Below are 56,894 nucleotides of genomic sequence, written 5' to 3'. Positions count from 1 at the left end.
CGCGCCGCCCCGGCCGTAGGGCCGGGGTGCTCGGGTGGCTGTTCGTCATCGTGCTGCTCGTCGGCATCGCCCTGCTATCGCTGCGACTGGTCACCACAGCCCCGTCGCTCGCAGGAGCGCTCAATCCCGACTCCCCCGCGCCCGGCGGCGCCAAGGCGATGGCCGAGCTGGTACGCCAGCAGGGCACCGAGATCGACGTGGTGCGCAGCCGCATGGCCGTGGCCGCCGAGCTCGAGCCGGGCAGCACGCTGGTGCTCACCGACCCCGTCGCGCTCAGCGACGACGCGGTGCTCACCCTGATCGGCGAGGCGGACCGAGTCGTGCTTCTCAGCACGAGCGCGCGGATCCTCGACCTCCTCGATCTGGGCAGGAGCGCAGGAGGGCTCGGGGCGGTCGATGCGGAGTGCGACCTGCCCGCGTTCGCCAGGACCGGCCGGATCGAGGCCGAGCGGATGTTCGAGCCAGGCGACGGCGTCGAGGGGTGCTTCCGCGACGACGCCGGTGGCGCAGCGCTGCTCATCGCCGAACGCGACGGAGCGCGGATCTCGTTCATCGAGGCATCCCGGATGCTCTCCAACCGCCATCTCGCCGAAGACGGCAATGCCGCTCTGGGACTCGCCCTGCTCGCCCAGACAGATCATGTGGTGTGGTACGCGGGCTCCTTCGAGGACGGTGACCGCGTCGCCGACGAGCCTGCGACGCTCGGCGACCTGACGCCGGGCTGGGTGACTCCCGCCATCGTCCTGCTGATCCTCGCCGGCATCGCCGCGATCTGGTGGCGCGGAGCGCGGTTCGGCCCGCTGGTGTCGGAGTCGCTGCCCGTCACCGTCCGCGCATCCGAGACCATGCACGGTCGCGCCAGACTCACGGCGAAGGCGGCGGATGCCCCGCACGCCGCAGCCGCGATCAGGGCGGGAACCCGCGCGAGGCTCGCTCAGCGCCTGGCTCTCAGCGCGCGCGCGACAGCCGTCGAGGTCGCGGATGCGGCATCCGACCGACTCGGCATCCCGCGCGGGTCCCTGCACGACCTGCTCGACGGCGCCCCGCCCGCAGACGATCGCGAGCTGGTCGATCTCGCCAGACGACTCGCCGAACTCGAGACGGCGGTCGACGCCGCCCATACCGAAAGGAACCGCCCGTGAGCGACGAGAGCACCACCCCCGCCGCGCCGCCGTCCGATGACGCGCTGCGCCAGGCGATGCACCGCGTCCGCACTGAGGTCGACAAGGCCGTGGTCGGCCAGGCCGGTACCGTGACCGGCCTGCTCGTGGCCCTGCTCGCCCGCGGCCACGTGCTGCTGGAGGGCGTGCCGGGCGTCGCGAAGACGCTCGTCGTGCGCAGCTTCGCGAGGGCCGTCGGGCTCGACACCAAGCGCGTGCAGTTCACCCCTGACCTGATGCCGGGAGACGTCACCGGATCGCTGGTGTACGACGCCCGCACCGGAGAGTTCGAGTTCCGCGCTGGGCCGGTGTTCACCAACATCCTGCTCGCCGACGAGATCAACAGGACTCCCCCCAAGACGCAGGCGGCGCTGCTCGAGGCCATGGAGGAGCGGCAGGTCTCCGCCGACGGGCTCAGCCGGCCACTGCCCGACCCGTTCCTGGTCGCCGCGACACAGAACCCCGTCGAGCACGAGGGCACGTACACCCTGCCGGAGGCGCAGCTCGACCGCTTCCTGATGAAGCTCGTCGTCGGCATGCCGGAGCGCGACGCCGAGGTCTCGGTGCTGCGGCTGCACGCGAGCGGCTTCTCGCCCCGCCTGCTCACGGGCGTCGAGGCCGCCGTGTCCGCCGATGAGATCCGAGCCGCACAGGATGCCGCGGCTCGCGTGCAGGTGACCGATGACGTGCTCGGATATGTCGTCGACCTCGCTCGCGCGACGCGCCAGTCGCCCTCGGTAGAGCTCGGCGCCAGTCCTCGCGCCTCGACCGCTCTGCTGGCCGCGTCGAAGGCCTGGGCGTGGCTGAACGCATCGAGCGCCGTCACCCCCGACCACGTGCAGACCATGCTCATGCCCGTGTGGCGCCATCGGCTGCAGCTGCGCCCGGATGCCCAGATGGAGGGCGTCTCGGCCGATGCCGTCCTGCAGTCGGTCGTGCAGCAGACTCGAGTGCCGATCTGACATGTTCGTCACTGCGCTTCTCGCCCCGCTGGTCGCGCTGGGCGTCGTGCCGACGGTGCTGCTCGGTGCCGCCGGCGCGCCGCCGTGGGCGGTCCTCGGGGCGTGGGTGCTGCTGTGCGTCGTGCTCGTGGCGGCCGACGTCCTCGCGGCACCCAGCCCGCGCTCTCTCATCGTGACCAGGTCCATCCCTGCGCGAGGCCGCCTGGGCGAGCCCGCGCAGACGAGTGTCGCCGTGCAGAACATCGGCTCGAGGACGCTGCGCGGGCAGCTGCGCGACGCCTGGCAGCCGACTGCCGGCGCTCCGCAGGAGCGAGAGCGGATCAGCATCCCTCCGGGTGAGCGTCGCCGTGTCGAGGTTCCCCTCCTCCCCCGTCGTCGCGGCGAGCTGGTCAGCGAGTTCGTCGTGGTGCGCTCACGCGGGCCGATGGGCCTCGCCGGCCGTCAGGCTCGGCACGACGTGCGCGGGACACTGCGGGTGCTGCCGGCGTTCAGTTCGCGCAAGCACCTGCCCTCACGGCTCGCGCGGCTGCGAGAGCTCGACGGGAACACCTCGATCCAGGTCCGCGGCCAGGGCACGGAGTTCGACTCGCTGCGGGAGTACGTACGCGGCGACGACATCCGCTCGATCGACTGGCGGGCGACAGCCCGGGCCGGCACGACGATGCTGCGCACCTGGCGACCAGAGCGCGATCGCCAGGTGGTCATCCTGATCGACACCGGGCGCACGGCGGCAGCGCGCGTGGGAGACAGCACCCGCCTCGACGCATCGCTCGAGGCGGCTCTGCTGCTCGCCGCCCTGGCCGCCCGCGCCGGCGATCACATCAACCTGCTCATGTACGACAGGGTCGCCAGAGCGAGGGTCACGGGCGTCGACGGCGCCGCGCTGCTGCCCGCCCTGACAGATGCGATGGCGCCCGTGCACGCGCGCCTGGTCGACACCGACTGGGCGGGCGCCTTCGCAGCCATCCGCACGCTCACCACCAGGCCCTCGCTCATCGTCGTGCTGACCGCACAGGATGCAGCCGAGACGGCTCGCGGGTTCCTCGGCGCGTTCCCGAACGCCTCCAGGGCGACGACGGTGCTGGTCGGGTCGGTGACCGATGACGCGATAGGAGCGCTCGCGCGCCGGAGAGACTCCCGCGCGGACGTCTACCTCGCCGCCGCTGCGGAGCAGACCATGGCGGATGCCCAGGTCGTCGCCGACGCGATCCGACGCGCCGGCGGCGAGGCGATCGCGTCCGACCCCGAACAGCTGCCTCCCCGGATCGCCGACCGCTACCTCGAGCTCAAGGCCGCCGGGCGCCTCTGAGGTCGACCGAGAAGGCGTCGGCCCCCGTCCTCGCGGACGGGGCCGACGCGTTCTCGGGAGGTCAGACCAGGTCGAACCGGTCGAGCTCCATGACCTTCGTCCATGCCGCGACGAAATCGGCGACGAACTTCTCACCCGCGCCGTCCGCCGCGTACACCTCGGTCACCGCGCGAAGCTCCGAGTTCGAGCCGAACACCAGATCGGCGCGCGTGCCGACCCAGCGGCGCTCGCCCGTCGCTCGCTCGGTGGCCAGGAAGGCGTGCGAACCGGGGTCGAGCGGCGTCCACTCGTAGGCCATGTCGAGCACGTTCACGAAGAAGTCGTTCGTGAGCACACCCGGCCGGTCGGTGAGGACCCCGTGCGTCGAGCCGTCCCAGTTCGCGGCCAGGGCGCGCATGCCGCCGACCAGCACCGTCATCTCGGGCGCGGTCAGGTCGAGCAGGCTCGCCTTGTCGACGAGCAGCTTCTCGGCCGGAATCTCTGCAGCCGTGGCGAGCGGGCCGACGTAGTTGCGGAAGCCGTCGGCGATCGGCTCGAGGAACGAGAACGAGTGCACGTCCGTCTTCTCCTGCGTGGCATCCGTCCGACCGGGACGGAACGGGACCACGATCTCGTGACCGGCCACCCGAGCCGCCTTCTCGACACCGGCGTTGCCTGCGAGAACGATCAGGTCGGCGAGCGAGACCCGCACACCCGACTCCTCGGACGACTCCTTGATGCCGCGCAGCACGTCGAGCACCTCAGCGGTGCGGGCGGGGTTGTTGACCTCCCAGCCGTTCTGCGGCTCCAGTGCGATGCGGGCGCCGTTCACGCCGCCGCGCTTGTCGCTGCTGCGGAAGGACGCGGCTGCCCCCCAGGCGGTCGCGACCAGCGCGGACACGCTCAGGCCCGACTCCAGGATGCGGCGCTTCAACTCGGCCGCCTGCCCGTCGGTCACCAGGTCGTGATCGACCGCGGGCACCGGATCCTGCCAGATGAGCTCCTCGGTCGGAGCGAGCTTGCCGAGGTAGCGGCTCGCGGGCCCCATGTCGCGGTGCGTGAGCTTGAACCACGCGCGGGCGTAGGCGTCGGCGAACGCCGCGGGGTCGTCGCGGAAGCGCTCGGAGATCGGCCCGTAGATCGGATCGAAGCGCAGCGACAGGTCGCTGGTGAGCATGCGCGGCTCGCGGCGCTTGGTGGCGTCGTGCGCCATCGGCACCATGTCGGCGCCTGCGCCGTGCGTCGGACGCCACTGCTTGGCGCCGGACGGGCTCTCCATGAGCTCCCACTCGTACGCGAACAGGATGTGGAAGAACTCGTTGTCCCACCGGGTCGGGTGGTAGGTCCAGGTGACCTCGAGGCCACTGGCGGTCTGGTCGTCGCCCATTCCGGTTCCGTGGGTGTTCTTCCAGCCCATGCCCATGTGCTCCATGGGCGAGTCCTCGGGCGACGGGCCGACCAGATCGACGGGGCCGGCCCCGTGCGTCTTGCCGAAGGTGTGGCCGCCTGCGATCAGCGCGACCGTCTCCTCGTCGTTCATGGCCATGCGTGCGAAGGTCTCGCGGATGTCGTGGGCCAGCTCCACCGGGTCGGGATTTCCGCCGATGCCTTCGGGGTTCACGTAGATGAGACCCATCTGCACGGCTGCGAGCGGGCTCTCCAGCTCGCGGCGCCCCTCGGCGGAGTAGCGCAGGTCGTCGGCCAGCCAGGTGGTCTCGGAGCCCCAGTAGACGTCGGCGTCAGGTTCCCAGGCATCCACTCGACCACCGGCGAAGCCGAAGGTGGTGAAGCCCATCTGCTCCATCGCGACGTTGCCGGCGAAGATCATCAGATCCGCCCATGAGATGCGGTCGCCCCACTTCTTCTTCACGCTCCAGAGGATGCGGCGCGGCTTGTCGAGACCGGCGTTGTCGGGCCAGCTGTTCAGCGGGGCGAAGCGCTGCTGGCCGGTGCTGCCGCCGCCGCGCCCGTCGGTGACACGGTACGTTCCGGCACTGTGCCACGCCATCCGGATGAAGGCGGGCCCGTAGTTCCCGAAGTCGGCCGGCCACCAGTCCTGCGAGTCGGTGAGCACCTCCTCGATGTCGCGGCGCAGCTCGTCGAGGTCGACGGTGGCGAACTTCTCGCGGTAGTCGTACTCGGGGCCGTACGGGTTCGTCGCCGGCGGGTTCTTCGCCAGCACACGCAGGTTCAGTCGGTCGGGCCACCAGTCGTGACTCGCCTTCCTGGTGCTCTTCTCGCGCGGGGACGAGTGCACCACAGGGCACTGCGCGGTGTCGGCCGGATCCTGGATCGCGTCGGTCATCGGTCTCCTTCTTCGTGGATGGTCAGTTCTTCGCGGCGCAGGCGGGGCACAGTCCCCAGTAGGTCACCTCCGCCGTGGAGACCGCGAAGCCGTGGGTGTCTGCCGGGACGAGGCACGGTGAGGGGCCGACGGCGCAGTCGACGTCCTTCACCGCACCGCAGCCGGTGCACACGAGATGGTGGTGGTTGTCGTCGACGCGCAGTTCGAAGAGCATCGGATGGCCCGCGGGCTCGATGCGGCGCACGATGCCGGCCGTCGTGAAATCGCCCAGCGCGTTGTACACGGACTGGCGGCTGGTGGATTCGAGCTGCGATCGGACGCGCTCGAACACCTCGTCGGCGCTCGCGTGAGCGTGGCCGGCGAGCGCGTCGTAGACCGCACGACGCGAATCGGTCACCCGCAGTCCGCGGGCGCGGATCGCGACCTCGGCGGGGATGAGCTGCTGTGCGGACATGTGCACCACTCTAACTTTGATTTGATCAATTCAAAAGAGACGCGGATCGGCGGTGTGTCGGAATGCAGGAGGGCCCTCGCTCCATCGAGCGAGGGCCCTCTTCATCCTGATCCGGCTCCGTCAGGCCGCGACCTTGTCGTCCGCGTTCAGCACACGGAACAGCACGGCCGCGATGGCGCCGCCGACGATCGGGGCGACGACGTAGAGCCACAGGTTGGCCCAGTCGAACTGGCCGCTGACCGACAGGCCGAGAGCGACGGCCGGGTTGAAGCCGCCGCCGGAGATGGAGCCCACGGCTGCAGCGCCGACGAAGACCACACCACCGATCGCGAGGCCGTAGAAGGAGTTGCCATCGGTGTCCTTCGAGGTCGCGACGTTGAGCACTACATAGGCGAGGATGAGCGTGAAGACGAGCTCGACGACGAAGGCCTTGCCGAGGTCGATCTCGACCGCCTTCGCTGCCGCCGGCCACACGGCGAAGCTGACCAGGGCCGCCAGCACGGCACCGACGAGCTGCGCCACGATGTACGCGATGAGGTCGACCACGGTGAGACCGCCGCGGATGAACACGGCGACCGAGACCGCGGGGTTCAGGTGGGCTCCCGAGATGTGCCCGGTGGCGTACACCAGCACGGCGAGGGCGAACCCGATGGCGAGAGGAGTGAGGACGCTGCCGCTGTTGACGGCGGCGATGATGCTCAGGACGAACAGGAAGGTGGCGAGTGCTTCCGCCACTGCCTTGCGGGCGGTGCCGTTCATGAGTGGATCCGTTCTTGTGTCAGACCGAGGAGGACGGTGCGAGAGCGCCCGTCGTCCGCACGGCACGAGCCGCGCGACCACAATCTACCGCCAGCCCGGCGCGCCGGCCGCCGTTGACGCGGCGAGCCTTCCTGCGGCGCGCATGGTTTGGAGGGATCATGAAGCGCACCGCTGTGTGATTTGGAGAGTGCGATGACTGTGACCCCGCCCCCGTCGACGCCATCGCTGAGCGCTCGGCTCACCGCTGAGGGCTTCGGCTCGTTCCTCATCGTGTTCGTCGGGGTGGGCACGGCCCTGTTCACGGTGGATCTGCTCGCGGACCCCGGCGCGGGCTCGGGCGTGTACCTGGCCGTCGCTCTCGCCTTCGGGATGGCGATGCTGGCCGCCTTCGCCTCACTCGCCCCGATCTCCGGAGGCCATTTCACCCCCGCACTGACGATCGGGGCAGCCGCAGCAGGCCGCATCCCGTGGCGCGATGCGCTGCCCTATGTGATCGCGCAGGTGGTCGGAGGCGTCATCGCCTCGACGGCGCTCATCGTCGTCGGGCTCTTCGGCCCCGATGCGTGGCTGGAGAGCGCTCAGGACGCCGGATTCGCAAGCACGGGCTGGGGCGCGCTCTCCCCCGGCGGGTTCGGGATGCCGGCGGCGATCGTCCTCGAGGTCATCCTGAGCATCCTGCTCGTGCTCGTCTTCCTCGGCGTCACTCACCCCGAACGCGGCACTGCGCAGGGCGGCGTCGCGGTCGGTCTCGCCTTCGCGGCCGTCCAGTTCGTCGCCATCCCGATCTCAGGGGGCTCGGCCAACCCGGCGCGCTCGATCGCCACTGCGATCTACGGCGGCGTCGAGCCGCTGGCTCAGCTGTGGGTCTTCCTCGTGTTCCCCGCACTGGGTGCGGCCGTCATCGGGATCGCGTACCGGGCGCTCTTCGACGGCGTCGCCGGGTCGGACGGCTCAGAGGCCCTCCCTCTCAGCCGGCGGTGAGCGTCGGCGTCCCCGCCTCGTACTCGACCAGGTCGCCGCTCTCCCCGCGCCTGGCCGCGCGGCGCCCGATGACGAGCATGTAGAAGAGGAACGCCCCGAGCGCGACGGCCCCGATCCCGATCTTCACCGGCCACGCCAGGTTCGAGCCGGTCACGAAGCCCTCCACCAGCCCCGACAGCAGCAGCACGAACACCAGCCCGATCGCGACGGTGGCGAGTGAGCGGCCTCCGGCCGCGAGCGACTCCGCCCTCGTGCGCCGCCCCGGCGCCGCCCATGCCCAGAAGACGTGCAGACCGGCCGCCGACGCGACGAAGATCGCGGTGAGCTCGAGCAGCCCATGCGGCAGGATGTGCAGCACCATCGTGTCCAGGTGACCGTATGCCGACATCACGGCGGCGGCGACGCCGAGGCCCAGTGCGTTCTGGATGAGCATCCACACCGGCCAGGCGCCGGTCACGCCGAAGAGCACGCACTGCATCGCGATCCAGGCGTTGTTGAGCCAGACCATGCCGGCGAACGAGGCCATCGGGCCGTAGTAGTCGACGAAGTCCTCCTCGGCATACTGCTTCAGCACCTCGGGCGGACCGAGCGCGGCGATCCTCGCAGGGTCGGACGCGATCCACGCCCCGCTGATCAGCACGACGAGAACGAACGCCACGGCGACGATGCCGGTCGTCCAGCGGATCCGATAGAGCGCCGCCGGCAGCTGCAAGGAGAAGAAGCGGCGCGCCTGCGCGAGCACGTTGTCGTTCGCACCGGTGAATCTGAGACGCGCGGCAGCGAGGACGGTCGACAGGTAGGCGCCCTGCGGCGAATCGCCCACCGAGGTCTTCAGCTCGGCGAGATCGGCGGATGCCGCCCGGTATCGGACGATCAGCTCGTCCACTTCGGCTCCGCTGAGCCGACGTCGGCGGCTCAGAGCGTCCAGCCGCTCCCACTCCGGGCGGCGTGCGTCGGTGAGGGCATCGGCATCCACCTGATTTACTGTACTCATGTCCGCCACGATCACCGACGAGCAGGAGATCCTGTCCGGAGAAGCCGTCGCCATCGACGTGCAGCCTGTGGGCTTCGTGCTGCGCGCCGCCGGCGCGCTGATCGACATGGCGATCGGGTTCGCGCTGTTCATCGCCGTCGTCGTGCTGCAGGTCTGGCTGATGTCCGAGGGGCTCTTGACGGAGCACACGATGCGCATCCTCACGATCTGCGCGGCCGTGCTGAGCTTCCTCGTGCTCCCGATCACCGTCGAGGTGGCGATGCGGGGCCGCAGCGTAGGAAAGCTCGCGGTCGGCGGGCGGATCGTGCGCACCGACGGCGGGGCGATCACGTTCCGGCACACGTTCATCCGCGCTCTCATCGGCGTGCTCGAGGTGTACATGACCTTCGGCGGGGCCGCGGTCATCACCGGAGCGCTCACCGCGCGCTCGCAGCGGCTCGGCGACCTGGTCGCCGGGACCTACTCGCAGCGGGTGCGCACGCCCGCGCTGCCGGCGCACCAGCCGCACCTCCCGCCGTCGCTCGCAGGGTGGGCGACGGTCGCCGATGTGGCCCGGATGCCGGATCGACTGGCGCGGCGCATCTCGCAGTTCCTCGCGAACGCGCAGCGCCTCTCGCCCGCCGCGCGCAGCAGCGTCGCCCACGAGCTGGCGGCCGAGGCACAGCCGTTCATCTCGCCGATCCCCGCGGTCTCGCCCGAGGAGCTGCTGCTCGGCGTGACCGTGCTCCGCCGCGAGCGCGAGCAGCGGGCACTGTCGATCGCCGACGACCGCGCCGAGCGACTCAGCGGACGGCGCATCCGCATCTGATCCCCTGATCGAGGTCAGAACCGGATCGCGTCGATCACCTTCACCCGCAGCGCGACCAGCGCAGGGACGAACCCTGCGAGCGCACCGACCACGACGGCGGCCAGCAGCCCTGTCAGAGCGGCGCGGATCGGGAACGGGGGCACGTCGACGAGTGCGGGGAAGATCGACTCGATGAGCAGCGGCGAGCGCAGCACAGCCACGACGACCGCGATCCCGATGACGCCGGCGACCGTGGTCGCCACCAGGCTCTCCAGCAGCACGGTGGTGAAGATCCGTCCCGCTGTGGCGCCGAACGCACGCCGCACGCCGATCTCGCGCACCCGCTGGCGCATGGCGACCAGCTGGATGTTGATCAGGCTCAGCGCGCCGAGCGCGAGGATCAGCACGGCGATGCCGCTGAGGATGAGCTCCGTCATCCGCTGGCTCTGCTGGAACCCCGTCGAAGCCGCCCAGTCCGCCCTGGTCACCGCCACCGAGTCTCCCGCAGGCATGCCCGCTCGGAGATCCGCGGCCAGGGATCGGCCGACCTCGGCGACCTCATGCTCACCGACCCAGATGTCGTAACGCAGCATGGCCTCCTGCGGGAGGCCGTCGACGCGGGAGCCGAACGAGTCGTACAGCAGGTCGATGCGCTTCTCCTCGTCCCACGGTCCCTGCCTCGGCCGCACGCCCACCACCTGGTAGGTGCCTCCCGCGGCGCCGGTGAGGGTGAGGGTCGGGTGCTGCTCCATCGGGACGCGACCGAGCACGTCCCACAGCGGCTCGGAGAGGATCACAGGCGGCGCCAGCGCCTCGACGTCGTCGAGGCGGAACTCGCGACCGGTCAGCAGCTTCTCCCGGTGGATGACGGCGTAGGCCGGATCGACGAGGCGCGCGGCGGTGTCTCGCACCCCGTCCGGCGCCTGGACGGGCAGCATCATCCCCTCGACGAGGCGCGAGACGTGGCTGAAGTCGAAGCGCTCGCTGACCCTCTCGAAGCGCTCGTGGAAGGCATCCGCGTCGACCGGTCCTGTCGCGCCGGCGGGAGCCACGACGATCGTCGCGACCCGGCCGCCGTAGCGATCGAACTCCTCGGTCTGAGCCTGCAACGCGATATCGGAGATCGCGACCACGGCGGTCAGCGCGGCGACCGAGACGGCGATGCCGATCAGGCTCAGCAGAACGCGCAGCTTGTGCACCCGGATCTCCGACCAGGCGTCCGAGAGCGCACCGACGAACGCGCTCATGCCCGCTGCTCCGCCGCGAGCGACGACGCGGAGACCGCGCCCGAGGGCACGCTCGCACTCAGTCCGGCTGCGGCGTCGTCGCCCTGCAGGGTCGAGGCGGCGAACGCGCGACGCAGGTCTGCGGGGCTGAGCACGCCGCCGTCCAGCCGGTAGTGCCTTCGAGCCCTCGCGGCGACGTGCAGGTCGTGCGTGATCGTGACGAGGGCGGCCTCGGTCTCGGTGGCCACCTCGTCCAGCAGCGCCATGACGCTCGCGCCCGTGTCGATGTCGAGCGCGCCGGTCGGCTCGTCGGCGAGGATCAGGGTGGGTCTGCGCACCAGCGCCCTCGCGATGGCCACGCGCTGCTGCTCGCCGCCGGAGAGCCGATCGGCGATCTGCTCGATCCGGTGGCCGAGTCCCACTCTCTCGAGCATCTCGCCTGCGATCCTGTGCCGGTGCCGGAACATCCGTCCCCTGGCGTGCCCGAGCGGCATCATGACGTTCTCGATCGCGGTGCGCCCCGGCAGCAGGTTGAACTGCTGGAAGACGAACCCGACGTGATCGCCGCGAAGCCGGTCGAGGCGCCCGGCGCGCATGCGGCCGACCTCCCGGCCCGCGAACGACACCGTACCCGTGGTGGGGGCGTCGAGCATCCCGAGGATGTTGAGAAGGGTCGATTTCCCCGAACCCGACCGGCCGACGATCGAGACGTGATCACCGGCCTCGACCTCGAGACTGACACCACGCAGGATCTCCAGTCTGGTGTCGTCCGGAAGCAGGACGCTGCGTGCGACGTCCTTCAGCGCGACGAGCGTCACCAGCTCGTCCCCGTCTCGCAGAACTCGCCGCCCGCACCGTCGTCGTAGCACTGCTCCTGCACGGGTACGGCGAAGCCAGGCACGAACTGACGGATCGAGTCGCCCTCCGCCAGCCCGTCGAGCACCTCCACCTGCTCGCCGTCGTTGACGCCGAGCGTCACCTTCCGCTCCTCGGGTTCTCCTCCCTCGCCGGCTTCCACCCAGACCACTCCGCTGCCCGCACCGCCCTTCACCGCTGTCACGGGGACGACGAGGGCGTCGTCGACCTTGCCCAGGGCGAGGGCGAGCGACACCGGGAGCCCGGCGAACACGGTCTGATCAGCCGGCACCGCGCAGCGCACGCTCGCGGTGCCGTCCTCTGCGATCTGCACGCGCACGCCTGTGCAGGCGAAGGGCGCGGGCCCTCCGTTGATCGTCACGGTGGCCTCTGACGGCGTGTTCACGAGGCGATAGAGCTGGGCGGGCTCCACGGTGGCGAGCACGTGATGGCGAGCCGGGGTGAGGGTGAGCACCTCACCGCCGATCGACGAGGCCTGCCCCTTCATCAGGGCGAGCTCGGAGATCTCCCCCGCCTCCGGGGCCACGATCGTGACGGTGCGCACCGGGTCGTTCTGCTTGACGGTCACCAGCAGCTGCCCCTGCTGTACGGTGTCGCCGTCCGCGACGTGCACGGCGGTCACCACTCCATCGGTCGCGCTGCGGACGGGGTACGCGTCGTCGCGCGCGATGCTCCCGTCGAGTTCGAGCTCATTGACCAGCGACCCTCGCGCGACGGCGACGACCGGCTCGGCGACGCCGGCGGAGGGTCCCGTGGGCTCGGCGCTCGCGGTGTCCGGCAGGAATGCGATCTTCATCAGCGCCAGCGCTGCCGCGCCGAGCACCAGGACGAAGAGAACGGGAACGATGACACGACGCCAGACGATCATGGCTGCCTCTCCGGGGCAGCCCCCTAGCTCCCCCTGAGGTTCAGGCTAGGCGACGATGAGCCGATCAGACATCAGGGTCGTCCCCGATTCGCTCTCGGGGTTCCACCGACCGTCAGGCGCGCATCGCCTCGTGGCGGATCACCAGCCAGCCGGCAGGGACGGAGAGTCGCTCGGCGTGGTGCGCGCACAGGTCGTGTGCGTGCGGATCGCCACCTGGCCCCAGCGGGCCGAGCGCAGCCATCTGATCGCCGTAGTCGAAGGTGAGGGTGGCGACGGCCTCGCGCGCGCAGGCGACCTTCGAGCAGAGCCTTTCATCGACTTCCAGGTGCGGGTCGAGGCGGAGTGTTTCGTCCATCGTCCCTCACCCTACGACCGGGCGGCGCGACTGCGCCGTCGCCGCGCGGCAGCGCATAGACTTTCGACATGCCCGGCCGACGCTCCGCCCCCGCCCCGCGGCGGGGTGCACGACACGGACGACACGGCCGCCTCGGTCGCAGCGAGGTCGTCCGCCCTCCCCTGCCGCCCCTCGACGGTCGTCTCGACAGGTTCGAGATCACCGTGGGCAGCGCCGTCGAGTATCTGCGCGGCACGTGGGAGGAGCTGCGCGACGTGCGCTTCGAGATCGCCGCGATGCCGGCGCACGATCGCGGCGACGGCATCCCGCTCTGGCGCGCCGACCAGACGACGCAGCGGGTGACGCTCTATCGGGTGCCGATCGAGCGCCTGCTTCCGAAGGGTCACGACGATGCGTCGCACCGCCGGATGGCGGTGGAGAGCGCGGTCTTCCACGCCGCAGCCGAGTACGTCGGTCGCGAGCCCTGGGAGCTCGGTCCGGACGGCCGCGACCACTGACCGCTCAGGGGCGCACGACGATCGGCTGCTGGGTCGCCGGAGGCGCCCACAGCGGCCATCCCGCGATGGCAGCGTCGCCCATCAGCCCGATGGCGGCATGCACGGATCCTGCGGTGGTCATCCGGTGTCCTCCCGCGCGCACGTCGACCTGCGTCGAGCCGCCTGCGGGCAGCTCGATCGTCTGAGGGTCCGCACCTTCCAGGGTGACGGTCACGGGGCGCTGCTCGGCGTTGCGCAGATGCAGAGCAGCAGGGGCACCGCTCGGCACGGTGAACGGCACGGTGCCGGTCAGCTGGGGCGCCGGGAGCATCCAGCTGAAGTCCTCCCGGCCGTCGGCTCTGGCGGTCTGCCGTGCCGCGGCCACGATCGGCGCGGTCGCGTCGATCTCGATGTCATGCGCGCCGGCCGGGATGCCGCTCAGCGAGATCTCCGCGGGGACCCCGGCTGAGAGGTCGATCGTGTACTCGTCGGCCCCGAGGTCGCCTCCACCTCCGCGCACACGCACGGTGGCCGTCGCCGCATCCGACGGTGCGAGGATGCGCACCAGGACGCCCGTCGAGTCGTCTCCTTCGGCGATCGGCTGCGACTGCACCCCGAGCAGCCGCACGCTCTCCTGTGCCCCGCCGCTTCCGTCCTGAACGTCGATGCCGACGGCGTCCAGTGTGCGCACGTGCGCGGACTGGAGCGCGGCGCGCACCGGCGCACCCGATGCGACGACCTCGACGACAGGCCGCGTCTCGGCGCCGGCGACCGATGCGAGCGACAGCGAGACCTGGGTCTTGGGGGGCACGATCCGCGTCGCCGTCGTCCGCTGCGTGCCGTAGACGTTGAGGACGACCGTGGCGGCGACGTCGGCGGGGTTGGACAGCACGAGCACGTCCGAGGAGCCGGTCGATCCGTCGCCGCCGACGATCCACGAGCGCATCGTCGCCTCGCGGCACGGAGCCGCGGCGAATCCGCTCAGGTCCTCGTCCGCCATCGTCACCGATTCGGATGCCGAGATCAGCGGGGCGCTGCGCTCGCTCACCTCGCCGATGATGCTCAGCGCCCCCTCTCCTCCGAGCACACCCGGCATCTCGAGCGGCACGCTGGTGGTCTGGTGGTCGCCTGCGTCGAGTCTCAGCAGAGGCACCGCAGCGGAGACCAGGAGGTCCGCGCGGCTGGAGTCGCGGCCGAGCGCACGGAACGACCCGTTGCACACGATGGTCGAATCCCCGGGCACAGGGGTCACGGTGGTCGAGGCGGCCGTACCGCGCACCGTCGGCCACGGCGCGGCCGCCGCTGCCGCGACGCCGAGGACGCAGGCTGTCGCGACGGCCGCGCCGGTCGCGATTCGCGCTCCTGTGGCGGCGAGATGAACGGTCCGCTGCTTCATCGGCTCTCCTCCTCGGGCTGTGCCGGCGGGCTGACGGATTGCACGGGACCGGTTGTCGCGTCGCCGTGCTCGACGCCTCTCCTGGCAGGCACGATGGGCTCGTCGGAGGAGCGCCCGACGACCCGCGAACGGGCCCTGGCCTCGCGACGGGATGCGCGGGTCGGGATCGCGAGCAGCAGAGCGGCGAGGACGACGACGATCTGAGCCAGCCCGATCAGGCGGCCCACGGTGTGCTGAGCGTCCGACGGCTCGGCGCGGGCGGCGATCGGCGCGTCGATCTGCCACAGCATCCCGTTCGGCGTCTCACCCGCCTTCACGAAGCCGGCACGCTGATCGATCGCCGTGATGGCCGCGTCGACCATGCTCCTGGCCCGGTCGCTCTGCCCCGGGGTCGAGGAGAGCAGCACGAAGCCGATGCCCCGATCGGCGAGCGCCGCGGCGGCGTCGAAGTCGCGTGCCGACAGAAGGTCGACCGCGTCGGTCGCCAGATCGTCACCCTGCATGCTCGTCGCCGTGCTGAGCAGGGTGGTCTGCGCCCCGAGGGTGGCGCTCGGACCCCATACCAGCTGCGTGCCGAGCGAGCCGTCATCGAGCGGCGTCATCACGAGAGTTCCACTGTCGATGTCATCGGCCGCGTGAGCGGCGACCAGAGCAGGAAGCGTGCTCGTCGCGCCGTTGCGGATCTGCGCCTCCCCGACGTTCACCGCGAGCAGGCCGGGCAGCGCGCATGCCAGCACCCCCGCGCCCGTGACGAGCGCCGTCACCGACCGCAGCGCGGGACGCGCGACCACCGTGTCGAGCGTGACCAGCGCGGCGCCGGAGGCCCCGAGCCAGGCGAGGCTGATGCCCGTACCGGGCCAGATCGCCACAGCCTCTCCGTCTGCGAACGACACGGCCACCCCCACCGCGAGCATCGCGGTGATCAGACCGGTCATCGTCGTGATCAGCAGCGCGAACCCCGCACGCCAGCGCGGCGAGAGCGCGGAGACGAGGGCGAGCACGGCGACGGGAGCCAGCAGCACGGCGGCCAGCGGCGCGAAGCCGCCGAGCAGCCAGTCCCAGCCGCCCTGGTCCGGAGCGGGGAACCCCTGGGCGATGGACAGCCGCCCGATGGCGTCCGCCGTCGCCTGTGCGAGCGGTTCGACAGCCCCGGGGTCCGCCAGCAGCGCCCAGGGGGAACCCCGGTGCACCTGCGCGAAGACGAGGGGCGCGAACATCGCCGCCGCCGGCACGAGCAGCCAGAAGACGCGCACCGCTCCGCGCAGGCGACCCGTGGAGAGCATCAGGATCAGCGTGAGCGCCCAGAGCGTCGCGAGGGCCGGGGCGAGAGACGGTGCGCAGGCGAGCGACGCCGCTGCGAGCAGGGAGGCCGCGCCAGCGGCTCCCCACGAGCGGTGAGCGACAGCCGCCGAGTGGAACAGCCACGGCAGCAGCAGGTGCAGCAGCACGGCCGCCGGCCGGCCCTGCACGAGTGCGGCGAGGAAGGTCGGTGCCAGCGCCCACAGCACGCCGCCGAGGATGCGCAGGCCCGCCCGCTCGGTCACACGGGTCGCCGCGAACCATCCGCCGAGCACGGCGAGCGGCAGAGCCCCCAGCCAGAGCAGGACCACGGCGAACGAGGGCGCGCCCGGCCACAGCGTGCCGAGCACCGCGAGCACCGCCGCGAACGGATCCGCCGGTCCCACGACGCCGAGACCGAGCTCCCGCATCCCCCACGCCGCGTCAGCCCAGAGATCGGCGACCTCCTGCCTCATCGGCAGCAGTTCGCCGCCTCCGATGCTCGGCCAGGCGAGCAGCGGGAAGAAGGCCGCGATGCCGACAGCGAGCGCCGCGAGCACCGCCCACGCTCCTCCGCCGCTGAAGAAGCGCAGCTCGCTCACAGCGCCGCGCTCGGTCCCGTGTCCGTCGTCGAGGCGATGACGCAGCTGCGTGCGACTGATCCGGAGTGGCGCGATGCTCGACCACGAGGCGGTGCGGAAGGAGCTGATCGCGCGCCTCGAGCGCGCGATCGCCCCTATGGAGACCATGGATGCCAGCGCCGCGCCCCATTCAGGAGCGACCGCGCCGGGCCGCTTGGCGATGAGGTGGACGATCGATCGCCAGAGGGCGAGCGGCAGCAGGGTGAGCCAGTGCAGCGGAACGACGAACGCGGGAGCGTAGGCCAGCCGCCTGTGCAGCTGGGCGCGCCGGCTCACCCACGCGCGAGCCGCATCACGTTGCGGCGCGGCCGCCACTCCATCTGGGCGCACCCCGATGCGGGCCTTCGGCACGAGGACCGCCCTGCCTCCGCCGAGGCGGGCGCGCACGCCCAGGTCGAGGCCCTCATCCGCGCCGCCGAGCCCTGTGTCGGGGCGCAGCACGACGGGTGCGGCACCGCGGATGAGCATGCCGCGCACGTCCGCGCCGAGTGCGTCCTCCACCGCGTCGTGCTGCCCCTGATCGAGCTCGTCCGCGGCGAGCTGGACGGTGCGGCCGAAGCGGCTCATGCTCACGCCCATCGAGACGATCTCGCGGTCGTCGTCGTGGCGCACCAGCTTCGGCGCGGCGAGCGCGGCGGAGGGAGATCGCTCGAGCGAGCCGGCCAGCAGCTGCAGCGCACCGGGCTCGGGGACCGAGTCCTGAGTCAGCATCCAGACCGAGCTGCCGTCCGCTATGCGGGGCTGGGCGAGTTGCACGGCCTCGGCGAACGTGGTCGTGGCCCGCGCCTCCACGATCGCCTCGACACTGCGGCCGATGCCGTCGACCGCGCGCACCTGGGCTCCGCTTCCGAGCACGACGACCGTGATGGCGTCCGGCGGGGTCGACTGCCGACTGATGGCTTCGAGAGTCCGGCCGAGCTGAGCGGCTGCGGAGTCACCGGTGCGTGCGACGACGATGGCATGTACTCGGGATGGCATGGCAGAGCCAGCCTAGACAGGCCTGCGCGGGGCGCCGGTCATCGGACTCGGCGCGCCCGCGAAGCCGTCAGCTCGCGCGACGCTTGAGCTTGCGACGCTCGCGTTCGCTCAGACCGCCCCAGATGCCGAAGCGCTCGTCGTTCGCGAGCGCGTACTCGAGGCACTCGCCCCGGACATCACAGGACGTGCAGATGCGCTTGGCGTCTCGCGTCGAGCCGCCCTTCTCGGGAAGAACGCCTCGGGATCGGTCTGCGCGCAGAGCGCGTCAGCCTGCCAGGCGAGTGCGCCGTCATCATCGGCGTCTGCTCGGCGTACACCAGGCACCCCGAGATTCACTGGATCGACGAACCAATTCTCGGGAACGTCCGACCGGTAACCCGTCATCTCGATCTCCCAACCCTGCTTGTGCCCCCGCGGGCCGTGCACCCCTAATTACACCCGTGTCATTCGCCGCGGTCAAGTCGCGGATCGTAAACCCTCAAGAGGGCGTTTAAGGTTCATTGAACGCGCTCCGGCGTGTCGCGCGTGCTCAGGCGGTCGCCCCTGGCTGAGCGATGAACACCTCGCCGCGCCCGCGAAGCACGAACTCGCTCTCGTCGGCCGTGGCGAACACCGCGGCGCCCACCGGCACCGGCAGCGCCTCGCCGTCGCGAGTGGCGACGACGACATCGCCTGAGGTGGCGAGCACCATCGCGGGGCCAGCCACCTGTGCACGGGACTCGCCGTCGACGCGCACCCTGCGCAGCGCGAAGTCGTCGACGGGCACGTCATACTCCGTCGTGTCGCCGGTGTGAGGCTGCACCGGAACCTCCGCCGGTGCGGTGTCGACGATCTGGAGCAGCTCGTCGACATCGATGTGCTTCGGGGTGAGCCCACCGCGCAGCACATTGTCGCTGGCCGCCATGATCTCGACCCCGAGGCCCGAGACGTAGGCGTGCAGCAGCCCTGCGCGCAGGAAGATCGCCTCGCCAGGGCGCAGCACGACGAAGTTCATCAGCACCGCGACGACCACCCCGGATCTCCCGGGCAGCGCTCGGCGATCGAACGCAGAGCGCGCAGCGCATCGCCGAACTCGTCGGACTCGGCCGTCGCGAGCGCCTCGATGATCTCCCCGACCTCCGTCGAGGCGTCGCCGGAGAGCACCCAGGCGATCGTCTCGCGCAGCGCCTCAGCGGGCTCGCCCCGCCCCAGCCGCTCGCGCAGGGCGCGCACGCCTGCGAGATCCGGGAGGGATGCCAGGAGCCGCTGCGTGCCGGCTACGGGGCGCAGCCCCGCGAGCGCCTCGAATCGGTCGCTGAGCGCGACGATGAGCTCTGGCTTGTGGTTCGCGTCACGGTAGTTGCGCGCCGGGTCGTCGGCATCCATCCCCGCCTCCCTGGCGAAGCCCTCTCTCGCCTGCTCCCGCGTGGGGTGCACCTGGATGGAGAGCGGCGCCCCGGCGGCCAGGAGCTTGAGCAGGTAGGGCAGCGAGCCGCCCGTCACCGCGTCCAGCGTCCCGCCCGTGCCGACGTCGGCGGGGTCGCCCGCGTGGTCGCCGAACCACACCTCCGCCTCAGGGGAGCCTGAGGGCGTGCGGCCCTCCAGCTCGGCCAGGAGCGTGGTCGATCCCCATGCGTAGTCGCGGGGCTGATTCGAGATCGCGAGAAGCATGCCTACAGCGTAGGTCGTCTCAGGTGCGTCTGCGGTCCGGCGCGATAGCCTGAACACGATGGCCGTGTACACCAAGCATCCAGTGGGCGCGCTTCCCGCTGCTCCTCCCCGGGAGACGACAGGGCACCTCATGGTGCGCGCGTACAGCGTGCTGTCGCTGTTCTGCATCTTCGGCCACACGGCGGTGTACAACCTCGTCGGCCCGATCGGCTCAGGCATCGTGATGATCGTGCTGACGGCGGGCGCGCTCGCGATCTGGATCCCCGCAGTCGTCGCCCAGCGCCCGACGCGCTTTCCATGGCGCCGTCTGCCGTGGACAGCCCTGGGGTATGCCGCGCTCGCCCTCGTCTCCACCCTGTGGTCGCGGTGGCCCGCGGCGACGCTTCTGACCTGGACGCTGCTCGCAGCCGTCACGGTGACGGCGCTGCTGGTCGCCACGATGCTCACCTGGCAGGAGATCGCCCGCGCGCTTTCGACCGTGCTGAAGCTGATCCTCGGCCTCTCGCTCGCGGTCGAGCTGTGGGTGGCCCTTCTGCTGAGGCATCCGCTGCTGCCGAACTTCGTCGACCTGCCAGAGGGGAAGATCGATCCGCACCTCTACTGGGTACGCGGCAACCTCTTCGACGAGGGCCGCATCCAGGGCGTCGTCGGCAACGCGCACACCCTCGCGATGATGTGCCTGTTCGCGCTGATCGTGTTCGGCGTGCTGTATGCGACGCAGGTGCGCCGCAAGACGATGCTGATCTTCTGGGCGGCGTTGGCTGTCGTGCTGCTCGTCAAGGCCGGGTCGGCCACGGTGTATCTGAGCGTCGCGGTCGTCGTCGCGGTGCTGGCTGCGGCGCTCATCGCCCGCGCGGTCTCCCCCGGTCGGCGCAGCGTCCTGTACCTCGCGTTCACGGTGGTCGCCGTCGGCGGTGTCGTGACAGCGGTGCTGCTGCGCGATCGGCTCCTGTCGCTGCTCGGCAAGGGGTCGGATCTCACCGGGCGCATCGAGATCTGGCAGGCCGTCTGGGAGCGGGCGATCACCCGCCCGGTCTTCGGCAACGGCTTCTCCTCCCCCTGGGTGCCATGGGACCCGGCCTTCGACGGCTGGATCATGAACCACGGGCTGAGCGTGTTCCACGCGCATGACATGTGGCTGGATGTGTTCCTGCAGCTGGGCGTCGTGGGACTCGCCCTGATGGCCATCGCCTGGCTCGCGCTCACCTGGCGGGCATGGTTCTTCGCCGTCGATCGCCCGCGGTGGGATCTCGATGCGCAGCGCCCCTACTCGCCCCTGTCGCTGCTGCCCGTGCTGCTCGCAGCCGTTCTCCTCGTAGAGGGTCTCGCCGAGTCCGCGCCCATCATGCTGTGGGGCTGGCTTCTGCTCGTCCTGCTCTCATTCAAGATGAAGGCGGTTCCCCTGATCGGCGTCGGCGTCCGCGAGCGCACGCCCGTGATATCCCACGGACCGCAGTCCCGGCAGGTGCCATGACGCCGCGGCGCTACGTCGTCTCGCTGCTCGGCTCGGCGGTGTTCGCCCGCGCCTACACGCTCACCGCCCTCACGGCCGCGTTCACCTCCTTCCTCATCGAGCGCATGATGTCGCCGGTGAGCCTGGCGACCATCATCGGCGTGCTCGCACTGCTCGGCGTCGCGGTGCTGGTCGTGCGAAGGGAGGAGCTCTCGCCGCTGCGCTTCGCCCCGACCTCCCTGATCGGCTTCCTGGCGCTCGCGCTGCTGAGCGTGCTGTGGTCGTCTGACAAGGGCGGCACCCTCTCGGGATGGATGACGCTCGTCGGCTACGCCGTCATCGCCATCACCATCGGACATGTGCGCGACACCCTGCAGACGGTGCGCGCCATCGGCGACACGCTGCGCTGGCTGCTGGCCATCTCGCTGGGGCTGGAGATCCTCTCCGGCATCCTGCTCGACACGCCGTTCACGGCCCTGGGCATCCAGGGCGCACTCGCGACAGGCGGACCGATCCAGGGCGTGTTCGGCACCCGCAACATGCTCGGGTTCATCGCCGTGGTCGCACTGATCACCTTCGTGATCGAGTGGCGCACGCAGTCGATCGGCCGCGTCGCGGGCATCCTGTCGGTCGCCCTCGGCAGCTTCCTCGCGCTCCTCTCGGCGTCGCCCACCGTCGTCGTCCTCGCCGCTGCGGTGGGAGTGGCGACGACCGCGCTGATGATCGTCCGGCATGCCCCCACCCATCGGCGCGGCGCCGTGCAGGCGGCTCTGGGCACACTGGTCGTCACGGGACTCGTGGTCGCATTCGCGTTTCGGCATCAGATCATCCGGCTCCTCGACGCAGGCTCGGACTTCTCCACGCGCGCCGACCTGTGGAACCTGATGCTCGACTTCATCGCCGAGCGCCCGATCACCGGCTACGGCTGGTTCGGCCCCTGGCCGCGCGGCGAATACCCCTTCACGTACATCAACTTCCAGCTGGCCGATCGCCATCAATCGGCGCTGAACGCGTACTTCGACACCCTCCTGCAGCTGGGCTGGGCCGGCCTCGCACTGTTCGTCGTGCTCGGCGGCGTCGCCGTCGTGCGGTCGTGGCTCGTCGCCAGCACGCGACGATCGGTCGTCTACGCCTGGACGCCGCTGGTGATCGTGACGCTCGCCGTCGAGTCGATGTTCGAGAGCTTCACCCTCACCGGCATCGGCTGGCTGCTGCTCGTGCTCTGCGCCCTTCGCGCCGGCCAGAGCCGCTCGTGGCGCGAGAGCATGGATGCCGCGCAGACCGGGGCGATCCCGACCCTGGGCCCGGAGGGACCGCGCCTCCCAGGCAGCCCCGGATCGTCACGATAGGCTTGGATGCCGTGACCACCGCGACTGAATCGTCCTCCCGCCCCGTCGTCCCGGAGGCGCGCGCATGACCGGCGCCGTGTTCGACCCGAGCACCGCGACGATCGTCGTCGTCACGTACAACCGCTCGCACCTGCTGACCGGCCTGCTCACCAGCATCCGCGCGATGGACCCGAAACCCGGTCGCGTCGTGATCATCGACAACGCCTCGTCCGACGACACCACCGCCGTGGTGGACTCGTTCCGCGACGGCATCGGAACCGAGATCGTGTACCGCCGCCTCGAGGCGAACACGGGCGGCTCCGGCGGCTTCAGCGAGGGGATGCGCACAGCGTACGAGCTCGGCTCCGAGTGGATCTGGATGATGGACGACGACGTCGAGGTGCTCCCCGACGGGCTGGCCAAGATGGGGCGGTGGTCACGCCGCTTCAAGAGCATCCAGGGGCGGCGGTACGACTACGACGGCAGCGAGTTCTACTGGCAGTACCGGATCGCGGAGCGCATGGGCATCCCGATCCCGTTCGCGCCGTCGAAGTTCGACTCGTCCGGCTTCAAGCAGATGAACAGCGGCTGCTTCGAGGGGATGTTCATCCACCGCTCGATCGTGAAGCGCATCGGCCTTCCCGACCACCGCTTCTTCATCTACTGGGACGACCAGATGTATGGCTGGCTGGCGTCGCGGCTGACCACGGCCGTCATCGTCGACGAGTTCGTGCTGCGGCGCACGCGTGAGATCAAGCAGTGGGACATGGGCATCCGCCACATGAACGCCTCGAGCAACGCGTACCGGTACTACATCATGCGCAACCGCGCGTACATCAAGCACTACTACCGCGAGCACGGCGTCTACAGCCCGGTGCTGTTCGGCCTGGGGACCACGGCGACCTTCGTCAAGGAACTGATCCGGCTCTTCTTCGTCGAGCGCACGGTGCGAGGGACCAGCAACCTGTTCCGCGGTCTGCGCGACGGCGGTCGGATCGGTCGCGACCGCACGTGGCAGCCCATGCCGGCACTGGACGCATGATGAGCGAGCAGCAGCCCGAGTACGTCTGGGCGTACCCCGAGGAGAAGCCCAAGCGCGGGCGGGTCTGGCTCATCGTCGGCCTCGCGGCCGCCGCCGTGGCGATAGCCGTCGTGGTGTTCTGGCTGTTCCTGCGTCCGGGTGCTCCGCTCGCCGACCCCGCTTCGACGCAGACCCCGACGGCCGGCGCCTCGCCCAGCGGCTCGCCGTCGGCATCCGCCGCCCCGACCGAGACGCCCGATCCGCCCGTGGCCTCGCCCGAGCCCTCGATGACTCCCATAACGACGCCGCCCGCGCCGTCGGATCCGAGTGTGGACGCGTTCCGCGGTCAGGTGGAGGGTTGGCTGGATGATGCCCTGACAGGACTCGACATCGTGTCGGAGAGCAGCGGGCAGGACGCCACGTCGGTCATCGACACGCTGAGGGCGGACGCCGGGCGGCTCGCCGAGCTGACGCCGCCCTCCTCCATCGAGTCGGATTGGCAGGATGCCCTGGGCATGTACTCCGAGCGCCTGAACGGACTGCGCTCGGCCGCGTCCAGTGGGGACGACATCTCGGTGGATGCGTCTCGGGGAGCGCTCCGATCGCTGCGAGAGATCGTCGGTCTCTGACTCGCGACGGCGGATCCGACGTGAGCCGCAGCCGGGCCCGGTGATGCACTGACCGCCCGATGACGCGCGCCGCCGAGGCGTCAGCGCGGGTTGTGATCGGCGTTGTAGCGGTCGAGGACGTCGCCGATCGCTCCGTCGAGCACGAGCGAGCCCTTGTCGAGGTAGAGACCGCGCTTGCAGAATCTCCGGAGGTCGCGCTCGTTGTGGCTGACGAAGAACAGCGTGCGGCCCTCGGCGAGAAGCTCGTCGATCCGGCGGTAGCACTTGTCGCGGAAGGCCTTGTCGCCGACGGCGAGCACCTCGTCGACGAGCAGGATCGGCTCATCCAACTGGGAGACGACGGAGAACGCGAGACGCACCTTCATCCCGTTGGAGAGGTGCTTGTAGGGCGTGTCCTGGAAGTCCGCCAGCTCGGCGAACGCGATCATCTCGTCGTAGCGCGACGCCACCTCCGCCTTCGACATGCCGTGCAGGCCCGCGGTCAGACGGACGTTCTCGCGAACGGTCAGGTCGCCGACGAATCCGCCGGTGAGCTCGATCAGCGGGGCGACTCCGCCGTTGACGCGGACGCTGCCCTCATCGGGCAGCAGCACACTCGCCACCAGGCGGAGCAGCGTCGACTTGCCCTGACCGTTGCGCCCCACCACTCCGATGGACTCGCCGGGCTCGACGGTGAAGGACACATCTCTCAGAGCCCAGAACTCACCCGGACGGGACCGGCGACTCGCGCCGGCGAAGAGGTCCTTGAGAGTGCGTCGTCCGCGACGATTGCGACGGAAACGCACGCCGAGATCGGCGACTTCGATCGCAGGTCCCATCAGAGCTCCTTCAGAACGGGGCGCTCGAGTGCGCGGAACACCCAGATCCCGAGGGCGAGGAACGCGAAGCTCATCAGCGCGCTGATCGCCACCAGCTCCGGATGCCACTGGTCCGGGAAGAACGCCATTCGGTACAGGGAGAAGATCCCCGCAAGCGGATTGAACATCCCGAGGGTCTGGAACACCCCCGGCAGATCGTTCACGCTGTAGATGATCGGAGTCGCGTAGAAGAGCGCCCGGAGGATGAGCGCGGTGGTGCGCTCGAGATCCGTGTACAGGGCGCACAGCGGCGCGACCAGCAGACCGAGGCCGACGAGCAGCACGGTCTGCAGCAGTACCGCTACGGGGAACAGCAGGATGCCCCAGCCGACGTGCGCGGTCTTCGCAGGGTCGCTCTCGATGAGCACGTTCGCGACGACGAAGATCGCCAGCACGGGCAACGAGAAGAGGAACTCGATGCCCTTGCTGAGCACGATGCGGTTCACCCATATCGAACGCGGGATCGCGGTCGATCGAACCAGTCGCGCGTCCTTCTTGAACGCGCGGGTGAAGTCGCCGACCGATGCGTTGAACCACACCCAGGGCAGCAGGGCGGTGATGAGGAAGATGATGTAGGGCTGCTCGCCGACCGTGCGCTCGAACACCCGGGTGAAGACGAACCAGTAGATGGCGCTCATCACCAGCGGGTCGAGGACCGACCACAGGTAGCCCAGTGCGCTCGTCGAGTACCGGACCTTCAGGTCTCGCGCGGAGAGCAGCCACAGCGAATGGAAGTAGCGCCGGGGAGTCCCCGGCGCTCCCACCGTCCGCGCCACGTCAGTCGCTCTCGCCAGAGAGGTCGTTGCGCCACATCGACAGCGCCGAGCCGATCGCCATGTGCATGTCGAGGTACTGGTAGGTGCCGAGGCGGCCCCCGAAGTGGACGTCCTGCTCGCCCTTGGCCAGGTCGCGGTACGCCAGCAGACCATCGCGGTCTGCCGGGGTGTTCACGGGGTAGTACGGCTCGTCATCGCGGTTCGCGAAGCGGGAGAACTCGCGCATGATCACCGTCTTGTGGGAGTTGAAGATCTCGCGACGCTCGGGGTGGAAGTGCTTGAACTCGTGGATGCGGGTGTACGGCACGTCGAGGTCGGGATAGTTCATCACGCTGGTGCCCTGGAAGTCGCTGATGTTCAGCACCTCCTGCTCGAAGTCGAGCGTCCGCCAGCTGAGCGCGCCTTCCGCGTAGTCGAAGTAGCGATCGACTGGTCCGGTGTACACGACCGGAAGCTGTCCGACCGTGGCGCGCTTGTTGAGCGGCTGGGTCTCGTCGAAGTAGTCGACGTCGAGCTTCACCTCGATGTTCGGGTGATCGGCCATGCGCTCCAGCCATGCGGTGTAGCCGTCGGTGGGCAGGCCCTCCCACGTGTCGTTGAAGTACCGGTTGTCGTAGGTGTACCTCACGGGAAGCCGGCTGACGATGTCACCGGACAGCTTGCGCGGATCGGTCTGCCACTGCTTGGCCGTGTAATCGCGGAAGAACGCCTCGAACAGCGGCCGTCCGACGAGGGCGATTCCCTTCTCCTCGAAGTTCTGCGCCGTCTTCGCGTCGAACTCCCCCGCCTGCTCCTTGACCAGCGCGCGCGCCTCGGCGGGCGAATACGCGGCGTGGAAGAACTGATTGATCGTGCCGAGGTTGACGGGCATCGGGTACACGACGCTCTTGTGGTTCGTGTAGACGCGGTGCACGTAGTTCGTGAACGTGGTGAATCGGTTGACGTACTCCCACACCGTGGGGTTGGAGGTGTGGAACAGGTGGGCGCCGTAGCGGTGCACCTCGATGCCGGTCTCGGCCTCCGCCTCGCTGTACGCGTTGCCGCCGATGTGGTGACGGCGATCGATGACGGTGACCCTGCGACCGGCTTCGGCTGCGCGCTCTGCGATGGTGAGGCCGAAGAAACCCGACCCGACGACGAGGAGATCCATTTTGCTGCTTTCTGCCACGAGGGCGAAGACCTGCGCGATGACGAGCGCGAGATGACGCCTCAACTTTACCCGGCGCGTCGGGGGAAACCCTGCGTGCCCCTCCCCTGGCGCGCCGACGGATCACGAGGCGGCCCGGGGCTCTGACTCACCCTGCGCGAGCGAGCAGCCCGTCGACCGCGGTCTCGAGTTCAGGGCGGAGCATCCGCACGTACTCGAGATTGAGATGATCCGCGTCGTAGTACACCGGGATGCCGCCGACGGCCGCGTAGCAGAGCTCGGCGTCGCAGAATCGATCGCTCAGATCGAGCGCTTCGATCCCCTCTGCCTGCGCTGTCTCAGCGGCGGCGATCAGGGGGTCGGCGGGCTGCGCCTCGGCACGCGGCCGCGCGCACTCCCGCGGGTCGTCCTCGTTCAGCAGCACGCAGTCGGGGCTGCGCACCTCGCTGTTGAAAGGCGGGTCGCCGAGCGCGAGAACGCGTATGCCGCGGTCGGCCCATCGCGTCCAGTACTCGACCAGACCGCTGGTCATCTGATCGAAGCTCGACCTGCCGCTGCCGTCATCAGCAGTCTGCAGTCGTGACGCCATGGCGGTCAGCACGAGATCAGGCTGCTCCTCAGCCACCCGGTCGGCGAGCTCGCGCGACCAGCGCATGCAGAGCTCGGCGTCGGCGTCGGTCCAGCCTCCGCGGAAGCCGCGGAAGGCGATGTCGGCGACAGGGCAGCCGCCGTAGTAGCTCGTCGTGACGATCCAGCCGCGATCCCTGGCCATGTCGAACACGGCTCCCTGCCACTGCTGGGCATGGGAGTCTCCGATCAGCCAGACCCTGCGCGCATCCGATCGCCCCTCCGAGAAATCGCACTCGATCGTCGTCCGCTTCTCGCCGTAGGTCAGGATCGGAAGGAAGTCTCCGCACTCATCCGGCGCCTGGAAGTACTCGTTCTTCTGGGTCATGACCGTGTAGTCGACGACGTCGAAGGGGTCCTCGCAGCGTGCGCCGGGTGCCAGCGCGGCCGGCCCCTCACACGGCGCGGCTGTCACCTCGGCGGGCGGACGATCCGCCTCGGTCCGCGCGGCGTGCCATGCGAGCACTCCGGCGACCAGCGCGGCGATGACGACCATGCCGGCGACCATGAGGAGCATCGCGCGTCGGGTCGACGCACGCCAGAACGTCCAGCGCTGGCCACCGTCCTCCACGAAGCGCTTGGTCAGCTCGGCCAGCACCAGCGCCATGACGAGCACTCCGACCTTGCTGAGCGTGCTCGCCTCCGAGCCCAGGGCAAAGGGAGCGGCGACGATCAGCGGCCAGTGCCAGAGATAGAGCGAGTACGAGACGCCTCCGACCCACTGGACCGGTCGCAGCGCCGTCGCGTGCGAATGCCAGAGTGCGGCGTGGCTGTTGCCGGCGAGGATGACGGCGGCCGTGCCGAGCACGGGGATCGCGGCGGCGTAGCCGGGGAACGACGTCGCGTGGTCATAGGCGAGCGCCGAATACGCGATCGCCGCGAACCCCGCCAGGCTGAGCAGGTTCGCGCTCAGCCTCGGGAGACGGATCCGCGAGCCGAGCAGCGCGATGAGGCCTCCGACCGCGAACTCCCAGCCGCGCGTGAACGTCGCGAAGTACGCCTGGGAGGGCGCTGCGATCGTGTACAGGACGCTCGCCGCGAACGACAGCAGACCGATGCCCACCACCACGATGACGAGGGCGGTCGTCGCCCTCGCACTGCGGTCGCGAGAGGCGCTGCCGTCGACGCCGCGCCGTGCGAGCGCGACCGCGGCGAGCAGGAGCAGCGGCCAGACGATGTAGAACTGCTCCTCGACGGAGAGCGACCAGTAGTGCTGCACGAGGCTCGCCGCGTCGTTGAGCGCCGAGTAGTCGACGGACATCGCCGCGAGCAGCCAGTTCTCGACGTATCCGGCGCTCGCTGCGATCTCCCATGCGTTGCGATCCCACCGGGGGTACGGGATGAACACGACCAGGAGCAGAAGAGACACCGCGAGAACAAGGAACGCTGCGGGCAGGAGTCTGCGCACCCGGCGGGCGTAGAAGGCGCCGAGGCGCACGCGTCCGGTGCGGGTCATCTCGCCGAGCAGGTGCCCGGTGATCAGAAAGCCCGAGATGACGAAGAACACATCGACCCCGACGTACCCTCCGGTGAGGCGCACCGGCCACAGGTGGTTGAGCACCACCAGACCGATGGCCAGCGCTCTGAGCGCCTGGATGTCGGTGCGGAAGACCTTGGCCTGAGCGCGTTCGGTGATGCGCTCGGGAGCTCGTTCGCCTACCGTCACGATGTCAGATAGTCGCGAAGCAGCTGGTCGCCGTCGCCGGGGACGAAACCGGTGGCCTTCACCCGCTCCAGGTCCAGCTCGCTGTTGCGGGGACGAGGTGCCACGGGCGACTGGGCCGAGGCGAAGTACTCCTCAGTGGTCACGCCGGTCACTCGGGACGGGTCATGCCCGGTGAGCTCGTACACCCGGCGCGCGATGTCCGCCCACGTCTGCACCTCACCCGCCGAGCTGAGGTTGTAGGTGCCGAAAGGCGCGCCCTCGACGAGCAGGTGGCGGATCAGTCGTGCGATCTCGGATGCGAAGGTCAGTCGCCCGCGCTGATCGTCGACGACTGCGGGATCGATCCCTCGTTCGGCCAGGCCGGCCATGGTGCGGACGAAGTTGCGGCCCTCGCCGATCACCCAGGATGTGCGCACGACGTAGTGACGTGGGGCGGTCGCGACGGCGGCGTCACCGGCCGCCTTCGACTGGCCGTAGACCCCGAGCGGGCAGACGGCGTCGTCTTCGCGGTATGCGCGCTCGGCTGTGCCGTCGAAGACGTAGTCGCTCGAGACGTGCACGAGGGTGATGCCGAACTCCGACGCGATGCGGGCGAGCGCCGCCGGACCGGCCGCATTCGCGGCCCAGGCGTCGCGACGACCGTCCGGCGTCTCGGCTGCATCGACCGCGGTGTATGCGCCCGCGTTGATGATGGTGTCGTAATCGCGCCACCGGCGAGCCGATGCGAGGTCCGGATCCGACAGGTCGAACTCGGCCCGCGTCGTCCATTCGATACCGGCGACCCCGTCGAGCTCGACCCGCAGCGCAGCGCCCAGCTGCCCCCCGGAGCCCACGACGAGTGTGCGACGAGCGGGGATCGGCGTCACGTCCGCGAGGCGCGGGTGGGCGAGGTCCTTGGCGGACATCTCGGCCTCGGCGAGCGGGATGGGCCAGTCGATAGCCGCGGTCTCGTCCGCGAGGTTGAGGAACGAGTACGAGGCGTCCGGCGACCAGTGGTCGTTCACGAGGTAGGTGTACGCGGTGTCGGGCTCGAGCGTCTGGTACGAGTTCCCCACTCCGCGGGGCACGAAGATCGCCTTCGACGGGTCGATCTCGGTGGTGAAGACCGCGCCGAAGGTCGGCCCCTCGCGCAGATCCACCCACGCGCCGAAGATCCGGCCCGTCGCCACCGACACCCACTTGTCCCACGGCTCCGCATGGATGCCGCGAGTGGTGCCGACGGCATCGTTGAACGAGACGTTGTTCTGCACCGGGCCGAAGTCGGGCAGCCCTGCTGCCGTCATCTTCTCGCGCTGCCAGTTCTCCTTGAACCAGCCACGGGAGTCGCCGTGGACGGGCAGGTCGAAGACCACGAGGCCTGGGATCGGCGTCGTCGTCAGGGCGAGCGGCTTACCGAACTCGATGTCACTCACGGAGGTCACTGCCCCTTCGACGCGTAGAACGCCTCTGTCGCATCCTTGGAGGGCGCCCACCACGCCTCGTTCTCCCGATACCAGCGGATCGTGGCCGCGAGGCCAGACTCGAAGTCGGCGAACTGCGGCGACCACCCGAGCTCGGCGCGCAGCTTGGTCGAGTCGATGGCGTAGCGCAGATCGTGGCCGGCCCTGTCGGTGACGTGATCGTATGCGCTCCGATCCTGACCCATCTCCTGGAGGATGAGCTCCACGACCTCCTTGTTGTTCCGCTCGCCGTCCGCCCCGATCAGGTAGGTCTCGCCGATGCGCCCCTTCTCGAGGATCGTGAGGACCGCCGAGGAGTGGTCGTCGGCGTGGATCCAGTCGCGGACGTTCTCCCCCGCTCCGTAGAGCTTGGGCCGGATGCCACGGATGACGTTCGTGATCTGTCTGGGGATGAACTTCTCGACGTGCTGGAACGGGCCGTAGTTGTTCGAGCAGTTGGATATCGTCGCCTGCAGGCCGAAGGAGCGGACCCACGCTCGCACGAGCAGGTCGCTGCCCGCCTTGGTGGATGAGTAGGGCGACGACGGGTTGTAGGGCGTCTCCTCGGTGAACCGCTCGGGATCGTCGAGCTCGAGGTCGCCGTACACCTCGTCCGTGGAGATGTGGTGGAACCGGGTGCCGTGCCGTCGCGCGGCCTCGATCAGCGTGTAGGTGCCGATGATGTTCGTGTCGAGGAACGGTCGCGGGCTGTGCAGGGAGTTGTCGTTGTGGGACTCGGCGGCGTAGTGGACGACCGCATCCGCCTCGGCGACGAGCGTGTCCACCAGCTCGGCATCGGTTATGTCGCCGTGCACGAAGGTGAGCCGGCTCTCCGGGACTCCATCGAGCGAGGCGCGATTGCCCGCGTAGGTGAGCGAGTCGAGCACGGTGATGCGGTGATCGGTCTCGCGCGCGACATAGTGGACGAAGTTCGACCCGATGAAGCCGGCGCCGCCGGTGACGAGAAGGTGCGACATCAACGACCCCTTTCGAGGATCTCGAGCAGATACGTGCCGTATCCCGACTTGACCAGGCGCTGTGCGCGTTCCCGGAGCTCGTCGTCCGTGAGGAACCCCTGTCGCCACGCGACCTCCTCCGGTACGCCGATGCGCAGACCTGTGCGTCGCTCCATCGTGCGCACGTAGTCGCCTGCATCCGACATCTGATCGAACGTGCCCGTGTCGAGCCAGGCGGTGCCCCTCGGGAGCACCTCGACCTGCAGCGACTCGCGTTCGAGGTAGACGCGGTTGATGTCGGTGATCTCGTACTCGCCCCGTGCGCTCGGCCGCAGCCCCCGCGCGATCTCCACGACGTCATTGTCGTAGAAGTAGAGCCCAGGGACGGCGAAGCTGCTTCGGGGACGCTCCGGCTTCTCCTCCAGGGAGATCGCCCGGCCCTCGGCATCGAACTCGACGACGCCGTAGGCGCTGGGCTCGGCGACCCAGTACGCGAACACGGCTCCCCCGTCGACGTCGGTGTAGCGCTTGAGCTGTGTGCCGAGTCCGGGTCCGTAGAGCAGATTGTCGCCCAGCACGAGTGCGACCTTGTCGTCGCCGATGAAGTCAGCGCCGATGACGAACGCCTGGGCAAGGCCGTCCGGGGACGGCTGCTGCGCGAACGTGAGGTTCACGCCGAACTGCGATCCGTCGCCGAGCAGCCGCTCGAACTGCTCAGCGTCATGCGGCGTCGTGATGACGAGGATGTCTCTGATGCCCGCGAGCATGAGCGTCGACAGCGGGTAGTAGACCATCGGCTTGTCATACACCGGGATGAGCTGCTTGGAGATGCCGATGGTGATCGGATGCAGCCGGGTTCCTGAGCCGCCGGCGAGAATGATGCCCTTCACTCATCCATCGTGTCATATCGCCGGCATCCCACCCTGAGACCGAATTCACCACACGCACCAGAATTCCTGTATTTCGGTCGATTCCTGGGACAATCGGTTTCGTGCACTCCAATATCCCTGCATCCCGGCGGCTGCTGTCGATCCTGATCGTCGCCTGCGTGGCACTGGGCGCGCTCGTCACCGCGCCCGGGGCGGCGGTCGCTGCCAGCGTCCCCGGGACGAGCACCGTGAGCACCGGCATCGCGAAGACCGCCGACCTGTCGACCTTCACACCGGGCAACCTCATCGCCGACAGCGTGTTCTTCGACAACTCCACGATGAACGCGACGCAGATCGACGCCTTCTTCCGGTCCAAGGTCAAGACATGCCGATCGGGATACGTCTGTCTCAAGGACTATCGCCAGAACACCCCGAACCGTCCAGCCGACCGCTACTGCGACGGCTACTCGGGCGCGGGGAACGAGTCGGCGGCGACGATCATCTACCGCGTCTCCCTCTCGTGCGGCATCAACCCACGGGTGCTCATCGTCATGCTCGAGAAGGAGCAGAGCCTCGTGACCCACACGTGGCCGAGCTCGTGGCGCTACGACAAAGCGCTCGGTCAGGGCTGCCCCGACACCGCCCCGTGCGATCCCGCCTATTCCGGATTCTTCTATCAGATCTACGGCGCGGCCCGGCAGATGCAGATCTACGCGGAGGGTCGCTGGTTCACCTACTACGCCCCCGGAAAGACGTGGAACATCCGCTACCACCCGAACGTGGCCTGCGGCTCCGCCCCGGTGTATGTCGAGAACACCGCCACTTCCGCGCTCTACTACTACACGCCGTACCAGCCGAACCGTGCGGCGCTCAACGCCGGCTACGGCACCGGAGACTCCTGCTCGAGCTACGGCAACAGGAACTTCTTCCAGCTCTTCACGGACTGGTTCGGCGACCCCAGGAACGGCATCGCCGTCGATGGGGCCATCGCCGAGGTGTGGAACGCGAACGGCGGATCCGGAGGCTGGATGGGACCGCCGGTCGAGGCGATGCGCACCTACCCCGGCGCGGGCTGGTCCCAGGCCTTCGCCAATGCCGACGTGTACGTCCAGATCGGAAAGCCTGCGACGCTCGTCACCAGTCCCGTCAGGGAGGAGTACAGGTATGTGGGGGGTGTCACCGGTGGTCTCAGCTGGCCCACGACCAACCGGGTGCCCGTCGCAGGGGGCGGGTACCAGGACTTCATCGGCGGACGCATGTATGTGCGCCCGGACGGCCGAGCCTTCTCAGTCTCGGGCCAGACCTACACGACGCACGAATCCGTGAACAACATCTCTGGCATCCTCGGATGGCCCAAGGGACGCGCGTTCCGTTCGGCGGACGGCTGGCGGCAGGACTTCGACTCCGGATCCGTGCTGCAGAACTCGCACACGTCGGTTCCACTCACCTCGGAGTTCGTGAACCTCCATGACCGACTCGGCGGGTACGGCCAGTTCGGCTCAGCGACATCGGCAGTGGTACCCGATTCGATCGGAAGCCACGTGGCCTTCACCTCAGGCTGGATTCAGAAGCAGCCGAGCGGGCTGATCTTCGTCAAGGGTCCGCTCGGGAAGACCTACATCCAGCAAGGTGGGGCCAAGGGTGCGCTCGGCCACGTCACGGCCGGCGAGCAGCAGCTTCCCAGTGGCGTGTGGACGCAGGGCTTCGCGGGAGGCGCGATCTACGACACGGGCCGGGGCGTGTACGCGGTGTCGAGTTTCGCGAAGGACCTGGCGGCGCGCGGAGGGCCCGACTCGTTCGGGTATCCCAGCGGCGCCGAGGTCGTCGACGGCAATCGACGCTGGCAGCCGTTCGGGTCCAACTCGCTCGGAAGAGCCTCGGCCACCGCCGGCACGTACACGATCAAGGGCGCGATCGGGTGGTACTACACGACGAAGAACGGCCTGAAGTCCTTCCTCAAGGCTCCTGTCGGACCCGAGGGCTACATCGCCGGAGGCTGGACGCAGCCGTTCGAGGGCGGAACGGCCTTCTACTCCGACTGGGGAGCGTCGGCGTCGCCGACCTCCATCACCTCGGTCCACTCGAAGAACGGCGGCGTCACCGGGCGCCTCGGCTGGCCGACGGGCGAAGCGTCGATCACGTCGACCACTGCGAGTCAGATCTTCAGCGGCGGGGGCATCTTCGTCTCGGCTGCCGGGGGCTTCACCGCCAAGGGCGGGCTCGGCGTGGAGTACATCCGTCGCGGAGCCGAGAAGAGCGCTCTGGGCTGGCCGGTCGGGAACGAGGAGTGGGTGGCAGGGCTGTGGACCCAGCGGTTCCAGAACGGGACACTCGTGATGAATGCCGACGGGTCCTTTCAGGTCCGCTGATCTCGGCGGGCTCACCGACGCCCGCCGGTAGGATCGAGATGCCATGGCTCACTCACCCCACCGCACGCTCATCATCGTCCCCGCATGGAACGAGGCACGAAACGTCGGCAACACCGTCCGCGAGATCCTCGCCGTCGACGCCTCATACGATGTCGTGGTCGTCGACGACGGCTCAACGGATCAGACTGCGAGCGTCGCGCGAGCCGCAGGCGCGAAGGTCCTGATGCTGCCCTTCAACATGGGGGTCGGCGGCGCCATGCGCACGGGCTTCACGTATGCGAAGCGCAAGGGATACCAGCGCGTCATCCAGGTCGATGCCGATGGGCAGCACAATCCGCGTGACATCGAGCGCGTACTCGAAGGCCTCGCACGAGCGGACATCTCCATCGGCGCGCGATTCAGCGACGTCGGAGACTACAAGGTGGGCGGCCCGCGCCGATGGGCGATGATCGTCCTCGCAGCGATCGTCTCGCGCGTCGCCCACACGCGTCTCACGGATGTCACGAGCGGCTTCCGAGCCGCGAATGCCAGGGCGATCGACCAGTACGTGCGCTACTACCCCGCCGAGTACCTCGGAGACACCCTGGATTCGCTGGTGGTCGCCTGTCACTCCGGCCTCACGGTGACGCAGGTTCCGGTGGCCATGCGCCCCAGAGCGCATGGCCAGCCCAGCCAGGGGCCGCTGGGAGCCACCGTGTATCTCGCGCGATCCGTCTTCGCGCTCGGTCTGGCACTGCTGCGCCGTCCCAGCACGCCGCGCAGATCGGAGCAGGCAGCATGATCGCCATAACAGGAGTGGTCTTCGCCGTCGTCCTCCTGGCGACGGTCCTCGCGCTTCTGCTGACGCGACGACTTCGCGAGAAGTACGCGGTGCTCTGGATCGTGATCGGCCTGGCGATCCTGGTCCTTGGGGTGTTCCCGCCCCTGCTCATGGCGCTCACCGACCTGTTCGGCGTGGTCATCCCCGCGAACCTGCTGTTCGCCATGGCGATCGTGCTGCTGCTGGGGGTGGGGCTGCACCTGTCATGGGAGCTCTCGCAAGCCGAGGACGAGCTTCGACGCGCCGCTGAGGAGCTGGCCATCCTGCGCACCGAGCATGACTCGCTGGATCAGCGCGTGGCGGCTCTCGAGGAGCGAGTGGCGCCGCATGCCGTCGAAGACGAGCCCGATGCGGATGACTGACCGACCGGGACGCTCCGCGACCGTCGTCGCGCTGGGTGCGGCGGCAGCGGCGATCTCGGGGGTAGTGGTGCTGGCGATTGCCTCGAGGACGCTCACGACCGAGGAGAACTCCGGATTCCTCACCTACTGGGCGGCGCTGTTCGCGATCTTCGCGGTGCTGTCGGGAATCCAGAACGAGATGACCCGAGCTGTCCGCGCCGACGAACGGCTCGGCGCAGAGATCCGTCGGACCACCTCTCCACTCCTCACGGGAATACTGATCGGCGCCGGGACTGCAGCAGCAGTGCTCCTGCTCTTCCCCGCCTGGGAGATGGTCTTCGCGACGCTCGACGATAGGGTCCTCCCGGTGCTGCTCATGGCCTTCGCCGCGGTGCTCTATGCAGGGCATGTCGCATCCGTCGGCACGCTGGCAGGCCTCGGGCGGTGGGGCGCTTTCGCAGGTCTCACCGCCGGCGAGTCGGCGGTCCGCCTTATGGTGACCGGCCTCGCGGCGGCGGCTGGATGGGGAGTCGCCGGATTCGAGTGCGCGGCGGCGGGCGGAGCGCTGACCTGGCTCACTGCCAGCCTGCTGATACCCGGCCTGCGCGACATGTGGCGCATCCGCATCGGACTCCCGATGACCGCCCTCACCAGAAGGCTGCTGAACGCTATGGCGGCCGCCGGCGCGAATGCGCTCCTCATCACGGGCTTTCCCCTCCTGATGAGCGCGACCACCGCTCCGGACGCGTACCGCGCCGCGGCGCCGCTGGTCATCGCCGTGTCCATGACGCGGGCTCCCCTGCTGATGCCGATAACGGCCTTCCAGTCGATGGTGATCGCCGCGTTCGTCGAGCATCCGGAACGCGCCGGCACCGCCCTGAGACGTCTCGTTGGCGCAGTCGCCGCGATCGCGGCGATCGGTGGGCTGCTCGCGGCGCTGGTGGGCCCGTGGCTGATGGGACTGGTCTTCGGCCCCGACTACCGCAACACCCCGCTCATCCTCGGAATGCTCGTGGTCGCAGCCGCGCTCCTGGCCCTGCTGGTGCTCGGCGGGTCGATAGCTCTCGCGCTCGACGCGCACACCGTGAACACCATCGGCTGGTATGTGGCGGTCGCCGTCTCCGTGGTCGTGATGCTCCTGCCCTTCGATCTGACCACACGGACGATCGCCGCTCTCGCCCTCGGACCCCTCATCGGCTCGGCGATCCACTTCGGATTCGTGATGCGACGGCTGCGTCACCAGCTTCAGGAGAGATGACCATGCCCCGGACCAGCATCATCCTCCCGGGCTTCAACGCCTTCGCCACCGTCGAACGTGCGATTGGCTCGGTGCTCGCGCAGCATGACGAGGACATCGAGCTGATCATGGTCGACGACGGCTCCACCGACCGCACACCTCACATCATGCGCAGCGTCGCCGATCCGCGAGTCAGGGTGATCGAGCACGCGGCGAATCGGGGCATCTCCGCTGCCCGCAACAGCGGGCTGGATGCGGCGACCGGGGAGTTCATCGTCTTCCTGGACGCCGATGACAGCTGGGAGCCGGACTTCCTCCTGAGGATGCACGAGGCGCGGGGAGAGGCCGACGCCGTGGTCTGCGGTAGGGTCGTCGTCACCAACGACGGTTCGACGAGGAACGCGCATTCCGCTCGTCTCGGAGACATGAGCGGGACAGATGCAGCTCTGGCGATGATGGTCGGAGGCATCACGCCCTTCCCGTGGGACAAGCTCATCCGTCGCTCCGCACTCGACGACCTCAGATTCCCTGAGGACATTCATCGGTTCGAGGACCAGGCGGTCGGGATCATCGCGCTCTCACGCGTGGGGCGGGTCGTCTCCATCCCGGATGCCCTCATCCACTATCACGTATCGGCGCAGTCGCTCACCTGGGGTCGGGTTCCCTCCGTCGAGGAGGCGCTGTCGGCGCTGGCATTCATTCGCGAAGAGCTCGGCGAATGGCTTGCGGTCTCCGGCCGTGAGGCGTCCTTCGACGTGTGCCGCACGATGTTCCTCATGCTGACCGCTCAGTCGGCGATGCGGTCGCTCGACGGGGCTGCTTCGACGGTCGTCGCGAGTGCACGGCGGCACATCTCATCGGGTATGGTCGTCGCGACCCTGCGCCGTCGCCCGGTCATCGGCGCCGGCGCGACGCTGCTCAAGATCGCGCCAGGCGTCTACCGGTGGATACTGCTGCAGTACCTCAGACGTCGGTACAGCATGGCCTGATACCGGGTCACCGTGCTTCGGCTCTGATGTCTCCGAACGGGCGCGCCTTCCCTCGCGACCAGCGGATGGCCGGACGCTCGACGAGGAACCATGAGATCACGGCCATGATCGCGGTGAGCGGCAGCAGAATCGCGAAGATCAGAGGCAGGGGCGCCTGCGCCAGCCCGAGCAGACAGAGCAGCTGGGTGAGCGGGAAGCCCCACACGTAGATTCCATAGGAGAAGTCCTGCACCTGGAAGATCCGCGGTGACGGCAGCCGTGATCCGATCCAGATGAGCACGTACGTGAGGAACGGCGCGGCGAGCTGAGCACCGAAGCGCGGGAAGAGCAGCACGAGACCGACCGTCGCGATGATGCTGACGATCACGAGCCTCCAATCAAGCGCGAGGCGGTCCCCCAGCCGCTCGCGCAGCATGAAGACGAGTGCTCCGCCGAAGAAGAACGGGAGAAGTCGCCCGAACTGGACGACGTCGTCGTCGATTCCGCTCAGGTATACCGAGATCGGCCCGTCCCACACCTTCAGGGCGCAGGTCGCGAGGAAGGCGAGGAGCATCGGCCAGATGCGGGTCCTCACGACCGGGATCGCGCAGAACAGTCCGATCAGCAGGTAGGCACAGAACTCGTAGTAGAGGCTCCAGAGCGATCCGTTCCAGGCCAGAGGGTACGGGACGTCTGCGAGCGTGCCCGCCACCGAATAATCGTTCATCCGCAGCCAGGCGTTGGAGATGACATAGCTGAACGGCGTGTTCGGTGTGCTCAGGAACCCTTGCAGCGAGCCGTTCTGTATGACGAATGCGATGGGTGCCAGCAGGAACGCGGTGAGGATGTTCACGAAGAAGAATGCGGGGAAGAGCCGCACGATCCGGTTGATGAGGTAGCGGCCCGAGTCGGATCGGATCCTGGCGCCGGTGATCAGGTAGCCGGAGATCATGAAGAAGCCGAACACCGCCCAGCCTCCCACCGACTCCCCGGGGGTGAGCTCGATGCCCTCACCTCGGGCTGTGAGGGGGAAGACGTGATGGAAGACAACCATCGTCGCCATGATCAGTCGCAGAAGATTGAGCGAATTGTCTCGCGGGTCCAGCCACGACCGGCCGCCCGTGCGAGTGTCCACGGCGACTCGCGCGCTCACTTGAGCAGCTTCCGCTCCGACATCTCCCGCAGCGACTGCTCGTAGGAGTCGCCCTCGATGGGCTCGGTGAGCACCCACTCCGCGAACTTCTCGACGCCCTCGTCGAACGAGACCTTCGGCGTGAAGTCGAGGATCTCCCGCAGCTTCGTCGTGTCGGCGATGTTGTGGCGGATGTCGCCGAGGCGGTACTGGCCGGAGACCGTCACGGGCACCTCGACGCCGTATGCCCTCTGCAGCGCCTCCACGACGTCCAGGACCGTTGTCGCCGTGCCCGCCCCGACGTTGAAGATCTCTCCGGCGGCCGCGGGAACGGTGGATGCGAGGAAGGTCGCCTCGACGATGTCGTCGATGTAGACGAAGTCCCTGCTCTCGAGCCCGTCCTCGAAGACGTTGATCGGCTTGCCCTGGCGGATGAGGGTCGAGAAGATCGAGAGGATGCCGGTGTACGGGTTCTTCAGCGACTGCCCTGGTCCGTACACGTTCTGATAGCGCACCGACACGGCCTCCTTGCCGAGCGTCGGCATCACGGTCATCACCAGCGACTCCTGCATCTGCTTGGTGATCCCGTACACGCTCGACGGGTGCAGCTTCGACTGCTCATCCGTCGGGATGAGGGTCAGGGGGCCTTCTCCGTCGACGTGCACGTCGAAGTCTCCCGCGGCCATATCGGCATCGGCGCGATGCGAGGGGTACACGGTGCGTCCGTCCTCGGTGCGGTAGGCGCCCTCCCCGTAGATCGAGCGGGACGAGGCGATGACCACGCGACGGACGGCGTTCTCCTCGTTGGCGAGGATGTCGAGGAGCTTCGCGGTGCCACCGACGTTGGCGTCGACGTAACGGTCGATCTCGTACATCGACTGACCGGTGCCGGTCTCGGCTGCGAGATGCACGACGATCGTGGCTCCGTCGAGCGCCCGGCGCAGGTCGTCCTTCGAGGTCACCGTTCCCTCGATCACCTCGGCCACGCCGTCGAGCGAGCGGAGCAGCGGAGAAGTCGTCGACGGATCGTCTCCGTGCACCTGCGAGATCAGCGAGTCGAGGACCGTCACCGTGTGCCCGTCCTTCACGAACCGGGCAGCCAGACGGGATCCGATGAAGCCGGCTCCGCCGGTGATCAGCACGTGTTCGACCATGCGAACGCCTCCAGAGGTCCTTCTTCGGCACGACGTTCGCGCCGTGCGCACCGCTCAGACAGCGAAGATGTGCGCCAGAGTCGATTGTAGTCCAGCGCGGTTCCCGTGCCTGAGAACGCCGGGCAGCTCGGTGATGGCGTGCAGCCTCGACATCAGGCGCAGCTTCGCGATCCGCCGGGTCCTCGTCCATCCCCTGCCGCGAGCCAGTTCGACCGCCTGGCGGTAGTAGGCGCGCTCGTCGCGGAACCGCCGCCCGTCGAGGAGCGTCTTCTGCGAGGCGCTCCCCCCGTGGCGACGGTAGGAGAAGGCGACCTCGGGCGCGTGCACCAGCGTGCCGCCGTCGAACGCGATATCCATCAGGAGCGCGAGATCCTGGATGATCGGCAGGCCGTCACGGAAGTCGATGCGCTTCAGCGTCTCGGTTCGGAAGGTCAGCGACGGCCAGTAGAGCCAGTCGCCCCGGATGAGACTGGAGGCCATGTCCGCCCCGGTGAGGACCGCGATCCCGTCCTTCGATGACGGCGCGAGCAACCGCTGCTTGACGCGGTCGACCAATGGCAGCGTCTGCGTCCCGAACTCATCGATGACGACCACGCCCGGCTGGATCACGTCGGCGGTGGGCACCCGGCGGATCGCCTCCTTGATCACCCGGAGGTAGTTCGGGTGCATGAGGTCGTCGCAGCCGAGGATGGTGACGAAGTCGCTCGTGGCCCGGCGGATCGCCTCCCGGTAGTTCTCGGTTATCCCGAGGTTCGTCGCGTTGCGCGTGTACTGGATGCGCGCATCGTCCAGGCCGGCGAAGTAGGCGAGCACGCTGTCGTCCGGATAGCAGTCGTCGATGATGACCATCCGCCAGTCCGGGTCGCTCTGCCCGAGCACCGATTCCACCGTCTTGTACAGCAGGTCCGGCTCGCCCCAGAAGGGCACGAATATCTCGTGGGTCATCTCACTCGCATCCCGTCACTTCGTACAGCTTCGCCTGGCCTTCGGAATCGACCAGCCGCACGGCGTCAGATGATCCGAGGCGGGCGATACCGGGGTACTTGTGCTCCGCCCCGTGGACTTCCAGGGTTCCGAAATCGAGGACGTACTCGGTCCCTGTCCGCTCCAGCGCGTCGCACACCGGCGATCCGGGCTCGGCCCTGGAGAGGTCGTCCAGGATCAGCTGATCGTCCTCGCTGAGATCCATGAGCATGTGCGGCATGATCACCTGGCGATCGGCGAACGCGTACGCGAGGCCTGCGCCCGTCCAGGCACTGCCCACGATCACCGCGTCCTCGGGCACCTCGCTCGGAAGACGATCGAGCAGGGCACGCTCGTCGTGCGAGATGAGGCGAGCCTCGTCGCCGTACGCGTAGTTCGCGGCGGCGTAGCGGACCGCCTGCTGATTCGTGTAGGCCTGCGCTCCGATCACGACTACTCCCACGATGGCGATCACGATGGCGCCGCGGCGCGTCACCGACTCGCGGGTCGCCAGCCTGCGCGCGTGCTCGAAGAGGGCGGCACCGCCGACCGCCGCGATCGGAATGAGCAGCATCGGCAGGACCGCGGCGAGACGCGGCGAGTTGTTGTACCAGGACGCGGTGAGAAGATCGCGCAGCTGGGGCCACACCATGGCGCTCGAGACGATGTACAGGGTCGCGAAGGCCGCATAGAACAGCACGGGCATGAGCGCGGTCAGCGTCCGTCGGCGCACCAGGACGCCCAGCCCGATGCAGAGGAGGATGACGGCGACCCACGCCACGTTCCCATACGACTGCGACAGCGTGAGCGCCTGGCCGACGGCCTGCCCGACAGACTGCTCCACCGCCCATCCTCGGGCGTCAGCCGGCGGCTTGAGAACCTTCCAGGCCGCGGCAGCGGCTGCGAGGACGACGAAGAGAAGCACGGAGTACTTCACCAGCACCGAGCGGGATGGCTTCGTGGAGACCAGCCGTATGAAGGAGAGGACGCAGGCGATCACCGCCAGGACGATCCAGGCGACGAAGGCGCCCGGGTGAGAGATGACGAGCCCCGGCAGCGACCCCAGCAGCGCGACGGTGAGGATCGCGGCGGGCATCTCCGCGTCGCCCGACCCGAAGCGCAGCAGCTGCACGGTGACCGCGAGCACAGCGGGAAGAAGGCTCAGGGCCAGGAAGTAGGGGTACAGCACCCCGTAGTCGATCATCAGGATCGGGAAGGTCGGAAGGATCGCACTCAGGACGCCGGCGGTGACCAGGGCCACCGGCCGGCTTCCCGCGATCACGCGAGTCAGCAGCAGCACGGTCGCAGGCCAGGCCACGACGGCGACGGCGATCAACACGGCGTTCGATGCGACCATGATGGAGGCCCCGGACGCATCGACGACGAGCGCGACCAGCGCGTGCCAGCCGTCCGGGTAGAACCACAGCCCGCCATCGCTCGTCATGCTTCCGACGGTGAGCGGTGACGCCGCGCCCGTGTCCATGATGTAGCGGACGGCGTTCAGGTGGAAGACGTTGTCGAACGTCTGCGAGATGTTCTGCGGATCGCCGATGATCAGCACCAGCTGCGCTGCGAGGAGCACCGCAGCTGAGCCGAGGGCGATCAGCTCGGCGCGGCGCACTGGGGATGCCGAGCGCGGAGCCTGAGCAGGTCTGGCCAGCACCCGCACGACGACGGCGATGACGACGACCGCGACGGCGGTGATCAGCACGGGCAGCACGGACCAGCGCACGCCGACCACGTTCGCCCACAGCGACGCCAGCACGATGACGCTCATCGACGCCGGGGCCGCGAGCGCCCAGGCCCACAGCCCGCGGAGCGTCAGGACGCGCGCGGTGATGTATCCGGGCACGACGAGGAGTGCCACCGCGACGAGAAGGGGCACGACTGCGGAGAACCAGCTCACAGAGCACTCCGCTCGCCGCGTGCGCCGAGCGCCGATCCGATCTCGCTGCGGGGAGCGAGTAGTTCGACGATCGGACCGAGTCGCACGGCAGAAGGCGGGATCACGTGGTTTCCTTAGCGAAGAGGGAGATGTGGCGCCCACGGGGCGTGAAGAATGCGTGCCCAGTCTAGGCGGGTCAGCCATGAGCGCCTGTCAGGCCGGGTGTCCGCTGCCGGTCTGCCGCCGAGCCGACGCGGGTGGCACACAGGGTCTGCGGAGGACCGACGCCTATAATCGGACATCGTGCCCGGACGGCGGGTATCTCCAAGACCACTGAGGTATTCGAATGCTTGAGCGCAGCCCGCGAGTGTCCATCGTCATCAGAACGAAGGATCGCGCCCCGCTGCTGCGAAGGGCGCTGGATGACATCATCGGCCAGACGATGACCGACTGGGAGGCCATCGTCGTCAACGACGGCGGCCAGGTTCAGCCCGTGGACGCGCTCGTCGCGGAGCGCGAAGCCCGCTTGGACGGTCGACTCGAGGTCATCCACGTCGACGGCGGCACGGGCTCCATGGAGGCCGCAGCCAACCTCGGCGCACAGCGCGCCCGGGGTGAATTCGTCGTCATTCACGATGACGACGACACCTGGGCCCCGCAGTTCCTCGCCACGATGGTCGACTCGCTGGATGCCGATCCCGATGCCGTCGCCGTGGCCGCTCGCACGGAGATCATCTTCGAGCGCCTCGAGGGCGACACGACCACCGAGCTCAGCCGCGTGCCGTTCGTGCCCCCGGCGGAGATGGTCACCATGTACGACCTTCTCCAGACCAACCGCGTGGTGCCCATCGCCCTCGTCGTGCGCCGGAGCGTCTACGACGAGATCGGATGGTACGACCCGGCGCTCAAGGCCGTCGGCGACTGGGAGTTCAACCTCCGACTCGTCCGCCACGGGCGCGTCCCCTACGTCGGAGACGAGCCCCTGGCCTTCTGGCACCAGCGGCCGCACGCGAAGGGCGCAGCGTCGAACAGCGTCTTCGGCGAATCCCTCGATCACATGCAGTTCGATCGCCTGGTGCGCGAGCGGGCGCTGCAGGAGTATGTCGATCAGAACGGCGTCGGCGCGCTGCTGTATCTGTCGAAGTACATCGAGGAGACCGTGCGCTACCACTCTCTGCAGCACGCCCTCGTCCGCTTCATCCGCCGTGGGCTGTCGAAGCTGCGCCTGCGCCGCCGCGCCTGACACCCGACCTTCCCCGGACCGATGTCCGTCCCCCTTCGAAAGGCCCCATCAGCGTGAGCAAACGCGTCGCCGCAATCGTCGTCACCTACAACCGGCTGGACAAGCTGAAGACCGTCCTCGACAAGCTCCGCGCCCAGACGACCCCGCCCGAGTGGATCGTCGTCGTCGACAACGCGTCCACCGACGGAACGGATGCCTTCCTGGCGGCGCAGACCGACCCGTCGCTCGACCTCACGACCCTCAGCGAGAACACCGGCGGAGCGGGTGGGTTCGCCACCGGCGTCAAGCGCGCCTATGAGCTGGGCGCCGACCTGTTCTGGCTGATGGACGACGACTGCTACCCGGAGGCGGACGCGCTCGAGCACCTCGTCGACGGTCATGCCCTCGCGATGGAGTCGATGCCGGGCGGCGTCCCCTTCGCCTGCTCGCTGGTCTACTTCGACCACCAGGAGCTGGCGGAGATGAACATCCCCGCCCCGGACTGGAAATGGGCTCGGCTGTGGGTGCGCGGTCAGCGCGCTGTGCTCGTCCAGACCTGCTCGTTCGTCTCGGCCCTCTACACTCGCGAGACCGTCGAGCGCATCGGCCTGCCGCTGCGCGAGTACTTCATCTGGTTCGACGACGCGGCCTACGCCCGCATGGCCAGCGTGGGCATCGGACCGGGCGTGTGCATCCTTGACAGCAAGGCCTATCACGACACCCCGAACAACGTGGCTGGGGACTTCTCCAAGGTCGACGAGTCCAATCTCTGGAAGTTCGAGTACGGCGCCCGGAACGAGGCGTCCTACCACCTCCACCACGAGTCCCTGCTGTCGTACCTCAGGTTCGTCGCGCGCGTCGAGATCCTGATGCACCGCGGCCGCGTCGCCTGGCGGCACCGTCGTCGCATCACGTCCCGCCTGTTCGCGGCGATCCGCTTCAACCCGACTGCAGAACGGGTCTGACCCCTTGCTGCGAACTAGGATGGTCATGCCCAGACGGGCGCCTGTTCCACGCCCGAGGGGTCTTCATGCGCGTTGAATCCGGTGACACCGCCGTTCTCCGTGAACCCGGTCGAAGCCGCGGTCTGTGGGATGTCTTCGGACATCGCCACCTGCTGGGCCTGATCGTCCGCAAAGAGGTGCAGATCCGGTACCGCGGATCCGTGTTCGGGTGGCTCTGGTCGTACGTGAAGCCGCTGGTGCAGTTCCTCGTGTTCTACATCGCGCTCGGCGTCTTCATGGGGCTGAACAAGAACATCGATTTCTACGCGATCTACATCCTGTCCGGCATCACGATCGTGACGTTCTTCAACGAGGCGTTCTCGAACGGCACGCGATCGCTCATCGACAATGCCGCGCTGATCAAGAAGATCTACCTCCCCAGGGAGATGTTCCCGGTCGCGAGCATGCTCGTCGCCCTGGTCAACTCGCTTCCGCAGATCCTGGTCGTCATCGTCATCTCGATGTTCTTCGGCTGGACGCCCGGTGCTGCCCAGCTCGGGGCGCTCGTGCTGGGGCTGGTCATCATCTCCCTGTTGTCCACCGGCCTCGGAATGCTCTTCGGCGCGATCAACGTGACGTTCCGCGATGCGCAGAGCTTCGTGGAGATCATCGTGATGTGCGCCGTATGGGCGTCTCCCGTCATGTACCACTGGGACATGGTCGCCTCCCAGGTGCCCTCCTGGCTCTTCACGCTGTACCGTCTGAACCCCCTGACGCCGGCCGTCGAGCTGTTCCACTACGGTCTGTGGTTCCCGCTGAACCCCGGCGATGCTCGCGTGCTTCCCGACATGTGGATGTACGCCGGCTGGGCTCTGGTCACCGCAGTCGTCGTCCTCTTCATCGGCCAGTTCGTGTTCCGACGTCAGGAGGGTCGTTTTGCACAGGACCTCTGAGGCCCCGCTGCCCCGCATCGTCGTGGACGACGTCCACAAGGACTTCAAGCTGCGGCACACCCACTCGATCAAGGAGACCTTCGTCGCCGCGCTCAAGCGCAAGCCGCTGACGACGGACTTCCACGCGCTGGACGGCGTCAGCTTCGAGATCGGCGAGGGCGAGGCCGTGGCGCTGCTCGGCTTCAACGGGTCCGGGAAGTCGACGATGCTCAAGCTGATCTCCGGAGTGCTCACCCCGGATCGGGGAAGCGTGCTCACCCGCGGGCGAGTCGCCGGCCTGATCGAGGTCGGCGCTGGGTTCCACCCCGACCTCTCCGGACGGGAGAACATCTACCTCAACGCGGCGATCCTCGGGATGACCCGGAAGGAGACGGAGGAGCGCTACGCCCAGATCGTCGAGTTCAGCGAGATCGAGAAGTTCATCGACACCGAGGTCAAGCACTACTCGTCCGGCATGTTCCTGCGACTCGCGTTCTCGGTGGCGATCCACACCGAGGTCGACATCCTCCTGATCGACGAGATCCTCTCGGTCGGAGACGAGCCGTTCCAGCAGAAGTGCCTGGCTCGCATCCGCGAGCTCCACTCCCAGGGCAAGACCCTCGTCGTCGTCAGCCATGACCTCGACATGGTGTCGAAGCTGTGCGAACGCGGAATCCTGCTGCGCGACGGGAATGTGCTCTTCGACGGCGCGAGCAGCGAGGCCGTCGAAGTGATGCGCCGCTAGGCCGTGAACGCCATGAGTCACCCGGCGATCACGACATAATGCATTACATGCCGCGTATCAGCATGCCCAGCGCCATCCGTCGAGTCGTCTCATGGATGCGGCGCGTGGACGGCACCGTTCAGAGAATCGAATCCGAGAACGCGGAGCTGCGGAGCGAGCTCGCAGCGCTCTCGCATGAAGTGAACGGGCTGACGAACGGCCTGACGGCGCTGACCGATCTCACCCGAGCCACATCCCGCGAAGTGGACGAGACTCGCCGGGTGGCGATGAACACGGCCCGCAGGCTCACGTCGACACGCGGACGCATCCGCATGGTCTTCCTCGTGCACAACGCGGCAGCCTGGGGGTCGATCGCCGAGCTCGTGCGGCTCACGCACGCTCATCCTGATTTCGAGCCGGTCGTGGTCAGCATCCCGCACCACTACTCGGGTGTCGGTCCTGCGAAGGGCGAGGGCAGGACGCACCGGTTCCTCAAGTCCGAGGGCGTCACCCACATCCGTCTGCACAAGAGCCATCTGTCCGATGCCGCGCAGCTGCTGCGCGCCCTGGATCCGGACATCGTCGTCAGGCAGAGCCAATGGGACGCCGACATCGACGAGGCGTTCAGCGCCGAGTCGCTCGCGTGGACCCGGGTCATCCTGATCCCCTACGAGACGATGAACACGACCGAGAACGTGCCGATCGGCGATCCGCCGATCAACTCGGCCGTGGACACGGCGATGCATCGCACCGCCTGGCTCGTGTTCCTGGCCAATGAGGAGGCCCTCGCCATCGCCCGCCGGGACGCCCTCACCGCCGGACTGCAGTTCCGCGCGGTCGGGCATCCGAAGCTGGACTATGTGCGCGAGACCGAGCCCGACTGGCCGCTGAGCAGGCCCGATGGCACTCACCGGCGTCGGGTGCTGTGGTCAGCGCATCATTCGATCCTCACGGGATGGAACGACTTCGGCATGTTCGCGCAGACGCACAGCGACATGCTCGCGTGGGCACGAGATGCCCCAGAGACCGAGTTCGTCTTCATGCACCACCCGCTGCTGCCCGACACCATCGCCCGAGAGGGAAGCCCGGTCTCGCCCGCTGAGTATCGCGAGTGGCTGAACGAGTGGACCGAGCTCGACAATGCGGCAGTGTGGGACGGGGATTACGCCGAGGCGCTCGCAGCGGCCGACTTCCTCGTCACAGACGGCCCGAGCATGATGATCGAGGGTCAGATGCTGAGCGTGCCCACCGTCTTCCTCGAGCGCGCGGATCACATCCCGTTCAACGACATAGGGCGCGAGATCGCGCGCGGGGTGCATCGGGTCGAATCCGTGCAGGAGGCACGGCAGACCGTCCTGTCGATCGAGGAGAGCGGCGCCGACCCGCTCGCAGCTCGTCAGGAGAAGAACGTCGCCCGGTTCTTCGGAGAGCCGGGTGCGGCCGCACGCATACTCGAGGTCATCCGCGCAGAGGTGGACGCCGAGCGCATCGTGCTCTCGTCGGTCCGCTGAGGCGAGAGCCTCTCAGAGCTCCGCGTGCAGCGCCCAGACCCGCTCCGCTGAGCTCGCCCACGAGAACGCCCTCGCCCGGTCGGAGCCGAGCACCCGCAGCCGCTCACGGCCGGACCCGAGTGCGTCGATGAGCGCATCGGAGAGCTCTCCGGGAGGCACGAGCGCTCCCCCGTCGGCGACGACGTCGCGATGCACGCCGGAGTCGACGGCGACGATGGGCACGCCCAGCTCCATCGCCTCGATGAGGCGCCATGGCCAGCACGCCGCCATCGAGGTGGCCACGACCGCCGCAGCGCCGGCCAGCGCCGCCGCGCGGGTCGCGTCGTCGAGCGCGCCCCTGATGTGCGCGCGTCTCTCGGGAAGGCCGGCAGCCGCCGCCAGGTCCGCGAGCGCCGGCTCGGCGCCCTCCTCGGCGTCCAGCACCACGGCGTCGATGTCGGCGTGGGCGGCGGCGCGGAATCCGTCGGCGAGCGATGCCGCGTCGCCGATGAGCACCACGTAGCGCTCGGGGAGCTGCAGGTCGGCGCGCAGCGCCGCCGCGTCGTCTGGCTCGCCGAATCCGATGGGTGCCGCCCCCGCGATCACCCGGATGCGGTCGCCGACCGGCACGATCTCGCCGAGGCGCTCGGCCATGGCGTGCGAGGGCACGACGATGGCGTCCGCGTGCTTGATCGCGCGCTTGAGCATCGATCGCTGCCAGACGACGCTCGACTTCGACAGCGCGTCAGGGCTCTCCCAGGCGCACAGGTCCCACAGCGTCACGGTGGTCTGATCGTGGTCGTGCACGCGATCGTGGCGCACGAGGGGCGCAAGCAGGCTCGGCGAGTGGATCAGCCCCCCGCCGACCCCCGCCGGGATGCCCATCTGCCAGGCCGCGGCCAGCTCGCGACGCGCCAGGGGCAGCGTGCGGATCTCGTGCAGCCCCGGCGTCGTCACCTCGGTGCCGCTCGGCGTGATCGCCGAGACGACGCACCCGCGGGGCGCTGTGCGGATCAGGCCCTCGGCGAGCGCGAATCCCGCACGCGTCTGGTCTGCGTCGCCGCCGACCTGATCGAGCACGACCCGCAACTGCACATTCATGAGGTCAGCCTAACCTCGCTACCCCGCAATCCCCTGAGGCGGAACCGGAGACGCGAGGAACGGTCAGGATCCGTCCGGGGTCGGCGTCTTCGTCGGCGGGTGCAGCGCCTGCTGCACCATCGCGTGGATGTGGTCGTAGTCGGGCTCGTGCTCATCGACCCCGGACTCGGGGGTCAGCTCGATCTGGGTGACGGGCAGCTCCTTGGCCTTCATGACGAGTCCGAAGAACTCGGGGACCTTGTCCTGCGGCAGGTCCGTCTCCACGAGGGCGGTGCCCGCAGCGGCGATCTCGTTGAACCGGCCCGCGACGTTCTCGGGAGTGAACTGCTCGAGGATCGCGACCTGGAGCTGGCGCTGGCGCTTCATGCGGTCCCAGTCACTCGTCGTGTAGCGAGAGCGCGCATACCACTGCGCGGTGTCGCCGTCCATGTGCTGCTCGCCCGGCTCGATCCAGCCTGTCGCCCACTCCGAGGCCGGCCGGTCCGTGTCGCCGGGCCCTCCGCCCTTGGGCAGGCGCTCGGTTACCTCGATGTCGACGCCGCCGAGGGCGTCGATGAGCTCGGCGAAGGCGTTCATGTCGACGAAGACGTAGTACGGGATCTCGATGCCGAGCACCCCCTCGGCAGCGTCCTTGGTCGCCTCGATCCCGGGCGCGGAGTCGTGCTGCGCGGCATCCGGATACAGGCCGGCGCCCTGGTCGTCCCGGCAGACCTCGGCCGCGTTGCGGACGTGGTTCATCCAGGGGTTCCAGCCGCAGGTGCGACTGGAGTGGCCCTCGAACCCGTCAGGGTAGAGCTCGCGCATCGGGCTGCCCTCGCTGAACGGAGCGTTCGGCAGCTCGCGCGGGATCCCGGTGATCGTCACGGCGCCAGTGGATGCGTTCACGGACACGACGGAGATGCTGTCGAAGCGCATGGAGTCGCGCCCGTCGCCGCTGTCGGCGCCGAGCAGGAGGATGTTGTAGTAGCCGTCGCTGGGCGGCAGGCTGGGCCCTCCCCCGCCGAAGATGCTGCCGAGCGCCCCTCGGCTCGAGGCGGCAGCGGTGGAACCGTAGACCGCGCCGGATGCCGCGAGCGAGAGCACCAGCACGGATGCCACGGGCAGCGCCCAGCGGGAGATCACCGGCACCTTGATCAGCCGCACCAGGCGCAGGGTGTCGACCGTGAGCACGATCCAGAGGATCGCATAGCCGATCAGCAGCACCTGCACCAGGGTGAGCACGAACCAGGACAGCGAGCCGACGACGAGCCACACCAGCACGTCCCGGCCGAAGAGCGCGAGACCGGCGGCGATGATCAGCAGGAACCAGGCCAGCAGCGTGGCGCCGAGCCCGAACCGCCCCAGACGGCGGTTGCCCGCAAGCACCTGCGCGGAGCCGGGGATGAGCGCGTTGAGCGCGACGAGCCACCAGCCCCGCCGTCCCATCATCGCCTCGTCGGCGCTGTCGGGATGCCGCAGCGGGCGCGTCTCGATGAGCGGCCGCCCGCCTCGCGCGGAGGCGTGCGGGGCGGCCAGCGTCACAGGGAGTCCTTCAGCCGCTGATTCTTCTGCTCGACCTGGTCCTCGAGCTCGGCGGCGTAGGCCTCGACCCGGTCAGCGAGATCGGGGTCCGAGGTGCCGAGGATTCGTGCCGCGAGGATGCCTGCGTTGCGGGCGCCGCCGATCGAGACGGTGGCGACGGGGATGCCGGCCGGCATCTGCACGATCGAGAGCAGAGAGTCCATGCCGTCGAGGTACGCGAGAGGCACCGGCACGCCGACGACAGGCAGAGCCGTGACCGAGGCGAGCATGCCGGGCAGGTGGGCCGCTCCCCCTGCTCCGGCGATGATGACCCGGATGCCACGGCCTCGGGCCTCGCGGCCGTAGCGCATGAGCTTGTCCGGCGTGCGATGCGCCGAGACCACCTCGACCTCGTGCGCGATGCCGAAGTCGGTGAGCGCCTGGGAGGCGTCGCTCATCACGCGCCAGTCGGAGTCGGATCCCATCACGACGCCGACCAGGGGCGAGCTCGAGGAGTGCAGTGGCTCAGTCACCATGACAGGCTACGGCGTGTCGCTGTGAGAAGTTCGCAGCGGCACGCGCCGCGTCGGCTCAGAGGAACAGTGCCGCCGCCGCGCGGGCGGTGTAGACGACATCGTCGAGGTCGTCGCCCGAGACGTTCACATGGCCGACCTTCCGGCCAGGCCGAGGGGCCTTGCCGTACGTGTGGATCTTCGCCTCGGGATGCTCGGCCATGGCCGGCGCGAAGCGGTCGGCGAGCGTTCCATCGGCCGGGCCGCCGAGGATGTTGATCATCACGGTCCACGGCTGGCGCGGCTCGGTGCCACCGAGGGGAAGATCGGCGACCGCGCGCAGATGCTGCTCGAACTGCCCGGTCACGGCACCGTCCTGGCTCCAGTGCCCGCTGTTGTGCGGACGCATGGCGAGCTCGTTCACGAGGATGCGCTCGTCGTCGGTCTCGAAGAGTTCGACCGCGAGCATCCCGGTCACGCCGATGCCCTCGGCGATGCGCCGGCCGATGTCCTCGGCGACGGCGACCAGCCGCTCGGTCGTCGCGGGCGCAGGGGCGATGACCTCGGCGCACACGCCGTCGCGCTGCACGGTCTCGACCACGGGGTAGGCGACCATGTCTCCGCTGGGGCGCCTGGCCACCTGCTGCGCCAGTTCACGACGGAACGAGACCAGCTCCTCCGCCAGCAGGGCGTCGCCGCCGGCCGCGTCGAACCAATCAGCCGCTTCGGAGCCAGCCCGCACCACGCGCACGCCCTTGCCGTCGTAACCGCCGCGCGGCGTCTTCACGACCGCACCGCCGCCGTGCTCGTCGATGAAACGCTGCAGCTCATCGGCGTCGCGCACCGGCGCCCAGTCGGGCTGTGGCACGCCCAGCTCGGTGAGGCGGGCGCGCATGACCAGCTTGTCCTGCGCGTACTGCAGCGCGTCGGGCCCGGGATGCACCTGTGCGCCGTCGGCGATGAGGGCGCGAAGCACCTCCTGCGGCACATGCTCGTGATCGAAGGTGATGACGTCGACGTCGTTCGCGAATGCGCGCACCGTGTCGAGGTCGCGGTAGTCGCCCACCGCAGTCGCGGCGAGCTGGGCCGACATGCCCTCGTCCTCGGCGAGCACCCGGATGTCGAGGCCGAGCTCGACCGCCGGGGCGATCATCATCCGAGCCAGCTGTCCTCCGCCGATCACACCTACGCGCACCGTCATGCAGCGCCCCTTTCGTCGCATCCATTCTTCCGCACTCCGCCGGGTCCGGGAGACGGCGAGGGCTCAGAGGGCCTGCCCAGAGGTCTGCGCATCGCGATGCGCGAGGATCTGATTCACCTCGACCTGGTCGGCGAGCACCTCGTGCACGAGGTTGACCATCGGCACGTTCTGCAGGCGCATCGGCTCATCGACCCCGTTGCTGAGCGTGATCGTGCCGGCGCCCCAGAGTCGCTGCAGCGGACCGCGGCGCACGCCGATCGAGTATCCGCGCGTGTGCGACAGCTCCCGTCGGTGCCGCGATCCGAGCCCCTCGCGAACGATCACCCGGCGCGTGGTGATCGTGCAGGTGCGCGAGATCCAGAAGAGGAAGGGTAGCACGACGAGCAGCAGCACGACGATGCCGGAGGCGGCGAGCAGCATCCAGTTCTCGAACGGAGCCGGGAGGTTGTCGTAGAAGTAGGCCGTCGCGCCCGCCGTCGCGATGAGCAGCAGCGCCGACCAGAACAGCCGCCGTGCGTGGCTGCGGAAGCGCGCCACGAGCAGCTCCTCGACGGGCGCGCCCGGCGGCGGCATGTTCGGCCGGCCGCCGAGTGTCACGGGCTGAGTCACCCCTCCATTGTGCCCGTGGACGCGCGGCGACGCGGCAGCCCCGCCGCGCGAGTCCGCTCAGGCGAGGCGGGCGTGGACGACGTCGCCGGACGCCACGGCGCGCTCGGCGCCGTCGACGTCGACCACCACCAGGCACCCGTCGCCCTGCAGGCCCACGGCACGGCCGCGCAGCGTCTCGCCGTGCGGCATGCTGACCTCGACCTCGCGACCGATGCTGAGGCATCGCTGCTCGGCCGCGGCGTGGAGGCCGGATGCCGATGCGTCTCCCTCGCGCGCGAGAGCGCCGATCAGCGAACGCAGACCCGCCAGGTAGTCCGAGAGCAGCCGATCGATGTCGGCGTCCGCGCCGAGCGCGGCGAACGACGTCGCGGTCGGCACGGGCAGCTCGGTTTCGGCCATCGCGGTGTTCACGCCGCTTCCGACGATCACGCCGTGCGCCGTGACCTCGGCGAGGATCCCGCAGATCTTGCGCCCGTCGACCATCACGTCATTGGGCCACTTGAGCCCGACGGAGCGATCGGCCAGCTGCGCGGCGATGGCATCCGTCATCGCCACACCGGCTGCCAGCGGGATCCAGCCCCGCGCGTCGGCGTGGACAGGCAGATCGCGCAGCAGCACGGAGACGGCGAGCGCCGAGCCCGCCGGTGTCGTCCAGGTGCGGTCCAGCCGTCCCCTGCCCGCCGTCTGCGAGTCGGTCAGCAGCACGGCGAAGTGCCCGAGATGCTCGCCTCCGACGATGCGCGCGCGCAACTCGGCGTTGGTCGATCCGCATGACTCCAGCACGATCAGCGGATCGGCCAGCGCCGCCGTGCGCGGCAGATGCATCATCCGTCGTCCTCGTCGTCGACGTCGTCATCGTCTTCCTCGTCGTCGGCGCCGGTGTCGCGCGCGTGCCACTCGTCCCACTTCTGCATGAGCTGCTCGATCGCACCGTGGAACTTCTCGGTCGCGGCCCCGGGTGCGGTGTCGCCGAAGTAGTGCCGCACCCAGGTGCGCAGGCGCGCGACGGCCTCCTCGTCGGCCGCGACGCGCTCCACCTCGTCGACGATGCTCGACGCGCCGTCGACCGTGAGCCACTCGCAGGCGGAGAGATACCCGGTGGTGTCGATGGAAGCCCGCTCGTCGGCCGGGCGGGTGATCAGCAGGGGTTTCCCCGCGGCGAGACGGTCGTAGACCATCGCCGAGATGTCGACCACGGCGACGTCGGCCGCAGCCAGCTGCCAGCCGAGTTCAGGTCCGTCGTCGTGCACGTGATGCGCCGCGGGGTCGGCGGCGTTCGCCTCGGCGATCGCCGCGAGGATCCGGCGGTGCGCCGCGCCGTATTCGTCGTTCACGACACCGCTGCGCGGATGCGGTCGGTAGATGACGCGGTGCCGGCCCGTCGCGAGCAGCCGCGCCACGAGAGTCTCTCCGTGCGAGGCGATCGAGCCGTAATGCGCCGAAGGGCGGTCGCCCTCCCAGGTCGGCGCGTACAGCACCACCCTGCGCTCGTCGGGAGCGTATGGAAGCGTGCCGGAGTAGTGATCCGCCTGCGGACGGCCGATCTCGATCGTGCGCGTGTCGAGGTCGTAGTCCCACAGCGTGCGGCTCAGCCGGTCGCGCGCCGCCTGACCTGCGATCAGCGCGTAGTCGTACGCCTTGTACTGATTCGTGGTCATGTACATCTTGTCGGACTCGCCGTGGTTGATGAACACGTGCCAGCGACGCCCGTACCGGAACATCTGGAAGTTGCGGGTGTTCTGATTCACGTAGAGGACGATGCGGATGTCCTGCTTGGCGAGGAACTTCTCGAGGTTGCGCACCGTCGGCACGAACGCCACCGGCGGTCCGTCCTCCTCGATCAGCTTCTCCGCCCCCGTCGCGCTGCGTGAGAGCACGACGACCGGCCAGCGCTTCGCGAGCTCCGCGAGCGGACGGTACCACTGGCGCATCTGATACATGTTGACGGCGCCGTCGGCGAAGTACACCGCGATCCGGTAGTGGTGGTGGGGATGCGGTCCCTGGGCGGCGAGCCGCCTGCGGACCCGCTGCACGGCCGAGCGCGACGCGAGCGCCTTCCGCAGCAGCCGATACGCCTTCTTCCCGTCTGAGACCACACCCATCCCTCCAGGATACCGGCCTGACCGCCGGCCCCTCAGGCGTCGGGGCGCCGGGAGACCTCCTCCCAGAGGCGCTCGATCGCGGCCTCGAATCGGGCGGTGGCGGCGCCCGGCGCGGTGTCGCCGAAGTAGCGAGCCGACCAGCGACTCAGCCTCTCCACGGCCTCGGCGTCGACGAGCACCCGATCGATCTCCTCGACGGGACGCTCGAGCGCCTGCTCGGCCGTCAGCCATTCGCAGGCGGACAGGTAGCCGCTCTCGTCGATCTCCGCCTCCTCGCTGACGGGACGCGCGACCAGCAGCGGGCGCCCGGTGGCGAGGCGGTCGTAGACCATCGCCGAGACATCCAGCACCGCGACGTCCGCGGCTGTCAGCTGCCAGCCGATCTCGGGACCGTCGTCGTGCACATGGTGAGCGGAGGGGTCGGCCGCGTTCGCGGCAGCCAGCGTCGACACGATCCTCGCACTCGCCGCTCGATAGTCGTCATCCATCACACCGGTGCGCGGATGCGGCCGGTAGATCACCCGGTGCCTGCCTGTCGCCACCAGCCCCTCGACCAGGGAGACGCCGTGGGAGCGCACGGAGCCGTAGGCCATCGACGCCCTGTCGCCCTCCCACGTCGGCGCATACAGCACGACCGTGCGCTCATCGGGCGTGTACGGCAGCTCGCCGCTGAAGTGATCTGCCTGGGGACGCCCGATCATCGTCGTGCGCGCATCGACGTCGTACTCCCACAGCGCCTCCGCGAGCCGGTCGCGCGCCGCCTCCCCGGCGATGAAGGCATGGTCGTACGCCTTGTACTGGTTGCTGATCATGTAGACCTTGTCGGACTCGCCGTGGTTGATGAACACGTGGGTGCGACGGCCGTAGCGGAACATCTGGAAGTTGCGGGTGTTCTGGTTCACATAGAGGACGATCCGGATGTCCTGCTCGGCGAGGAACGCCTCCAGCTCGCTGATCTCGGGTACGAAGGCGACGGGCAGGGCGCCGTCGCGCAGCAGCGCCTCCGCTCCCAGCGGCGAGCGCGAGAGCACCACGACCGGATAGCGGTCGGCGAGGCGCCGCAGCGGGCGGTACCACTGCCTGATCTGATACATGTTCACGTCGGTGTCGGCGAAGTACACTGCGATGCGGAAATGATGGGCGGGCAGGGCCGGCGTCCCGGCCAGCAGCTCCCGCACGCTCTGCCGTGCCGCGCGGATCCGCATCGCGCGCCGCACGAGCCGGTAGGCCTTCTTTGCGTCTCGGAGTGCGTGCATCCGGGGACGGTACCCGGCCAACCTCCGAATCGTCCGAACCGGGCCGACGGGGGCGCATGACATGATCGACACGTGCACGATGACGACAGGATCACCTCCGCCGGCGTCTCGTTCGTGATGCCCGTGCTGAATGAGCGTGACTATCTCGAGCACGCGGTGCGCTCGGTGCTGGCGCAGGACGTCGAGGGCCCGACGGAGCTGGTGCTCGCCCTCGGCCCATCAAGCGACGG

General features: G+C 69.0%; 52 protein-coding genes and 1 pseudogene (2 of these 53 cut by a window edge). 21 read left to right on the top strand and 32 right to left on the bottom strand.

Going from position 1 to position 56,894, the window contains the following annotated elements; all coding sequences use genetic code 11:
* The 3 genes in view from FVO59_RS11470 to FVO59_RS11460 are tightly spaced (at most 56 nt apart) and all read left to right on the top strand, a layout consistent with a single transcriptional unit that may run on beyond the window.
* Window positions 1–1,142: the 3' portion of a DUF4350 domain-containing protein gene (locus FVO59_RS11470; protein WP_182252751.1), read on the top strand. It extends 52 nt beyond the left edge of the window; the window shows 1,142 of its 1,194 coding nt (coding positions 53–1,194); the start codon falls outside the window, past its left edge; the stop codon is at window positions 1,140–1,142.
* 56 nt (window positions 1,143–1,198) lie between these two features.
* Window positions 1,199–2,122 carry an AAA family ATPase gene (locus FVO59_RS11465; protein ID WP_182256758.1) on the top strand — a complete coding sequence of 308 codons (924 nt, stop codon included), beginning with the start codon at window positions 1,199–1,201 and terminating at the stop codon, window positions 2,120–2,122.
* A 1-nt stretch (window position 2,123) separates the two neighbouring features.
* Entirely contained in the window at window positions 2,124–3,431 is a 1,308-nt protein-coding gene (locus tag FVO59_RS11460; protein WP_182252750.1) for a DUF58 domain-containing protein, read from the top strand.
* 61 nt (window positions 3,432–3,492) lie between these two features.
* Here FVO59_RS11460 and katG read toward each other — a convergent pair whose 3' ends face one another.
* The 3 genes from katG to FVO59_RS11445 all read right to left on the bottom strand — a co-directional run bounded on the left by katG (window position 3,493) and on the right by FVO59_RS11445 (window position 6,928).
* A complete protein-coding gene (katG, locus tag FVO59_RS11455) occupies window positions 3,493–5,715 on the bottom strand; it encodes a catalase/peroxidase HPI (RefSeq protein WP_182252749.1) in 2,223 nt (740 codons plus the stop codon).
* Window positions 5,716–5,737: 22 nt separating this feature from the next.
* Window positions 5,738–6,169, bottom strand: a complete 432-nt coding sequence (locus tag FVO59_RS11450; protein ID WP_182252748.1) for a Fur family transcriptional regulator — start codon at window positions 6,167–6,169, stop codon at window positions 5,738–5,740.
* Between the two features lie 120 nt (window positions 6,170–6,289).
* Window positions 6,290–6,928 (bottom strand): MIP/aquaporin family protein, encoded by a 639-nt coding sequence (locus tag FVO59_RS11445; RefSeq protein WP_182252747.1) that lies wholly within the window; start codon window positions 6,926–6,928, stop codon window positions 6,290–6,292.
* A 192-nt stretch (window positions 6,929–7,120) separates the two neighbouring features.
* On the opposite strand from FVO59_RS11445, the gene FVO59_RS11440 reads away from it, so the two are divergent.
* Window positions 7,121–7,909 carry an aquaporin gene (locus FVO59_RS11440; RefSeq protein ID WP_259363186.1) on the top strand — a complete coding sequence of 263 codons (789 nt, stop codon included), beginning with the start codon at window positions 7,121–7,123 and terminating at the stop codon, window positions 7,907–7,909.
* Here the strand turns inward: FVO59_RS11440 and FVO59_RS11435 are convergent.
* Entirely contained in the window at window positions 7,896–8,885 is a 990-nt protein-coding gene (locus FVO59_RS11435) for a stage II sporulation protein M (protein WP_182256754.1), read from the bottom strand. The genes FVO59_RS11440 and FVO59_RS11435 overlap by 14 nt on opposite strands.
* A gap of 16 nt (window positions 8,886–8,901) precedes the next feature.
* Here FVO59_RS11435 and FVO59_RS11430 point away from each other — a divergent pair, with 16 nt between their 5' ends.
* Window positions 8,902–9,711, top strand: a complete 810-nt coding sequence (locus FVO59_RS11430) for an RDD family protein (protein ID WP_182252746.1) — start codon at window positions 8,902–8,904, stop codon at window positions 9,709–9,711.
* 14 nt (window positions 9,712–9,725) lie between these two features.
* Here the strand turns inward: FVO59_RS11430 and FVO59_RS11425 are convergent, their stop codons facing one another.
* From FVO59_RS11425 to FVO59_RS11410, 4 genes are all read right to left on the bottom strand, one after another.
* Window positions 9,726–10,937 (bottom strand): ABC transporter permease, encoded by a 1,212-nt coding sequence (locus FVO59_RS11425; RefSeq protein ID WP_182252745.1) that lies wholly within the window; start codon window positions 10,935–10,937, stop codon window positions 9,726–9,728.
* Window positions 10,934–11,734 (bottom strand): ABC transporter ATP-binding protein, encoded by an 801-nt coding sequence (locus tag FVO59_RS11420; protein WP_182252744.1) that lies wholly within the window; start codon window positions 11,732–11,734, stop codon window positions 10,934–10,936. The genes FVO59_RS11425 and FVO59_RS11420 overlap by 4 nt, the downstream gene beginning before the upstream one ends.
* Entirely contained in the window at window positions 11,731–12,660 is a 930-nt protein-coding gene (locus FVO59_RS11415) for an efflux RND transporter periplasmic adaptor subunit (RefSeq protein ID WP_182252743.1), read from the bottom strand. The genes FVO59_RS11420 and FVO59_RS11415 overlap by 4 nt, the downstream gene beginning before the upstream one ends.
* 112 nt (window positions 12,661–12,772) lie before the next feature.
* Entirely contained in the window at window positions 12,773–13,015 is a 243-nt protein-coding gene (locus FVO59_RS11410; protein ID WP_182252742.1) for a DUF3499 family protein, read from the bottom strand.
* Window positions 13,016–13,083: 68 nt separating this feature from the next.
* Here FVO59_RS11410 and FVO59_RS11405 point away from each other — a divergent pair, with 68 nt between their 5' ends.
* On the top strand, window positions 13,084–13,512 hold the full coding sequence (locus FVO59_RS11405) for a hypothetical protein (RefSeq protein ID WP_259363185.1): 429 nt from the start codon (window positions 13,084–13,086) through the stop codon (window positions 13,510–13,512).
* A gap of 4 nt (window positions 13,513–13,516) precedes the next feature.
* Here FVO59_RS11405 and FVO59_RS11400 read toward each other — a convergent pair whose 3' ends face one another.
* The 5 genes and pseudogenes from FVO59_RS11400 to FVO59_RS16710 all read right to left on the bottom strand — a co-directional run bounded on the left by FVO59_RS11400 (window position 13,517) and on the right by FVO59_RS16710 (window position 19,434).
* Window positions 13,517–14,887 carry a DUF5719 family protein gene (locus FVO59_RS11400; RefSeq protein ID WP_182252741.1) on the bottom strand — a complete coding sequence of 457 codons (1,371 nt, stop codon included), beginning with the start codon at window positions 14,885–14,887 and terminating at the stop codon, window positions 13,517–13,519.
* The gene (locus tag FVO59_RS11395; protein WP_182252740.1) at window positions 14,884–17,784 is read right to left on the bottom strand and encodes a glycosyltransferase; all 2,901 of its coding nucleotides are present in this window, start codon (window positions 17,782–17,784) and stop codon (window positions 14,884–14,886) included. The genes FVO59_RS11400 and FVO59_RS11395 overlap by 4 nt, the downstream gene beginning before the upstream one ends.
* Window positions 17,785–17,851: 67 nt before the next feature.
* Window positions 17,852–18,168 (bottom strand): annotated as a pseudogene (locus tag FVO59_RS11390) (WhiB family transcriptional regulator).
* A 145-nt stretch (window positions 18,169–18,313) separates the two neighbouring features.
* Entirely contained in the window at window positions 18,314–18,796 is a 483-nt protein-coding gene (locus tag FVO59_RS16715; RefSeq protein ID WP_346265672.1) for a cupin domain-containing protein, read from the bottom strand.
* Window positions 18,778–19,434 (bottom strand): type I phosphomannose isomerase catalytic subunit, encoded by a 657-nt coding sequence (locus FVO59_RS16710; protein ID WP_346265671.1) that lies wholly within the window; start codon window positions 19,432–19,434, stop codon window positions 18,778–18,780. The genes FVO59_RS16715 and FVO59_RS16710 overlap by 19 nt, the downstream gene beginning before the upstream one ends.
* A 58-nt stretch (window positions 19,435–19,492) precedes the next feature.
* Between FVO59_RS16710 and FVO59_RS11380 the strand changes: the two genes are divergently transcribed.
* From FVO59_RS11380 to FVO59_RS11365, 4 genes are all read left to right on the top strand, one after another.
* Window positions 19,493–20,908: an O-antigen ligase family protein gene (locus tag FVO59_RS11380; protein WP_182252739.1), complete on the top strand. Its 1,416-nt coding sequence runs from the start codon at window positions 19,493–19,495 to the stop codon at window positions 20,906–20,908.
* The gene (locus FVO59_RS11375; protein ID WP_182252738.1) at window positions 20,905–22,236 is read left to right on the top strand and encodes an O-antigen ligase family protein; all 1,332 of its coding nucleotides are present in this window, start codon (window positions 20,905–20,907) and stop codon (window positions 22,234–22,236) included. Before FVO59_RS11380 ends, FVO59_RS11375 begins: the two co-directional genes overlap by 4 nt.
* 64 nt (window positions 22,237–22,300) lie before the next feature.
* A complete protein-coding gene (locus FVO59_RS11370) occupies window positions 22,301–23,257 on the top strand; it encodes a glycosyltransferase family 2 protein (protein WP_182252737.1) in 957 nt (318 codons plus the stop codon).
* Complete coding sequence (locus FVO59_RS11365) at window positions 23,254–23,865, top strand: hypothetical protein (RefSeq protein WP_182252736.1); 612 nt, start codon at window positions 23,254–23,256, stop codon at window positions 23,863–23,865. Before FVO59_RS11370 ends, FVO59_RS11365 begins: the two co-directional genes overlap by 4 nt.
* Before the next feature lie 80 nt (window positions 23,866–23,945).
* Here FVO59_RS11365 and FVO59_RS11360 read toward each other — a convergent pair whose 3' ends face one another.
* The 7 genes from FVO59_RS11360 to rfbA form a co-directional block, all read right to left on the bottom strand.
* Window positions 23,946–24,683, bottom strand: coding sequence for an ABC transporter ATP-binding protein (locus tag FVO59_RS11360; protein ID WP_182252735.1), 738 nt, complete (start codon window positions 24,681–24,683; stop codon window positions 23,946–23,948).
* Window positions 24,683–25,498, bottom strand: a complete 816-nt coding sequence (locus FVO59_RS11355; RefSeq protein WP_182252734.1) for an ABC transporter permease — start codon at window positions 25,496–25,498, stop codon at window positions 24,683–24,685. The genes FVO59_RS11360 and FVO59_RS11355 overlap by 1 nt, the downstream gene beginning before the upstream one ends.
* A 1-nt stretch (window position 25,499) precedes the next feature.
* Entirely contained in the window at window positions 25,500–26,648 is a 1,149-nt protein-coding gene (gene glf / locus FVO59_RS11350) for a UDP-galactopyranose mutase (RefSeq protein WP_182252733.1), read from the bottom strand.
* Between the two features lie 145 nt (window positions 26,649–26,793).
* On the bottom strand, window positions 26,794–28,938 hold the full coding sequence (locus tag FVO59_RS11345) for an acyltransferase family protein (RefSeq protein ID WP_182252732.1): 2,145 nt from the start codon (window positions 28,936–28,938) through the stop codon (window positions 26,794–26,796).
* Window positions 28,935–30,350 carry a sugar nucleotide-binding protein gene (locus FVO59_RS11340; protein ID WP_259363546.1) on the bottom strand — a complete coding sequence of 472 codons (1,416 nt, stop codon included), beginning with the start codon at window positions 30,348–30,350 and terminating at the stop codon, window positions 28,935–28,937. The genes FVO59_RS11345 and FVO59_RS11340 overlap by 4 nt, the downstream gene beginning before the upstream one ends.
* 5 nt (window positions 30,351–30,355) lie before the next feature.
* Window positions 30,356–31,354, bottom strand: a complete 999-nt coding sequence (rfbB, locus tag FVO59_RS11335; RefSeq protein WP_182252731.1) for a dTDP-glucose 4,6-dehydratase — start codon at window positions 31,352–31,354, stop codon at window positions 30,356–30,358.
* On the bottom strand, window positions 31,354–32,223 hold the full coding sequence (gene rfbA, locus FVO59_RS11330; RefSeq protein ID WP_182252730.1) for a glucose-1-phosphate thymidylyltransferase RfbA: 870 nt from the start codon (window positions 32,221–32,223) through the stop codon (window positions 31,354–31,356). Before rfbA ends, rfbB begins: the two co-directional genes overlap by 1 nt.
* Before the next feature lie 101 nt (window positions 32,224–32,324).
* On the opposite strand from rfbA, the gene FVO59_RS11325 reads away from it, so the two are divergent.
* From FVO59_RS11325 to FVO59_RS11305, 5 genes are read left to right on the top strand one after another with little or no spacing between them, the layout of a single operon-like run.
* Entirely contained in the window at window positions 32,325–34,571 is a 2,247-nt protein-coding gene (locus FVO59_RS11325; protein ID WP_182252729.1) for an LGFP repeat-containing protein, read from the top strand.
* A gap of 43 nt (window positions 34,572–34,614) precedes the next feature.
* Window positions 34,615–35,352 (top strand): glycosyltransferase family 2 protein, encoded by a 738-nt coding sequence (locus FVO59_RS11320; RefSeq protein ID WP_182252728.1) that lies wholly within the window; start codon window positions 34,615–34,617, stop codon window positions 35,350–35,352.
* Window positions 35,349–35,753, top strand: coding sequence for a DUF2304 domain-containing protein (locus FVO59_RS11315; RefSeq protein WP_182252727.1), 405 nt, complete (start codon window positions 35,349–35,351; stop codon window positions 35,751–35,753). Before FVO59_RS11320 ends, FVO59_RS11315 begins: the two co-directional genes overlap by 4 nt.
* Window positions 35,746–36,990, top strand: coding sequence for a hypothetical protein (locus FVO59_RS11310; protein ID WP_182252726.1), 1,245 nt, complete (start codon window positions 35,746–35,748; stop codon window positions 36,988–36,990). The genes FVO59_RS11315 and FVO59_RS11310 overlap by 8 nt, the downstream gene beginning before the upstream one ends.
* A 2-nt stretch (window positions 36,991–36,992) precedes the next feature.
* Entirely contained in the window at window positions 36,993–37,958 is a 966-nt protein-coding gene (locus tag FVO59_RS11305) for a glycosyltransferase family 2 protein (protein WP_182252725.1), read from the top strand.
* A gap of 7 nt (window positions 37,959–37,965) precedes the next feature.
* On the opposite strand, the gene FVO59_RS11300 is transcribed toward FVO59_RS11305, so the two are convergent.
* Genes FVO59_RS11300 through FVO59_RS11285 form a run of 4 tightly spaced genes read right to left on the bottom strand, consistent with a single transcriptional unit; the run spans window position 37,966 to window position 43,092 of the window.
* Window positions 37,966–39,090 carry an acyltransferase family protein gene (locus FVO59_RS11300; protein ID WP_182252724.1) on the bottom strand — a complete coding sequence of 375 codons (1,125 nt, stop codon included), beginning with the start codon at window positions 39,088–39,090 and terminating at the stop codon, window positions 37,966–37,968.
* Window positions 39,087–40,223: an NAD-dependent epimerase/dehydratase family protein gene (locus FVO59_RS11295; protein ID WP_182252723.1), complete on the bottom strand. Its 1,137-nt coding sequence runs from the start codon at window positions 40,221–40,223 to the stop codon at window positions 39,087–39,089. Before FVO59_RS11295 ends, FVO59_RS11300 begins: the two co-directional genes overlap by 4 nt.
* Window positions 40,224–40,277: 54 nt before the next feature.
* The gene (locus FVO59_RS11290) at window positions 40,278–41,168 is read right to left on the bottom strand and encodes a glycosyltransferase family 2 protein (RefSeq protein WP_182252722.1); all 891 of its coding nucleotides are present in this window, start codon (window positions 41,166–41,168) and stop codon (window positions 40,278–40,280) included.
* A gap of 1 nt (window position 41,169) precedes the next feature.
* A complete protein-coding gene (locus tag FVO59_RS11285) occupies window positions 41,170–43,092 on the bottom strand; it encodes a DUF6541 family protein (protein ID WP_182252721.1) in 1,923 nt (640 codons plus the stop codon).
* Between the two features lie 346 nt (window positions 43,093–43,438).
* Between FVO59_RS11285 and FVO59_RS16265 the strand changes: the two genes are divergently transcribed.
* The 5 genes from FVO59_RS16265 (at window position 43,439) to FVO59_RS11270 (ending at window position 48,404) form a co-directional block, all read left to right on the top strand.
* Entirely contained in the window at window positions 43,439–44,314 is an 876-nt protein-coding gene (locus FVO59_RS16265; protein WP_220465666.1) for a glycosyltransferase family 2 protein, read from the top strand.
* Window positions 44,315–44,367: 53 nt separating this feature from the next.
* A complete protein-coding gene (locus tag FVO59_RS11280) occupies window positions 44,368–45,258 on the top strand; it encodes a glycosyltransferase (protein WP_220465665.1) in 891 nt (296 codons plus the stop codon).
* A gap of 65 nt (window positions 45,259–45,323) precedes the next feature.
* Window positions 45,324–46,190, top strand: coding sequence for an ABC transporter permease (locus FVO59_RS16575; protein WP_259363182.1), 867 nt, complete (start codon window positions 45,324–45,326; stop codon window positions 46,188–46,190).
* The gene (locus FVO59_RS11275; RefSeq protein ID WP_259363181.1) at window positions 46,174–46,914 is read left to right on the top strand and encodes an ABC transporter ATP-binding protein; all 741 of its coding nucleotides are present in this window, start codon (window positions 46,174–46,176) and stop codon (window positions 46,912–46,914) included. The genes FVO59_RS16575 and FVO59_RS11275 overlap by 17 nt, the downstream gene beginning before the upstream one ends.
* Window positions 46,915–46,961: 47 nt before the next feature.
* Entirely contained in the window at window positions 46,962–48,404 is a 1,443-nt protein-coding gene (locus FVO59_RS11270) for a hypothetical protein (RefSeq protein ID WP_182252718.1), read from the top strand.
* A gap of 12 nt (window positions 48,405–48,416) precedes the next feature.
* Here FVO59_RS11270 and FVO59_RS11265 read toward each other — a convergent pair whose 3' ends face one another.
* The 8 genes from FVO59_RS11265 to FVO59_RS11230 all read right to left on the bottom strand — a co-directional run bounded on the left by FVO59_RS11265 (window position 48,417) and on the right by FVO59_RS11230 (window position 56,664).
* Window positions 48,417–49,484, bottom strand: a complete 1,068-nt coding sequence (locus FVO59_RS11265; protein ID WP_182252717.1) for a glycosyltransferase — start codon at window positions 49,482–49,484, stop codon at window positions 48,417–48,419.
* A 63-nt stretch (window positions 49,485–49,547) separates the two neighbouring features.
* Window positions 49,548–51,005 carry an LCP family glycopolymer transferase gene (locus FVO59_RS11260; protein WP_259363180.1) on the bottom strand — a complete coding sequence of 486 codons (1,458 nt, stop codon included), beginning with the start codon at window positions 51,003–51,005 and terminating at the stop codon, window positions 49,548–49,550.
* Window positions 51,002–51,469, bottom strand: a complete 468-nt coding sequence (gene purE / locus FVO59_RS11255) for a 5-(carboxyamino)imidazole ribonucleotide mutase (protein ID WP_182256746.1) — start codon at window positions 51,467–51,469, stop codon at window positions 51,002–51,004. The genes FVO59_RS11260 and purE overlap by 4 nt, the downstream gene beginning before the upstream one ends.
* A gap of 106 nt (window positions 51,470–51,575) precedes the next feature.
* The gene (locus tag FVO59_RS11250) at window positions 51,576–52,697 is read right to left on the bottom strand and encodes a 5-(carboxyamino)imidazole ribonucleotide synthase (RefSeq protein WP_182252716.1); all 1,122 of its coding nucleotides are present in this window, start codon (window positions 52,695–52,697) and stop codon (window positions 51,576–51,578) included.
* Window positions 52,698–52,760: 63 nt separating this feature from the next.
* Window positions 52,761–53,306: a PH domain-containing protein gene (locus FVO59_RS11245; RefSeq protein ID WP_430736294.1), complete on the bottom strand. Its 546-nt coding sequence runs from the start codon at window positions 53,304–53,306 to the stop codon at window positions 52,761–52,763.
* A gap of 57 nt (window positions 53,307–53,363) precedes the next feature.
* A complete protein-coding gene (locus FVO59_RS11240; protein ID WP_346265670.1) occupies window positions 53,364–54,134 on the bottom strand; it encodes a biotin--[acetyl-CoA-carboxylase] ligase in 771 nt (256 codons plus the stop codon).
* Window positions 54,131–55,408 carry a CDP-glycerol glycerophosphotransferase family protein gene (locus FVO59_RS11235; RefSeq protein WP_182252715.1) on the bottom strand — a complete coding sequence of 426 codons (1,278 nt, stop codon included), beginning with the start codon at window positions 55,406–55,408 and terminating at the stop codon, window positions 54,131–54,133. Before FVO59_RS11235 ends, FVO59_RS11240 begins: the two co-directional genes overlap by 4 nt.
* Window positions 55,409–55,440: 32 nt before the next feature.
* The gene (locus FVO59_RS11230) at window positions 55,441–56,664 is read right to left on the bottom strand and encodes a CDP-glycerol glycerophosphotransferase family protein (RefSeq protein WP_182252714.1); all 1,224 of its coding nucleotides are present in this window, start codon (window positions 56,662–56,664) and stop codon (window positions 55,441–55,443) included.
* Between the two features lie 72 nt (window positions 56,665–56,736).
* On the opposite strand from FVO59_RS11230, the gene FVO59_RS11225 reads away from it, so the two are divergent.
* Window positions 56,737–56,894, top strand: the start of a protein-coding gene (locus FVO59_RS11225) for a glycosyltransferase family 2 protein (RefSeq protein WP_524538368.1). The gene runs 907 nt beyond the window's last position; 158 of the gene's 1,065 nt are visible here — the first part of the coding sequence; its start codon is at window positions 56,737–56,739; its stop codon lies off the right edge, out of view.

Origin of the sequence: Microbacterium esteraromaticum (assembly GCF_014084045.1) — a bacterium.
GTDB classification, from domain to species: Bacteria; Actinomycetota; Actinomycetes; order Actinomycetales; family Microbacteriaceae; genus Microbacterium; species Microbacterium esteraromaticum_D.
Note: the sequence above shows the minus strand (reverse complement) of the source record. Positions and strands in the feature narration are given on the sequence as shown.

Bases quoted from the DNA above. Each gene is read 5' to 3' on its own strand.
- FVO59_RS11305 (WP_182252725.1), top strand. From the start codon at position 36,993: ATGCCCCGGACCAGCATCATCCTCCCGGGCTTCAACGCCTTCGCCACC.
- FVO59_RS11250 (WP_182252716.1), bottom strand. From the start codon at position 52,697: ATGACGGTGCGCGTAGGTGTGATCGGCGGAGGACAGCTGGCTCGGATG.
- FVO59_RS11440 (WP_259363186.1), top strand. From the start codon at position 7,121: ATGACTGTGACCCCGCCCCCGTCGACGCCATCGCTGAGCGCTCGGCTC.
- FVO59_RS16575 (WP_259363182.1), top strand. From the start codon at position 45,324: ATGCGCGTTGAATCCGGTGACACCGCCGTTCTCCGTGAACCCGGTCGA.
- FVO59_RS11360 (WP_182252735.1), bottom strand. From the start codon at position 24,683: ATGGGACCTGCGATCGAAGTCGCCGATCTCGGCGTGCGTTTCCGTCGC.
- FVO59_RS11425 (WP_182252745.1), bottom strand. From the start codon at position 10,937: ATGAGCGCGTTCGTCGGTGCGCTCTCGGACGCCTGGTCGGAGATCCGG.
- FVO59_RS11380 (WP_182252739.1), top strand. From the start codon at position 19,493: ATGGCCGTGTACACCAAGCATCCAGTGGGCGCGCTTCCCGCTGCTCCT.
- katG (WP_182252749.1), bottom strand. From the start codon at position 5,715: ATGACCGACGCGATCCAGGATCCGGCCGACACCGCGCAGTGCCCTGTG.
- FVO59_RS11400 (WP_182252741.1), bottom strand. From the start codon at position 14,887: ATGAAGCAGCGGACCGTTCATCTCGCCGCCACAGGAGCGCGAATCGCG.
- FVO59_RS11365 (WP_182252736.1), top strand. From the start codon at position 23,254: ATGATGAGCGAGCAGCAGCCCGAGTACGTCTGGGCGTACCCCGAGGAG.
- purE (WP_182256746.1), bottom strand. From the start codon at position 51,469: ATGGGATCCGACTCCGACTGGCGCGTGATGAGCGACGCCTCCCAGGCG.
- FVO59_RS11270 (WP_182252718.1), top strand. From the start codon at position 46,962: ATGCCGCGTATCAGCATGCCCAGCGCCATCCGTCGAGTCGTCTCATGG.
- FVO59_RS11235 (WP_182252715.1), bottom strand. From the start codon at position 55,408: ATGGGTGTGGTCTCAGACGGGAAGAAGGCGTATCGGCTGCTGCGGAAG.
- rfbB (WP_182252731.1), bottom strand. From the start codon at position 31,354: ATGTCGCACCTTCTCGTCACCGGCGGCGCCGGCTTCATCGGGTCGAAC.
- FVO59_RS16710 (WP_346265671.1), bottom strand. From the start codon at position 19,434: ATGCTTCTCGCGATCTCGAATCAGCCCCGCGACTACGCATGGGGATCG.
- glf (WP_182252733.1), bottom strand. From the start codon at position 26,648: ATGGATCTCCTCGTCGTCGGGTCGGGTTTCTTCGGCCTCACCATCGCA.
- FVO59_RS11240 (WP_346265670.1), bottom strand. From the start codon at position 54,134: ATGATGCATCTGCCGCGCACGGCGGCGCTGGCCGATCCGCTGATCGTG.
- FVO59_RS11405 (WP_259363185.1), top strand. From the start codon at position 13,084: ATGCCCGGCCGACGCTCCGCCCCCGCCCCGCGGCGGGGTGCACGACAC.
- FVO59_RS11230 (WP_182252714.1), bottom strand. From the start codon at position 56,664: ATGCACGCACTCCGAGACGCAAAGAAGGCCTACCGGCTCGTGCGGCGC.
- FVO59_RS11410 (WP_182252742.1), bottom strand. From the start codon at position 13,015: ATGGACGAAACACTCCGCCTCGACCCGCACCTGGAAGTCGATGAAAGG.
- FVO59_RS11370 (WP_182252737.1), top strand. From the start codon at position 22,301: ATGACCGGCGCCGTGTTCGACCCGAGCACCGCGACGATCGTCGTCGTC.
- FVO59_RS11295 (WP_182252723.1), bottom strand. From the start codon at position 40,223: ATGGTCGAACACGTGCTGATCACCGGCGGAGCCGGCTTCATCGGATCC.
- FVO59_RS11290 (WP_182252722.1), bottom strand. From the start codon at position 41,168: ATGACCCACGAGATATTCGTGCCCTTCTGGGGCGAGCCGGACCTGCTG.
- FVO59_RS11445 (WP_182252747.1), bottom strand. From the start codon at position 6,928: ATGAACGGCACCGCCCGCAAGGCAGTGGCGGAAGCACTCGCCACCTTC.
- FVO59_RS11310 (WP_182252726.1), top strand. From the start codon at position 35,746: ATGACTGACCGACCGGGACGCTCCGCGACCGTCGTCGCGCTGGGTGCG.
- FVO59_RS11465 (WP_182256758.1), top strand. From the start codon at position 1,199: ATGCACCGCGTCCGCACTGAGGTCGACAAGGCCGTGGTCGGCCAGGCC.
- FVO59_RS11375 (WP_182252738.1), top strand. From the start codon at position 20,905: ATGACGCCGCGGCGCTACGTCGTCTCGCTGCTCGGCTCGGCGGTGTTC.
- FVO59_RS11415 (WP_182252743.1), bottom strand. From the start codon at position 12,660: ATGATCGTCTGGCGTCGTGTCATCGTTCCCGTTCTCTTCGTCCTGGTG.
- FVO59_RS11395 (WP_182252740.1), bottom strand. From the start codon at position 17,784: ATGCCATCCCGAGTACATGCCATCGTCGTCGCACGCACCGGTGACTCC.
- FVO59_RS11315 (WP_182252727.1), top strand. From the start codon at position 35,349: ATGATCGCCATAACAGGAGTGGTCTTCGCCGTCGTCCTCCTGGCGACG.
- FVO59_RS11460 (WP_182252750.1), top strand. From the start codon at position 2,124: ATGTTCGTCACTGCGCTTCTCGCCCCGCTGGTCGCGCTGGGCGTCGTG.
- FVO59_RS11320 (WP_182252728.1), top strand. From the start codon at position 34,615: ATGGCTCACTCACCCCACCGCACGCTCATCATCGTCCCCGCATGGAAC.
- FVO59_RS11430 (WP_182252746.1), top strand. From the start codon at position 8,902: ATGTCCGCCACGATCACCGACGAGCAGGAGATCCTGTCCGGAGAAGCC.
- FVO59_RS11450 (WP_182252748.1), bottom strand. From the start codon at position 6,169: ATGTCCGCACAGCAGCTCATCCCCGCCGAGGTCGCGATCCGCGCCCGC.
- FVO59_RS11265 (WP_182252717.1), bottom strand. From the start codon at position 49,484: ATGAATGTGCAGTTGCGGGTCGTGCTCGATCAGGTCGGCGGCGACGCA.